The organism is Pseudomonas sp. AC229 (genome assembly GCF_979254655.1).
This window is the reverse complement of record NZ_CEEDHK010000001.1, coordinates 514,367-570,474: the sequence shown is the minus strand read 5'-3', so window position 1 is coordinate 570,474 and position 56,108 is coordinate 514,367. Positions and strand designations below refer to the sequence as shown.

The 56,108-nt window shown below is 62.0% G+C and carries 51 protein-coding genes and 2 pseudogenes (2 of these 53 running past the window's edge); 33 read left to right on the top strand and 20 right to left on the bottom strand.

From position 1 onward, the window contains the following. Both mdoH and AC0IW7_RS02560 read right to left on the bottom strand, forming a co-directional pair. A protein-coding gene (gene mdoH / locus AC0IW7_RS02565) for a glucans biosynthesis glucosyltransferase MdoH (RefSeq protein WP_471815582.1) crosses the window boundary here: on the bottom strand, positions 1 to 2,470 show its 5' portion. Its footprint begins 74 nt before the window's first position; only the first 2,470 of its 2,544 coding nucleotides appear in the window; the start codon lies at positions 2,468 to 2,470; the stop codon falls past the left edge of the window. Beyond that, complete coding sequence (locus AC0IW7_RS02560; RefSeq protein WP_471815610.1) at positions 2,463 to 4,178, bottom strand: glucan biosynthesis protein G; 1,716 nt, start codon at positions 4,176 to 4,178, stop codon at positions 2,463 to 2,465. The genes mdoH and AC0IW7_RS02560 overlap by 8 nt, the downstream gene beginning before the upstream one ends. A 504-nt stretch (positions 4,179 to 4,682) precedes the next feature. Here AC0IW7_RS02560 and AC0IW7_RS02555 point away from each other — a divergent pair. The 6 genes from AC0IW7_RS02555 to AC0IW7_RS02530 all read left to right on the top strand — a co-directional run bounded on the left by AC0IW7_RS02555 (position 4,683) and on the right by AC0IW7_RS02530 (position 13,581). Then, positions 4,683 to 6,254, top strand: a complete 1,572-nt coding sequence (locus tag AC0IW7_RS02555) for a J domain-containing protein (RefSeq protein WP_471815581.1) — start codon at positions 4,683 to 4,685, stop codon at positions 6,252 to 6,254. Between the two features lie 40 nt (positions 6,255 to 6,294). After that, entirely contained in the window at positions 6,295 to 7,998 is a 1,704-nt protein-coding gene (locus tag AC0IW7_RS02550; protein ID WP_471815580.1) for a molecular chaperone HscC, read from the top strand. Then, complete coding sequence (locus AC0IW7_RS02545; RefSeq protein WP_471815579.1) at positions 7,995 to 9,659, top strand: J domain-containing protein; 1,665 nt, start codon at positions 7,995 to 7,997, stop codon at positions 9,657 to 9,659. Before AC0IW7_RS02550 ends, AC0IW7_RS02545 begins: the two co-directional genes overlap by 4 nt. Positions 9,660 to 9,785: 126 nt before the next feature. Continuing rightward, positions 9,786 to 10,358 (top strand): (2Fe-2S)-binding protein, encoded by a 573-nt coding sequence (locus tag AC0IW7_RS02540; RefSeq protein ID WP_471815578.1) that lies wholly within the window; start codon positions 9,786 to 9,788, stop codon positions 10,356 to 10,358. Next, positions 10,355 to 11,344 carry an FAD binding domain-containing protein gene (locus AC0IW7_RS02535; RefSeq protein ID WP_471815577.1) on the top strand — a complete coding sequence of 330 codons (990 nt, stop codon included), beginning with the start codon at positions 10,355 to 10,357 and terminating at the stop codon, positions 11,342 to 11,344. Before AC0IW7_RS02540 ends, AC0IW7_RS02535 begins: the two co-directional genes overlap by 4 nt. Further along, positions 11,341 to 13,581 (top strand): xanthine dehydrogenase family protein molybdopterin-binding subunit, encoded by a 2,241-nt coding sequence (locus AC0IW7_RS02530; protein ID WP_471815576.1) that lies wholly within the window; start codon positions 11,341 to 11,343, stop codon positions 13,579 to 13,581. The genes AC0IW7_RS02535 and AC0IW7_RS02530 overlap by 4 nt, the downstream gene beginning before the upstream one ends. Here AC0IW7_RS02530 and AC0IW7_RS02525 read toward each other — a convergent pair. Continuing rightward, entirely contained in the window at positions 13,559 to 14,812 is a 1,254-nt protein-coding gene (locus AC0IW7_RS02525; protein WP_471815575.1) for an MFS transporter, read from the bottom strand. The two genes, AC0IW7_RS02530 and AC0IW7_RS02525, sit on opposite strands and share 23 nt — an antisense overlap. 661 nt (positions 14,813 to 15,473) lie before the next feature. On the opposite strand from AC0IW7_RS02525, the gene AC0IW7_RS02520 reads away from it, so the two are divergent. The 6 genes from AC0IW7_RS02520 to AC0IW7_RS02495 all read left to right on the top strand — a co-directional run bounded on the left by AC0IW7_RS02520 (position 15,474) and on the right by AC0IW7_RS02495 (position 22,264). Further along, complete coding sequence (locus AC0IW7_RS02520) at positions 15,474 to 16,907, top strand: cytochrome ubiquinol oxidase subunit I (protein ID WP_463550565.1); 1,434 nt, start codon at positions 15,474 to 15,476, stop codon at positions 16,905 to 16,907. Positions 16,908 to 16,909: 2 nt separating this feature from the next. Next, on the top strand, positions 16,910 to 17,920 hold the full coding sequence (gene cydB / locus AC0IW7_RS02515) for a cytochrome d ubiquinol oxidase subunit II (protein WP_122494628.1): 1,011 nt from the start codon (positions 16,910 to 16,912) through the stop codon (positions 17,918 to 17,920). Between the two features lie 10 nt (positions 17,921 to 17,930). After that, positions 17,931 to 18,071: a DUF2474 domain-containing protein gene (locus AC0IW7_RS02510; protein ID WP_463383824.1), complete on the top strand. Its 141-nt coding sequence runs from the start codon at positions 17,931 to 17,933 to the stop codon at positions 18,069 to 18,071. A gap of 159 nt (positions 18,072 to 18,230) precedes the next feature. Continuing rightward, positions 18,231 to 18,737 (top strand): sigma-70 family RNA polymerase sigma factor, encoded by a 507-nt coding sequence (locus AC0IW7_RS02505; RefSeq protein ID WP_122494624.1) that lies wholly within the window; start codon positions 18,231 to 18,233, stop codon positions 18,735 to 18,737. Then, positions 18,734 to 19,699: a FecR family protein gene (locus tag AC0IW7_RS02500; RefSeq protein WP_471815574.1), complete on the top strand. Its 966-nt coding sequence runs from the start codon at positions 18,734 to 18,736 to the stop codon at positions 19,697 to 19,699. Before AC0IW7_RS02505 ends, AC0IW7_RS02500 begins: the two co-directional genes overlap by 4 nt. A 153-nt stretch (positions 19,700 to 19,852) precedes the next feature. Beyond that, entirely contained in the window at positions 19,853 to 22,264 is a 2,412-nt protein-coding gene (locus AC0IW7_RS02495; RefSeq protein ID WP_471815573.1) for a TonB-dependent siderophore receptor, read from the top strand. A 220-nt stretch (positions 22,265 to 22,484) separates the two neighbouring features. Here the strand turns inward: AC0IW7_RS02495 and AC0IW7_RS02490 are convergent, their stop codons facing one another. After that, a complete protein-coding gene (locus AC0IW7_RS02490) occupies positions 22,485 to 23,609 on the bottom strand; it encodes a methyltransferase (RefSeq protein ID WP_471815572.1) in 1,125 nt (374 codons plus the stop codon). 172 nt (positions 23,610 to 23,781) lie between these two features. Between AC0IW7_RS02490 and AC0IW7_RS02485 the strand changes: the two genes are divergently transcribed. After that, complete coding sequence (locus AC0IW7_RS02485) at positions 23,782 to 24,558, top strand: ferredoxin--NADP reductase (protein WP_471815571.1); 777 nt, start codon at positions 23,782 to 23,784, stop codon at positions 24,556 to 24,558. Between the two features lie 59 nt (positions 24,559 to 24,617). On the opposite strand, the gene AC0IW7_RS02480 is transcribed toward AC0IW7_RS02485, so the two are convergent. Then, positions 24,618 to 25,940, bottom strand: coding sequence for an aminotransferase class III-fold pyridoxal phosphate-dependent enzyme (locus AC0IW7_RS02480; protein WP_471815570.1), 1,323 nt, complete (start codon positions 25,938 to 25,940; stop codon positions 24,618 to 24,620). A gap of 327 nt (positions 25,941 to 26,267) precedes the next feature. Between AC0IW7_RS02480 and AC0IW7_RS02475 the strand changes: the two genes are divergently transcribed. Then, positions 26,268 to 27,059 (top strand): aldolase, encoded by a 792-nt coding sequence (locus AC0IW7_RS02475; protein ID WP_471815569.1) that lies wholly within the window; start codon positions 26,268 to 26,270, stop codon positions 27,057 to 27,059. A 67-nt stretch (positions 27,060 to 27,126) separates the two neighbouring features. Here the strand turns inward: AC0IW7_RS02475 and urtE are convergent, their stop codons facing one another. The 5 genes from urtE to urtA all read right to left on the bottom strand — a co-directional run bounded on the left by urtE (position 27,127) and on the right by urtA (position 32,975). After that, positions 27,127 to 27,825, bottom strand: a complete 699-nt coding sequence (urtE, locus tag AC0IW7_RS02470; RefSeq protein WP_471815568.1) for an urea ABC transporter ATP-binding subunit UrtE — start codon at positions 27,823 to 27,825, stop codon at positions 27,127 to 27,129. A 142-nt stretch (positions 27,826 to 27,967) separates the two neighbouring features. After that, positions 27,968 to 28,843 carry an urea ABC transporter ATP-binding protein UrtD gene (gene urtD, locus AC0IW7_RS02465; RefSeq protein ID WP_471815567.1) on the bottom strand — a complete coding sequence of 292 codons (876 nt, stop codon included), beginning with the start codon at positions 28,841 to 28,843 and terminating at the stop codon, positions 27,968 to 27,970. Further along, a complete protein-coding gene (gene urtC / locus AC0IW7_RS02460; RefSeq protein WP_463550555.1) occupies positions 28,844 to 29,923 on the bottom strand; it encodes an urea ABC transporter permease subunit UrtC in 1,080 nt (359 codons plus the stop codon). Beyond that, positions 29,920 to 31,503: an urea ABC transporter permease subunit UrtB gene (urtB, locus tag AC0IW7_RS02455; RefSeq protein WP_471815566.1), complete on the bottom strand. Its 1,584-nt coding sequence runs from the start codon at positions 31,501 to 31,503 to the stop codon at positions 29,920 to 29,922. The genes urtC and urtB overlap by 4 nt, the downstream gene beginning before the upstream one ends. Positions 31,504 to 31,706: 203 nt before the next feature. Further along, the gene (urtA, locus tag AC0IW7_RS02450) at positions 31,707 to 32,975 is read right to left on the bottom strand and encodes an urea ABC transporter substrate-binding protein (protein ID WP_122452268.1); all 1,269 of its coding nucleotides are present in this window, start codon (positions 32,973 to 32,975) and stop codon (positions 31,707 to 31,709) included. A gap of 626 nt (positions 32,976 to 33,601) precedes the next feature. On the opposite strand from urtA, the gene AC0IW7_RS02445 reads away from it, so the two are divergent. The 4 genes from AC0IW7_RS02445 to AC0IW7_RS02430 are packed head-to-tail and all read left to right on the top strand — an operon-like array spanning position 33,602 to position 36,481. After that, complete coding sequence (locus AC0IW7_RS02445; protein ID WP_471815565.1) at positions 33,602 to 34,396, top strand: hypothetical protein; 795 nt, start codon at positions 33,602 to 33,604, stop codon at positions 34,394 to 34,396. A gap of 57 nt (positions 34,397 to 34,453) precedes the next feature. Next, positions 34,454 to 35,044, top strand: coding sequence for a hypothetical protein (locus tag AC0IW7_RS02440; protein ID WP_471815564.1), 591 nt, complete (start codon positions 34,454 to 34,456; stop codon positions 35,042 to 35,044). Between the two features lie 19 nt (positions 35,045 to 35,063). Beyond that, positions 35,064 to 35,825 carry an N-acetylmuramoyl-L-alanine amidase gene (locus AC0IW7_RS02435; RefSeq protein WP_471815563.1) on the top strand — a complete coding sequence of 254 codons (762 nt, stop codon included), beginning with the start codon at positions 35,064 to 35,066 and terminating at the stop codon, positions 35,823 to 35,825. An 11-nt stretch (positions 35,826 to 35,836) separates the two neighbouring features. Beyond that, positions 35,837 to 36,481 carry a glycoside hydrolase family 19 protein gene (locus tag AC0IW7_RS02430; protein WP_471815562.1) on the top strand — a complete coding sequence of 215 codons (645 nt, stop codon included), beginning with the start codon at positions 35,837 to 35,839 and terminating at the stop codon, positions 36,479 to 36,481. Here AC0IW7_RS02430 and AC0IW7_RS02425 read toward each other — a convergent pair. Together AC0IW7_RS02425 and AC0IW7_RS02420 are read right to left on the bottom strand one after the other, a co-directional pair. Then, positions 36,471 to 37,334, bottom strand: coding sequence for a methyl-accepting chemotaxis protein (locus AC0IW7_RS02425; RefSeq protein ID WP_471815609.1), 864 nt, complete (start codon positions 37,332 to 37,334; stop codon positions 36,471 to 36,473). The genes AC0IW7_RS02430 and AC0IW7_RS02425 overlap by 11 nt on opposite strands. Continuing rightward, positions 37,326 to 38,096, bottom strand: a pseudogene (locus AC0IW7_RS02420) (MCP four helix bundle domain-containing protein); the annotation flags it as partial. The pseudogene AC0IW7_RS02420 and the gene AC0IW7_RS02425, both read right to left, overlap by 9 nt. A gap of 150 nt (positions 38,097 to 38,246) precedes the next feature. On the opposite strand from AC0IW7_RS02420, the gene AC0IW7_RS02415 reads away from it, so the two are divergent. The 3 genes from AC0IW7_RS02415 to AC0IW7_RS02405 are packed head-to-tail and all read left to right on the top strand — an operon-like array spanning position 38,247 to position 40,521. Next, the gene (locus AC0IW7_RS02415) at positions 38,247 to 39,254 is read left to right on the top strand and encodes a class I SAM-dependent methyltransferase (protein ID WP_471815561.1); all 1,008 of its coding nucleotides are present in this window, start codon (positions 38,247 to 38,249) and stop codon (positions 39,252 to 39,254) included. A gap of 35 nt (positions 39,255 to 39,289) precedes the next feature. Beyond that, positions 39,290 to 39,988, top strand: coding sequence for a glutathione S-transferase N-terminal domain-containing protein (locus AC0IW7_RS02410; protein ID WP_471815560.1), 699 nt, complete (start codon positions 39,290 to 39,292; stop codon positions 39,986 to 39,988). Next, entirely contained in the window at positions 39,988 to 40,521 is a 534-nt protein-coding gene (locus AC0IW7_RS02405; protein WP_471815608.1) for a GNAT family N-acetyltransferase, read from the top strand. The genes AC0IW7_RS02410 and AC0IW7_RS02405 overlap by 1 nt, the downstream gene beginning before the upstream one ends. Here AC0IW7_RS02405 and AC0IW7_RS02400 read toward each other — a convergent pair. After that, the gene (locus AC0IW7_RS02400; RefSeq protein ID WP_471815559.1) at positions 40,518 to 41,360 is read right to left on the bottom strand and encodes a LysR family transcriptional regulator; all 843 of its coding nucleotides are present in this window, start codon (positions 41,358 to 41,360) and stop codon (positions 40,518 to 40,520) included. The genes AC0IW7_RS02405 and AC0IW7_RS02400 overlap by 4 nt on opposite strands. A gap of 110 nt (positions 41,361 to 41,470) precedes the next feature. Here AC0IW7_RS02400 and AC0IW7_RS02395 point away from each other — a divergent pair, with 110 nt between their 5' ends. The 9 genes and pseudogenes from AC0IW7_RS02395 (at position 41,471) to hutG (ending at position 49,761) form a co-directional block, all read left to right on the top strand. After that, entirely contained in the window at positions 41,471 to 42,184 is a 714-nt protein-coding gene (locus AC0IW7_RS02395; RefSeq protein WP_471815558.1) for a haloacid dehalogenase type II, read from the top strand. A 116-nt stretch (positions 42,185 to 42,300) separates the two neighbouring features. Continuing rightward, entirely contained in the window at positions 42,301 to 43,191 is an 891-nt protein-coding gene (locus AC0IW7_RS02390) for a hypothetical protein (RefSeq protein ID WP_471815557.1), read from the top strand. Positions 43,192 to 43,354: 163 nt separating this feature from the next. Further along, positions 43,355 to 43,646 (top strand): annotated as a pseudogene (locus AC0IW7_RS02385) (hypothetical protein). A 94-nt stretch (positions 43,647 to 43,740) separates the two neighbouring features. Next, positions 43,741 to 44,082, top strand: coding sequence for an FKBP-type peptidyl-prolyl cis-trans isomerase (locus AC0IW7_RS02380; RefSeq protein WP_122494584.1), 342 nt, complete (start codon positions 43,741 to 43,743; stop codon positions 44,080 to 44,082). Between the two features lie 90 nt (positions 44,083 to 44,172). Next, complete coding sequence (locus AC0IW7_RS02375; protein ID WP_471815556.1) at positions 44,173 to 44,919, top strand: sulfite exporter TauE/SafE family protein; 747 nt, start codon at positions 44,173 to 44,175, stop codon at positions 44,917 to 44,919. A 2-nt stretch (positions 44,920 to 44,921) separates the two neighbouring features. Beyond that, positions 44,922 to 45,827 carry a DMT family transporter gene (locus AC0IW7_RS02370; RefSeq protein ID WP_471815555.1) on the top strand — a complete coding sequence of 302 codons (906 nt, stop codon included), beginning with the start codon at positions 44,922 to 44,924 and terminating at the stop codon, positions 45,825 to 45,827. A gap of 158 nt (positions 45,828 to 45,985) precedes the next feature. Further along, complete coding sequence (gene hutU, locus AC0IW7_RS02365; RefSeq protein ID WP_471815554.1) at positions 45,986 to 47,659, top strand: urocanate hydratase; 1,674 nt, start codon at positions 45,986 to 45,988, stop codon at positions 47,657 to 47,659. A gap of 70 nt (positions 47,660 to 47,729) precedes the next feature. Next, a complete protein-coding gene (hutI, locus tag AC0IW7_RS02360; protein ID WP_471815553.1) occupies positions 47,730 to 48,938 on the top strand; it encodes an imidazolonepropionase in 1,209 nt (402 codons plus the stop codon). 4 nt (positions 48,939 to 48,942) lie between these two features. Then, positions 48,943 to 49,761 (top strand): N-formylglutamate deformylase, encoded by an 819-nt coding sequence (hutG, locus tag AC0IW7_RS02355; RefSeq protein ID WP_471815607.1) that lies wholly within the window; start codon positions 48,943 to 48,945, stop codon positions 49,759 to 49,761. A gap of 3 nt (positions 49,762 to 49,764) precedes the next feature. Here hutG and AC0IW7_RS02350 read toward each other — a convergent pair whose 3' ends face one another. Beyond that, complete coding sequence (locus tag AC0IW7_RS02350; RefSeq protein WP_471815552.1) at positions 49,765 to 50,208, bottom strand: hypothetical protein; 444 nt, start codon at positions 50,206 to 50,208, stop codon at positions 49,765 to 49,767. Positions 50,209 to 50,326: 118 nt separating this feature from the next. Here AC0IW7_RS02350 and pip point away from each other — a divergent pair, with 118 nt between their 5' ends. Together pip and dtd are read left to right on the top strand one after the other, a co-directional pair. Further along, a complete protein-coding gene (gene pip, locus AC0IW7_RS02345; RefSeq protein ID WP_122494571.1) occupies positions 50,327 to 51,298 on the top strand; it encodes a prolyl aminopeptidase in 972 nt (323 codons plus the stop codon). Then, complete coding sequence (dtd, locus tag AC0IW7_RS02340) at positions 51,295 to 51,732, top strand: D-aminoacyl-tRNA deacylase (RefSeq protein WP_471815551.1); 438 nt, start codon at positions 51,295 to 51,297, stop codon at positions 51,730 to 51,732. Before pip ends, dtd begins: the two co-directional genes overlap by 4 nt. On the opposite strand, the gene AC0IW7_RS02335 is transcribed toward dtd, so the two are convergent. Further along, entirely contained in the window at positions 51,733 to 52,320 is a 588-nt protein-coding gene (locus tag AC0IW7_RS02335) for a DsbA family protein (RefSeq protein WP_471815550.1), read from the bottom strand. A gap of 177 nt (positions 52,321 to 52,497) precedes the next feature. After that, a complete protein-coding gene (locus AC0IW7_RS02330; RefSeq protein ID WP_471815549.1) occupies positions 52,498 to 53,226 on the bottom strand; it encodes an SDR family oxidoreductase in 729 nt (242 codons plus the stop codon). A 117-nt stretch (positions 53,227 to 53,343) separates the two neighbouring features. Between AC0IW7_RS02330 and AC0IW7_RS02325 the strand changes: the two genes are divergently transcribed. Beyond that, a complete protein-coding gene (locus tag AC0IW7_RS02325; protein WP_471815548.1) occupies positions 53,344 to 53,832 on the top strand; it encodes a winged helix-turn-helix transcriptional regulator in 489 nt (162 codons plus the stop codon). A gap of 129 nt (positions 53,833 to 53,961) precedes the next feature. On the opposite strand, the gene AC0IW7_RS02320 is transcribed toward AC0IW7_RS02325, so the two are convergent. The 4 genes in view from AC0IW7_RS02320 to AC0IW7_RS02305 are tightly spaced (at most 3 nt apart) and all read right to left on the bottom strand, a layout consistent with a single transcriptional unit that may run on beyond the window. Beyond that, on the bottom strand, positions 53,962 to 54,669 hold the full coding sequence (locus tag AC0IW7_RS02320; RefSeq protein ID WP_471815547.1) for a 16S rRNA (uracil(1498)-N(3))-methyltransferase: 708 nt from the start codon (positions 54,667 to 54,669) through the stop codon (positions 53,962 to 53,964). Next, positions 54,666 to 55,451 (bottom strand): twin-arginine translocase subunit TatC, encoded by a 786-nt coding sequence (gene tatC / locus AC0IW7_RS02315; protein WP_471815546.1) that lies wholly within the window; start codon positions 55,449 to 55,451, stop codon positions 54,666 to 54,668. The genes AC0IW7_RS02320 and tatC overlap by 4 nt, the downstream gene beginning before the upstream one ends. Next, positions 55,448 to 55,879 carry a Sec-independent protein translocase protein TatB gene (tatB, locus tag AC0IW7_RS02310; RefSeq protein ID WP_471815545.1) on the bottom strand — a complete coding sequence of 144 codons (432 nt, stop codon included), beginning with the start codon at positions 55,877 to 55,879 and terminating at the stop codon, positions 55,448 to 55,450. Before tatB ends, tatC begins: the two co-directional genes overlap by 4 nt. 3 nt (positions 55,880 to 55,882) lie before the next feature. Then, on the bottom strand, positions 55,883 to 56,108 hold the 3' portion of the coding sequence (locus AC0IW7_RS02305; protein WP_463383796.1) for a twin-arginine translocase TatA/TatE family subunit. The gene runs 35 nt beyond the window's last position; only the last 226 of its 261 coding nucleotides appear in the window; the start codon falls outside the window, past its right edge — the gene reads right to left on this strand; its stop codon occupies positions 55,883 to 55,885.

Sequence of the window (56,108 nt, the reverse complement as noted above, 5' to 3'; positions counted from 1 at the left end):
GCCAACTCTCAATCCACTCGCTCGGCTGGTTTTCCCAAACGGCAGCATGCAGCCGCGCCAAGGCCACCGGGTCGCTCAGCAGGGCCATGCGCGCTGCGCCGTCCAGTTGCTTCGGCCCAACCTTCAACGCATGGCGCACCTGCTCCGTGCGCTGCCATTCCAGCGGTTCGGCCTGGCGATGGCGGGCGGTGGCCAGCGCGTAGGCGAGGGCGTTTTGTTTCGGGTCAACTACGGCATGCACGAAGCCGTTGTGCAGCGCGTGCCAGTTGTTTTCGTGGTTGTACTCATCGGTGGCCACCAGCTCGCGCGGCGGTTGGTATTCCTCGGGAATCAGGAACAGTTGCTCGTCTTTAGCCTTCAACCCCAGGCCCACGCGGCTGGACAACACTGACAGCGGAATCGACAGCATCAGCGACCCCACAATCGGCGCCAGCCACCACAGAAAGCTCGGGTTCAGCCACGCCACCAAGGCCGTCCACACCACACCGAGCGCGGTCTGCGGCCCATGGCGCAGCGCGGCTTCGCGCCAGGTGGTGGAACCGTCGTCGCGGCTCGGTGAATGCCACACCGCTTCCCAACCGAGAAACGCTGCCAGCACAAAACGCGTGTGAAACAGCATGCGCACGGGCGCCAGCAGAATGGAGAAAAGCATTTCCAGCAGCATCGACACGGTTACTCGCAGCCTGCCGCCGTAGGCTTTGGCGCCCTTGGCCCAGACCAGCACCACGCTCAGCAGCTTGGGCAAGAACAGCAGCACCACGGTGGTGGAGAACAAGGCGATGGCCTTTTCCGGATGCCATTGCGGCCACAGCGGATACAGCTGGCGCGGCTCCATAAAGTACTGCGGTTCCATCAGCGTATTGGTCGCCAGCAGCGCGGTGGACAGCAGCAAGAAGAAGAACCACAACGGCGCCGACAGGTACGACATCACGCCGGTTAGAAACACCGCGCGGTGCACCGGGTGCATGCCCTTGACCATAAACAGGCGGAAGTTCATTAGGTTGCCGTGGCACCAGCGGCGGTCACGCTTGAGCTCATCAAGCAGATTGGGCGGCAGCTCTTCGTAGCTGCCTGGCAGGTCGTAGGCGATCCATACGCCCCAACCGGCACGGCGCATCAGCGCGGCTTCAACGAAGTCGTGGGACAGAATCGCCCCCGCAAACGCGCCCTTGCCCGGCAGCGGCGCCAACGCGCAGTGTTCGATAAAGGGCTTCATGCGGATGATCGCGTTATGGCCCCAGTAGTGCGATTCGCCGAGCTGCCAGAAGTGCAGGCCCGCGGTGAAAAGCGGCCCATACACACGGGTGGCGAACTGTTGAATGCGCGCATACAAACTGTTCATGCCCGACGCGCGCGGGGCGGTCTGGATGATGCCGGCGTCCGGCGTGGCCTCCATCAAACGCACCAGGCTGGTCAGGCATTCGCCGCTCATCACGCTGTCGGCATCAAGCACCACCATGTAGCGGTAGTCGCTGCCCCAGCGCCGGCAGAAGTCGTCGAGGTTGCCGCTTTTGCGTTTAACCCGGCGGCGGCGACGGCGGTAGAAGATCCGTCCGAACCCTTGGGTTTCGCGGCACAGGTCGAGCCAGGCCTGTTGCTCGGCGACGGCGATGTCCGCGTCGTTGCTGTCGCTGAGCACGAAGAAGTCGAAGTGCGCCACTTCGCCCGTGGCCACCACCGACTCATACGTAGCCCGCAACCCGGCAAATACCCGCGCCACGTCTTCGTTGCAGATCGGCATGACGATGGCCGTGCGCGCCTCGGCAGGTATGGGTTCGTTGCCGGCGCTGGCGCCGGAAATGCGGTACTTGTCGCGCCCGGTGAGCAATTCCAGAAAGCCCATCAGCGCGGTCCAGAACCCGGCCGACACCCAACAGAACAAAATGCCGAACAGCAGCAAAATGCTGCCCTGCAAGAAATACGGCAGCACCTGGGTGACCGTTTGCAGAATGGTTTGCTGGCGCACTTCTTCCCATTCAAAAAACGCCCAGCCCTGGTACGGCATGATGCCTTTCATGTACCAACCGGCGACCAGCGTTTGCCCCAACATCAGCACCAACAGAATGTAGCGGCGAACAGAACCCACATGCCGCCAGCGCGCGGACGGCAGTTCACGCTTGGGCGCGCGCGGCGGATTTTCGCGGCCGCGAAGGGTGCGCCAGGCGCGTACCAACACATTGGTTCGCCAGGGCTCGGGAATCACCCGCGTGCGTTTGATCGGCGGCGTCGCCTTCAGGCGCACGCGGCCTTCGGCATCGGCGTCGAGCAGTTGCGTATCGGTGCTGAGCAAGGTCAGCCGCTGCGCCACGGAGGCATGCACCGCCGCCTCGTTATTCTCGACAGGCTGCGCGGCGAGGCGCTGATGCACGTCCTGCAGCGAGGCACTGTCGCTGAGCGCGGCGCGTTGCGCTTCGCTCAGCGGCAGGTGCGCCAGGTACTCGCGCACGGTTTGGGCGGCTGGCTTATTCATCGGCAGGCAACTGGTTGCTCCAGGTTTCCGTCAGCACCTGCACGGCTGGCGGGGCGGGCGGCACGTCGTTCGCGGGCGCGGTAGGTGCCGGGGCGGCAGCGGGTGTCGGTGCGGCGGCGCTGCCATTGCCTGGCGCTGGGGCGGTGGCCGCAGTGGCGGGTGCTGCTGGAGCTGCTGCTGGTGCCGCTGGCGCTGGCGCTGGCGCCTGGTCTTCATCCACCGCCGCCGGCACCTCAACAGGCAGATCGCGCACCAAGGCCGCGCGCATTTCCACCGGCTTGTTCGGGTCGACCACTTTGAACCGCAAGGTCAGGCGCCAGCCCTTGGTTTCCGGGTTGTAGCGCACGTTGTTTTCCATCAGCTTGGCGTTGTCGTCCAGGCTGATCTGGCTGCGCACTGGCGCGTCTTCCAGCAGGGCTTTGAGGGCCGGGCCTTCGAAGTCGACCAAAAAGGCGATGCTGCCATCAGGCTCGCGAATCAGGTTCGACTGCTTCACGTCGCCCGTGGAGCGCAGCGTTTGTTTAACCGAGGCCAGCTCCTGCGAGCCCAGCGCTTTTTCATCGCTGCTCCAGTGCAAGCGGTAGCTGAAGTCAATCGGCTGACCGGCCTCGGGCAGCGACTCGGGTTTCCAGAAGGCCACGATGTTGTCGTTGGTTTCATCGGCGGTGGGAATTTCCACCAGGTTGACGGTGCCTTTGCCCCACTCACCCTGCGGCTCGATCCACGCGCTCGGGCGTTGGTCGTAGCGGTCGTCGAGGTCTTCGTAGTGGGAGAAGTCGCGACCGCGTTGCAGCAGGCCGAAGCCTTTCGGGTTTTCCACGGCAAAGCTGCTCACGCCCAAGTGCTTGGGATTGTTCAGCGGGCGCCAGATCCACTCATCGTTGCCGGTGTGAATCGACAGGCCGTTGGAGTCATGCAACTCGCGGCGGTAGTTCAGGGTTTTCGGCGGCTGATTGGCGCCGAACAGGTACATGCTCGTCAGCGGCGCAACGCCCAACTGCGCCACGTTTTCGCGCAGGTACATGCGGGTTTTCACATCCACCACCGAGTCGGTGCCCGGGCGCAGCACCAGGCGATAAGCGCCGGTGGCGCGTGGCGAGTCCAGCAGGGCGTAAATCACCAACTGCTTCTCGCCGGCCTTGGGCCGCTCGATCCAGAACTCGGTGAAATGCGGAAATTCTTCGCCCGAGGGCAACGCCGTATCAATCGCCATGCCGCGCGCCGACAAGCCATAGGTCTGGCCTTTGCCCACCACGCGGAAATAACTCGCGCCGAGCAGGGTCATGATCTCGTCCTGCTTGTCGGCTTTGTTGATCGGATAGAGCACACGAAAGCCGGCGTAACCCAATTGTTCGGTGGCCTTGGCGTCGAACTTGAGGTCGCCGAAATCGAAACGGCTGGGGTCGTACTTGATTTCGCTCACCGTGGTGGCGGTGACTTCGTTGATTTTCACCGGCGTATTGAAGTGCATACCCTGGTGATAAAACGACAACTTGAACGGCGTCTTCAGGTCTTGCCACTCGGCTTTTTCGGGGCGGAAGCGGATCTTCTGATAATCCGCAAACTTCATCTCACTGAACTCGGCCGGCAGGTTGCTTTTGGGCACCACATACTTTTGCGCCGCCAGGTCTTTAGCTTTCTGCGCCACGTCGTCCAGGTTGAACGCCCAGAGCTGTCCGGCAGCCATTAACGACACCAGCGCCGCCATGGTGGTGAGGGAATGGCGCAGTCGTTTGCGCTTACCGGTTGCTGCGTTTGGGATGCTGAAAGTCACTGAGGGCTCCTCGCTGTAATCGGGTTGCCAACGAAATTGCTAAGCGAGCTAAGCGAGTTGGCGGGACAAAGTTCCGACTGCAATTGGCTTCAATGATTCCGCGGCGAAGCGTCAAGCACGGCCTGGCCAGGCTGGCGGGGGCTGTGCCCGCGTTGTCCGCCTCCCAGCGAAGCGCCGCAACGGCGGGCGCTGACGAGCGTCGAGCGGCGCTTGGCCAGTACCGGCTTTTTGCCGATGAAAGGTGCGCAAGCGATGCTATTTGTCGCAACGTATGGCCTTTCGCCGGCTCGCGCTTTACGTCGTCCTCGGCGCTGGTTCTAATGCGCGCCCGAAGACGGAGGTCTTCGCCAGCCCCCGCCATTGCAAGGAGCGCAGGCCCGCCATGTTCGTCCCCGCCATTTCTGTTTTCGCCGCGCCGCATCGCTGGAAAACCGCACCGTGAGCTGCTGGGAAGTGCTCGGCCTCGACGCTGAAAGTGATGCGCGTGCGATCAAGCGTCGCTATGCCGAGCTGGTCAAAGTGTTCCGCCCGGATGCTGACCCCGTAGGCTTTCAACGCCTGCGTGAAGCGTACGACCACGCACTGTTCATGGCGCGGCTTGAGAAGGGCGATGCTTCGGTTCAGGCCGATACGCCACCGGCCTCGCCGTCGCCAGGCGCCGATGCACAATGGCTGCACGCGCTGATGGCTACCCTCACGCTCGATGCCCTCGATAACGCCCTGCACACCGCCCGCACCCATGGCGGCCAGGCCTTGTTCGAGCGCGCGTTACTCGCGCACTGTGTTTCGCCACGCCCTGAGGCGCCGGCCTGGACGGCGTGGGCGCTCACCCACTTGCAATGGCTGACGCCCTGGCAAAGTGCGGATCTGCCCCAGGCGCAGCTCGACATGCTGGCGCAGCACCTGTTGCGCCGGCATTGGGCTGAGTTGAACAGTCTGGTGGACGCCGATGACTGGGCACAGGCCATTGCCTGCGTGCAGCGGTTCTATGCCCAGCCCTGGATGCAGTCGGTGGATCACACGCTTAGCTATTCGCAGGCGCTGGTGAACTGGCAGGTGGAAAACGACGCCGTCACGCTCGACTTTTTTCTGAAGACCGCGAAGTTGTTCGGCTGGGGTGAGAACACTGAACGGATGCCGATTGCCCATTGGCAGCGCGACGTTCTGCTCAAGCGTCAGGACGAGCGTTGGTTCAGCAGGAAAATCAACCGGCTATTGGCCGTAAAAGAACCGCGTAACACTGAGGAATCGGCGGCCTGGATGCTGTTCAAACCGCTCGGCGCTGCCCAGCGGCGACGCTTGGCTGATGATTTCATCAAGCTTGACTGGGCCGCCTGCGAGCAAATGCAGCGCATCGCCAACAGCCAGCCGAAGCACCTGTGGCCGTCTGCCGATCCTGACGGCGATGCGGAGCCGTTTGATTGGCAGCGCTACCGCGCCGGCCAACGGTGGCCGGGCGCTTATGCCTGGCTGGTGGTGTTGTGCATCGCGACCTTCGCCCTGATCAACAGCCTGCCGCATTCGTTGCCGGGGGTGCGTGGCCAGACGCCCGGCGCCCCGGCCTGGTTGGTCATCCAAAGCTGCGTAAATGGTGCGTTCGCGGCCTTGCTGCTTAGCGGTGTGCATGGCACATGGAGTTGGCTGGCGCGGCGATTGACCGTCGTCGACTTTGCGCTCGGCAGGTTGTGTGTGCCGGCCTCTGTTTTCTGTGGCGGTGCAGGCCTGCTGCCGTTACGCAACGGCGTGCCCTGCATCGGGCTCGGGGTGGTGGTCGGCGCTCTGCTGGCCAGCACCACGGATCTGTCGCCCTTGCTGGTGTTTGCTTTCGGGCTGCTGGCGAGTGGGCTCGCGGGGGCCTATTCGTTGTTGCAGTTTTTCCGTCCCGGCCTGCGTGCGCCCCGTCTGAGCCTATGGCTGAACGCCAACCTCGAAGGACTGCTCGCGCACGCCATGTGGATAGGCGGCTTGCTGGGCTTGGGCTGGATGCTGTGGTTCAGCACGCCGCGTTAATCATTTTTATTTTCTCGTTTTGGCAAGGAGCGGCGTCAGCATGATTGTCGGCATCGATTTAGGCACCACCAACAGTCTCGTCGCGGTTTGGCAGGACGATAAACCCTGCCTGGTTGCCAATGCCCTCGGCGGTTTTCTCACGCCCAGCGTGGTCGGGCTCGATGACCTCGGCCAGGTTCTGGTTGGTGAAGTGGCGCGCGAACGCCTGCAAACCCACCCGCACCTCACCACGTCGTTGTTCAAACGCTACATGGGCAGCAAGCGCGACATTCAGTTGGGAAAGCGCACCTTCCGCCCGGAAGAGCTCTCCGCGCTGGTGCTCAAAAGCCTGATGGCGGACGTGGAGCGCGCCTACGGCGAGCCGGTAACAGAGGCGGTGATCAGCGTGCCGGCCTATTTCAGCGACGCTCAGCGCAAAGCCACGCGCACGGCGGGCGAGCTGGCCGGGCTTACGGTGGAAAAACTCATCAACGAACCCACCGCCGCCGCGCTTTCCTATGGCCTGCACCGTAAGGAAGAAAGCTCGTTTCTGGTCTTCGATCTGGGCGGCGGCACGTTCGATGTGTCGATTCTGGAACTGTTCGACGGCGTCATGGAAGTGCGCGCCAGCGCTGGCGATAACTTCCTCGGCGGTGAAGACTTCGACGATGTGCTGGTGCAGCGCTTCGTGAAACTGCAAGGCAAGACGCCGGGCTTTCCGGACGCCAACCAGCCCGCTATCCGCAACCGTTTGCGCCGCGAAGCGCAACGCGTTCGTCACGAGCTGGGCAGCCGCGAAGAGAGCGTATTTAGCCTGCGCTTGAACGATCAGCAATGGTCCGAGCGGTTCACCGCCGAGCATTTGCACGAAGCGGCCATGCCGCTGCTCGATCGTTTGCGTGCGCCCATCGAGCGAGCGCTGCGTGATGCCAGCATTCGTGCGGCCGATCTCGACGAAGTGCTGTTGGTGGGCGGCACCACCCGCATGCCACTGCTGCGCAAATTGACCGCCGGCCTGTTTGGGCGAATTCCTTCCATGCACCTCAATCCTGATGAAGTAGTGGCGTTGGGCGCGGCTGTGCAGGCAGCGCTCAAAGCGCGGCACGCGGCGCTGGAGGAAGTGGTGTTGACCGATGTGTGCCCTTACAGCTTGGGCATCGAAGTGACGAACCAAAGTGCGGTGGGCAATGAGCACGGCCATTACCTGCCCATCATCGAGCGCAACAGCGTGGTGCCGGTCAGCCGCGTGGAGCGGGTGCACACCACCCATCCCCAGCAGCGTCAGGTGCACGTCAAAGTATTTCAGGGCGAGAGCCGCCTGGTGAAAGACAACATTTTCCTTGGCGAGCTGCAGATCGAGGTGCCGCCGCAAACCGACAGCCTGCTCGACCTCGACGTGCGGTTTACCTACGACATCAACGGCCTGCTGGAAGCCTTCGTGACCATTGCGCTCACCCAGGAAAGCCACAGCCTGGTGATCGAAAACAGTCCGGGCGCGATGACAGCCGATGAAATTGCCGAGCGCCTGAAGCAGCTGCAAGACCTGAAAATTCATCCACGCGAACAACAGGTCAACAGCGTGTTGGTGGCGCGGCTCGAGCGCTTGTATCAGGAAAGCCTCGGGGAGCAGCGCCAATACGTCGGCACCTTGGCGCAGCAGTTTCAGCAACTGCTTGAAACTCAGGACGAACGGCAGATACGCGTCGGTCGCGTGGAAATTGGCCAACGCCTGGAAGCATTGGAAAAAGGGTTTAACGGGCTATGAACCAGAGTTGCTGGCAGGTGCTGGGCTTAAGCGATGAGAGTGATAGCGGCACCATCAAACGTCGTTATGCCCAACTGCTCAAAGTCACCCGCCCGGACGACGACCCGCAGGCCTTTCAGCGTCTGCGCGAGGCTTATGAAACCGCGCTGCAACAGGCTCGCCGGTCGGATATACACGCGACGTTGCAGGTCGTCGCGTTGGAAATTGAAGCGGTGCAAGCGCCGTCGGAACCTGCGGCCTGGTCCGATCACAACCCCTGGCTAAACGAGATTTTCGCCGAGCTGAGCGTGGCGCAACTCGATGCTCACCTGCTCCAGGCACGTGAGCGCGACTGTCAGCCACTGTTTGAAGCACGTTTGCTGACCCACTGTCTGGCTGCCGGGAATGACGCCATTGCGTGCGTGCAGTGGGCGGTGGACGCGCTGCGCTGGTTAACGCCGTGGCAGTCGCCAGCGCTGGTCCACAAACAGACCGAGCAATTGGCCGTGCAACTGCTGAACGTGCGAATCGCTGAACTCGCCCAGTGGTTGGCAGAGGGGCAGGAAAGCCGCGCATTCGACGGGCTAACCGCCCTGTTGCGCAGCCCCTGGCTGGAAAGCGTGGACCGCCAGGCGCAGGCCCGCGAGGCGCTGCTGGAGTGGTTGGCCAGCGACGAAAACCGCACCCCTGCGATGGTCGAGCGTTTGTTTGATTTGCTGGGCATCGACGACAAACAAGCCCGCGAGTACCGCCAACATTGGGCACTGACCCACTTGCACCACTACTTGGCCAAACAGGCGGTGCTGCGACGACTGCGCAAGCAACTGGCCATGACCTGGCCGGTGCGCCACGAGGAGCAGGCGGCATGGCTGCTGTTCAAAGACATGAGCGCCAGCGAAGGGCGGCGTCTGAGCGATGCGGTGGCGCCGGATGTCTGGGAGGCCTGCGCAACTCTGGAGTTCGAGATGCGCCATGAGGTCCCGGAGCTGGTCCCGGCACTGCGTGAGCAGGGTATTCAAAACTGGCGCAAATGGTTGGCACGCGCCGAAGGGGTTTGGCTGAACCTGTGGTTGATGCTGCTGGTGATGCTGGCCACCGCCGCGCCTGGGTGGGTCAAGATCATGGGCGGCGCGCCACTGCCGGACGATCTCGGCGCCAAGGCGGTGGCCACGGTTGGCGCCGGGGTTATCACGATGCTGCTGGTCCGATGGGTGGGCCGAGGTGTGGACCGCATCGCGCGGCTCCTGGCAGGCACAGACGCCTGGATCAGCGAGCGCCTGTTGCCTCGCTTCGTGGCGAATGACGGGGCCGGTTTTCTGCTACTGCGCCACGGTGTGCCTTGCGCGTTGCTCGGTGCCGTGTACGGCGGTTGGGCCAGCGGTTTGGGCCCCTACGCTCCGCTCTTCGGCAGCGCGGTGGGGTTGGGAGCCGTGGCGTACGCGCTGCAAAACCTGCGCAGCGATGCGCCCACCAGTGGCCGCATGGACGCGCTGCGGGACTTTTGGCAGCGGCGCAAAGCCACATTTGGCTGGGCGTTGGTGGCGGTTCTGATCGTTTGCTTTGTGGCAATACGCAACGTGCAGTTCTCAACGGCTCAGCAGCTAGGTGCTGGTCAATCTTGCCAACAGAAGGTGGGCGAATGGGGCCTCAAATGCGAGCAACGGCCCGCTGGGGCACGGTGAACGAACGAGGCAGCCACCGCTTGGCATAAACCCTGAACCCCCTTCCAAAGGGAGCAGTCGTAACCCATAGACGCAGCCAACTGCGCCGCCGCCCATGCGCGGCCCGCCGATTACCGTGAGGCTTCTATGAGTACGACTCTGACTGGCGAAGGCCTGGAAAATGAGCGCGACGATCTGTTCGCGCTGCACACCCTGCGTTTCACCATCAATGGCGAGCAGCGCCGGGTTCAGGTGCCGGCCTGGACCACGTTGTTGGACATGCTGCGTGAGCAACTGCAACTCACTGGCACCAAGAAAGGCTGCGACCACGGCCAGTGTGGTGCGTGCACGGTGTTGCTCGATGGCAAGCGTATCAACAGCTGCCTGACCCTGGCGGTGATGCACGATGGGGCGGAACTGACGACCATCGAAGGCGTGGCCAACGGCGAAGAGCTGCATCCGTTGCAGCGCGCGTTTATCAAGCACGATGCCTTTCAATGCGGCTTTTGTACGCCGGGGCAAATCTGCTCGGCGTTGGCGATGGCCGGTGAAAACCGCGCCCACAGCAGCGACGAAATTCGCGAGCAAATGAGCGGCAACCTGTGCCGTTGCGGTGCCTATAACAACATTCTGGCGGCCATCGAAGAAGCGTTGCCGGTGTGTCGCGGTGAGCTTGAAACCAGCGCGCCGGCGCTGATCAAGAAGGGGGACGCGGCATGAGTCCCTTTGCTTATGCGCGGCCCACGGCGCTGGATGAAGCCCTGCGGTTGGCCGGGCCACATGCGCGCTTTATTGCCGGTGGCACCAATCTGCTCGATTTGATGAAAGAGAACGTCGAGCGTCCCCAACGCTTGATCGATATCACCGGCCTGCCGCTACACGAACTCACCGATACGGTGGACGGCGGCCTGCTGATCGGCGCCTTGGTCAGCAACAGCGACCTCGCCTGGCACCCTCGCGTGGAGCGCGATTACCCGTTGCTGGCGCAGGCGATTCTGGCCGGGGCCTCACCGCAGTTGCGCAACATGGCGTCCACCGGCGGCAACCTGCTGCAACGCACGCGCTGCCTGTATTTCTACGACACCGCCACGCCATGCAATAAGCGCGAGCCGGGTTCCGGTTGCAGCGCGCTAAAGGGCTTGAACCGTAACCACGCCATTCTGGGCGCGAGTGAACACTGCGTGGCGACCCATCCCTCGGACATGTGCGTTGCCCTCGCTGCCTTGCAGGCCAAGGTGCATGTGGCCGGGCCGCAAGGCGCTCGGGTGATTGCGTTCGCGGATTTTCATCGCCTGCCAGGCGATGAGCCGCAACGCGACAACGTGCTGGCGCAGGACGAGCTGATTACCGCCATCGAACTGCCCGCCGCCGGGTTTGCCGCCCACAGCCACTACCTGAAAGTGCGCGACCGTGAGTCGTATGCCTTCGCCTTGGTGTCGGTGGCGGCGGCGCTGGATATCGACGGCCATGTGATTCGCGAGGCGCGTATTGCCCTGGGCGGCGTGGCGCACAAACCGTGGCGCAACCCGGACGCCGAAGCGGCGCTGGTGGGCAAACCGGCGACGCCCGCGAATTTCCGCCTGGCCGCCGATTTGCTTCTCGACGGGGCCAACGGATTGGGCCGCAACACTTTCAAAATTGAACTGGCGCGCCAGGCTGTGGTGCGTGCCCTCAACGATGCCGCGAAAGCAGGGGAGGCCGCATGAGCGCCACCGTTACAGCCCTTCACACGCCGCTTGAAGCGCCCATGGGCGTGCCACTGGACCGCGTCGACGGCTACGCCAAAGTCACCGGCGAAGCGCGCTACGCAGCGGATTTTCACACGGCCGAGTTGACCTACGGTTGGGTGGTGTCCAGCCCTATCGCCCATGGCCGCATTGTCGATATCGACGCCCGCGCCGCCTTGGCCTTGCCCGGCGTGCTGCTGGTGCTCAGCCACTTGAACCGGCCGGAGTTGGCCAGCTACGACGAGGCGTATATGGACGCCGATGCGGGCGATGGTTCGCCGTTCCGTCCGTTCTACAACGATCGCATTCTCTACAGCGGCCAGCCGGTGGCGCTGGTGGTGGCGAAGACGCTGGAACAGGCGCGCATGGCTGCCGCCCAGGTGCACGTTGAATACCGCAGCGAGCCCCATCACACCGATCTGCGTGAGCAGTTGGGCAACAGCCACAAAGCCCCTGCCGAATTGCCCGAACCGCGCGGCGATGTCGACGCGGCGCTGGCGCGCTCCACCGCCCGCGTCGACGTGGAATACGAGACGCCGATCGAGCACCACAACCCCATGGAGCCTCACGCCTCCACCGTGGTGGTGCAACCCGATGGTGGCCTGCTGATTTACGACAAAACCCAAGGCACGCAAAACTGCCGCACCTTTGTCGAGCAAGTGTTCGGCCTGGAGCCGGGCAGCGTGCGGGTGGTGGCGCATTACGTGGGCGGCGCCTTTGGTTCCGGCCTGCGTCCGCAATACCAATTGACCTTGGCCGTGATGGCCGCGCTGAAGCTCAAGCGCTCAGTGCGTGTGGCACTCACCCGCCAGCAAATGTTCACGTTTGGCTATCGGCCGCGCACCATTCAGCGCTTGAGTTTGGGCGCCGATGCCAACGGCAAGCTGCAAGCCATTCGCCATGAAGCCATCGCGCAAACCGCGAGTTTCGAAGACTTCACCGAACACCTGGTCGAGTGGTCCGGCATGCTTTATCACTGCGATAACGTGGCGCTCGACTACCACCTGGTGCCGCTGGATGTGTACACACCGCTGGACATGCGCGCGCCGGGCGCCGCCACGGGCGTGTTGGCACTGGAATGCGCTATCGACGAATTGGCGTACGCCGCCAACGTCTGCCCGTTGAAGTTGCGCATCGAAAACTACAGCGACCGCAACCAGAACGAAGACAAACCCTACTCAAGCAAGGCCTTGCGCGAGTGCTACAGCGAAGGCGCCGAACGCTTCGGCTGGGCCAGACGTTCGCCCGAGCCGCGCAGCATGCGCGACGGCAACGACCTGCTGGGCTGGGGCGTGGCCACTGGCGTGTGGGAAGCCATGCAGCAGAAAGCCAGCGCCCGCGTGGTTCTCGACGTTTACGGGCGCCTGCACGTCAGCAGCGCCGTAACCGACATCGGCACCGGCACCTACACCGCGCTTACGCAAATTGCAGCCGCCGCCATGGGGCTGGACACCGATGACGTGGCAGTGCTGATCGGCGACTCCAGCCTGCCCACCTCGCCGCTGCAAGGCGGCTCGTTCACCATTTCCTCGGTTGGCAGCGCCGTGCAGCAAGCCTGCGCCGCCTTGCAAAAACAACTGCTGGAAGCGGCGCAACAGCTCGATGATTCGCCCTTCGCCGAGGCCACCCGCGAGCAGGTGGAATTCGCTGATGGCGCGTTGCGTCTGAAGGCCGACCCGAGCCAGCAAGTAGCCCTTGGCGAAATTGTGCGCTGCAGTGGCAGCGGGCATATCGAGGCCCACGTCGACGCTGAACCGGACCAAGAGAAACGCGACCCCTACGCCACCGCCACGCATTCGGCGGTGTTCGTGGAAGTGCGCGTCGACGAAGCGCTGGGCAAGGTGCGCGTCAGCCGTGTGGTCAGCGCCATTGCCGCCGGGCGCGTGGTGAATCCGAAAACCGCACGCAGCCAGATTCTCGGCGGCGTGGTGTGGGGCATTGGCATGGCGTTGCAGGAAGAGACGCAAGTCGACCACAACCTGGGCCGCTACATGAACCACAACCTGGCCGAATACCACGTGCCGGTGCATGCCGACATGGGCGATATCGATGTGATTTTTGTCGACGAGCCCGACACCATCGTCAACGCCCTAGGCTCGAAAGGTGTCGGGGAAATTGGCCTGGTGGGCGTCGGCGCGGCGATTGCCAACGCCGTGTACCACGCCACCGGCAAGCGCATTCGGGAATTCCCGATTACGGTGGAGAAGGTGTTGTAGGCGCGGCCGGTTCCGGCGCGCTGAGGGTTTCGCGGTTGGCCAGGGTGGGGAACAGCTTGTACCAAGTGCCGGTAATCAACAGCGTGCCGACCCCGCCCATGACCACCGCGTTAACCGTGCCGAACCAATGGGCGGTGAGGCCGGACTCGAACTCGCCGAGCTGATTGGACGCGCCGATAAACAAGCCATTCACCGCACTAACGCGGCCGCGCATGGCATCGGGCGTTTCCAGCTGCACGAACGCGCCGCGAATGACCATGCTGATCATGTCGGCCGCGCCGAGAATCACCAACACCAGCAGCGAGAACCACAACGAGGTCGACAACCCAAAGGCGATGGTCGCCACGCCGAACACGCCGACCGCAATAAACATCACGCGGCCCACCTTGCGCTTGATCGGAAAGCGCGCAATCCAGAACGCCATCAACAGCGCGCCCACCGCCGGCGCCGAACGCAGCATGCCCAGGCCCCACGGGCCGGTGAGCAGAATGTCTTTAGCGAATACTGGCAACAGCGCCGTAGCGCCGCCCAGCAGAACCGCGAATAAATCCAGCGAAATGGCGCCGAAAATATCCGGCCGGCTGCGAATAAAACGGATACCCGCCAACAGCGAATGCACTGACGGCCGCTCCTGGCTGAGCTTGGCCTGGTTCTTCGGCAGGCTCAGCATCAACCCGCACGCCAGCACATACAGCGCCGTGGTCGGGGCATACACCCAGATACTGCCAAACGCATAAAGAAAACCGCCCAGCGCCGGGGCGACGATGGTGGCCGTTTGAATCGCCGAGGAAGACGCCGCAATGGCCGCCGGAAACAACGCCGCCGGCACCAGGCTCGGCAACAGCGCTTGTGTGGCCGGCATCTCGAAGGCGCGGGTACTGCCGAGCAAGAAGGCCAGCACAAAAATCATCTCGCGGGTGACATCGCCGCTGGTGCTACCGAGCACCAACGCGAAGGCGATCACCGCCTGACAGCCCTGACAAAACGCCGCCACCTTGCGCCGGTCATAGCGGTCTGCGACGTGGCCGGTGTGCAACATAAACAGCACACGCGGCAAGAACTCCACCAAGCCGACCCAACCCAGGTCCATGACGCTGCCGGTGAGCTGATACATATGCCAACCGATCGCCACCGTCAGCATCTGAAAACCGCTGGCCGTGAATACGCGGGCGAGCCAGAACGTGAGAAACGGAACGTGATGACGCAGCAGCTGGGGCGTGGTGGTGGACATAGTTCATCTGGGGAGTGGGGCGGGGAGGGCAGAGGCTAGCATGGTGGGAGGGCGCCACGGCTCGGAAGCGGCCAGTGATCGCCCGTTTTTTTGGCGGATTGGTGAAGCAACGGCCCCTCTCCCCCAGCCCCTCTCCCGCGAGCGGGCGAGGGGAGACGTACCTCGTCCGCCGGGCTGACGCATTTAACCCCCTCTCCCGCTTGCGGGAGAGGGTTGGGGAGAGGGGCGGTTGATCGACGCTTTTGATCTGGCTCGTGATCTACCTGCCCCATTCATCGCAGGCCGAGTGGAGTCGTCGCGTAGGTTGAGCGGCCGGGAGCCGCGAAGCGAATATCGGGCCATGGATGGTTTGGGCGTACGACTCGAGATTCTGGATCCCCGCCTGCGCGGGGATGACGGTGAGCTAACCCGAGCTGACGTTTCGGTGTCGTCTAAACGCCGGAAAACCTTCGCGCGACAATCCACCACATCAGCCCTCAACCCGCAAAAGCGTTAGGCTTTGACCTACATCAACACGCCATCACGCTTGGCGTGCAGGGCCAAGCCGCCCATCCCGTAACACGCCGCCCTAACAATAATTTCCTGAACCGATCGCAAATTTTCAGGGCTAAACCAAATGCCCCACGAACGCGCGATAACAGATTTCTGACGAGGAATATCCATGTTTGGCTTAGAGGCGCTGGATCTGGCCCGAATGCAGTTCGCGTTCACCATTTCCTTTCACATCATCTTCCCCGCCATCACCATCGGCCTGGCCAGTTACCTGGCTGTGCTCGAAGGGCTGTGGCTGAAGACCCGCGACGAAACCTACCGCGACCTGTACCACTTCTGGTCGAAAATCTTCGCCGTCAACTTCGGCATGGGCGTGGTCTCGGGCTTGGTGATGGCCTACCAATTCGGCACCAACTGGAGCGGATTTTCCGATTTCGCCGGCGCCATCACGGGGCCGCTGCTCACCTACGAGGTGCTCACGGCGTTCTTCCTCGAAGCCGGGTTCCTCGGTGTGATGCTGTTTGGCTGGAACCGCGTGGGCCCCGGTTTGCACTTTTTCTCCACCGTTATGGTGGCCATCGGTACGTTGATTTCCACCTTCTGGATTCTCGCGTCCAATAGCTGGATGCACACCCCGCAAGGCTTCGACATTGTTGACGGGCGCGTGGTGCCGTTGGATTGGTTCGCGGTGATTTTCAACCCGTCGTTCCCGTATCGCCTGATTCATATGTCCATCGCGGCCTTCCTGGCCACGGCGTTTTTTGTCGGCTCGTCGGCGGCCTGGCACTTGCTGCGCGGTCGCGGTAACCCGGCCATTCGGCGCATGTTGTCGATGGCCATGTGGATGGCGTTGATCGTGGCGCCCATTCAGATGGTGGTCGGCGATTTCCATGGCCTGAACACGCTTAAACACCAGCCGGCGAAAATCGCTGCCATCGAAGGCCATTGGGAAAACGTCGGCAACGAACCGACGCCGTTGATCCTGTTTGGCTGGCCCGACATGAAGGCGGAGAAAACCCGTTTCGCCGTGGAAATTCCATACATGGGCAGCCTGATTCTGACCCACAGCCTGGACAAACAAGTGCCGGCGCTGAAGGAGTTCAAGGCTGAAGACCGGCCCAACTCCACCATCGTGTTCTGGACGTTCCGCATCATGGTCGCGCTCGGCATGCTGATGTTGCTGACCGGCGTGTGGAGCCTGTGGCTGCGGTTTCGCGGTCGGCTGTATGAGTCCAAGCCGTTTCTGTACCTGGCGTTGTGGATGGGGCCTTCCGGCGTCATTGCCATTCTTGCCGGCTGGTTTACTACGGAAGTCGGCCGCCAGCCGTGGGTGGTGTACGGCCTGATGCGCACGGCCGATGCGTCGTCCAACCACAGCTTCGCGCAAATGAGCCTGACCCTGATTCTCTTCGTGGTGGTGTACTTCGCCCTGTTTGGCGCGGGGTTCGGCTACATGATGCGCCTGGTGCGCAAGGGCCCGATTACCGACGAAGGCCGCGAGCCACGCGAAGGCGGGCCGGGGACCAAACGGACACCGGCGCGGCCGTTGTCAGCGCCGGGTGAAGGCCTGGAAACTGACCAGAACCTGGGCAGAGGTAACTGAGTATGGGCGGTATCGATCTTTCGTTGATCTGGGCGGTCATCATCGTCTTCGGCATCATGATGTACGTGGTCATGGACGGCTTCGACCTGGGCATCGGCATCCTCTTCCCGTTTGTGAAAGACGACGGCGAACGGGACATCATGATGAACACCGTGGCGCCGGTCTGGGACGGTAACGAAACCTGGCTAGTGCTGGGCGGCGCGGGCCTGTTCGGCGCCTTTCCGTTGGCCTATTCGGTGGTGCTCAGCGCCTTGTATCTGCCGCTGATTTTTATGCTGCTGGGCCTGATCTTTCGCGGCGTGGCCTTCGAGTTCCGCTTCAAGGCCAAAGAGCACAAGCGCCATCTGTGGGACAAAGCCTTTATCGGCGGCTCGCTGACCGCGACCTTCTTTCAGGGCGTGGCGCTGGGGGCGTATATCGACGGCTTGCCTGTGGTTAACCGCACGTATGCCGGCGGCTCGCTGGATTGGCTCGCGCCGTTCCCGTTGTTCTGCGGCGTGGCATTGATTGCCGCCTACGCGCTGCTGGGCTGCACCTGGCTGATCATGAAAACCGAAGGCCGTTTGCAAAAGCAGATGCACGACATGGCGCGGCCCTTGGCGTTTGTGCTGCTGGGCGTGACCGGCGTGGTCAGCTTGTGGACACCCTTGGCCCATAGCGAAATCGCCGAACGCTGGTTCAGCCTGCCAAACCTGTTCTATTTCCTGCCGGTTCCCGTGCTGGTGCTGGTGACCTTCGTCGCCCTGCTGCGCGCCGTGGAGCGCAACCGCAACTACGTGCCGTTCCTGCTGACGCTGGTGCTGATTTTCCTCGGCTACAGCGGCTTGGGCATCAGCTTGTGGCCGAACATCATTCCGCCGTCAGTGAGCATCTGGCAGGCCGCGTCGCCGCCGTCGAGCCAAGGCTTCATTCTGGTCGGGGCGCTGTTCATCATCCCGTTCATCCTGATGTACACCGCGTGGAGCTACTACGTGTTCCGCGGCAAGGTGACACCGGATCAGGGCTATCACTAGGGGCGCGGCGATGGAAACCAGCGACAAACAACCCTTCTGGAAACGCCTCGGCTGGCTGGTCCTCATCTGGACCGCCAGCGTGCTGGCCTTGGGCGTGGTGTCGTATTTGCTGCGCCTGTTTATGCAGGCCGCGGGCATGAGTACGCCGTAGGGCGAGGCCGGCGTTAAACAAACGCATCCCCTGTAGGAGAGGCTTTAGCCTCGAGCGTTTGATCTCCATCGCCGCCCCGCCTCCTCGCCATCACTCGCATTTGAAATCAATTCTCAACAAAGGTATGTTGCGCTTCCCTCGTTTCAGCCGGAAGCCGCCGTGCCTTCGCCTCTCGACCCTCACTCTGCGGACGACCCGTTCCAGCGCCATGCCGGCGAGCTGCTGCGTTTTTTCCAGCGGCAGTTGAAGTGCGCCGAGTTGGCGGCCGATTTGCGCCAGGAAGCGTGGTTGCGTTTCAGCCGCCGGGAACCCACTGAGGAAATCGGCAACCTGCGGGCGTTTTTGTACCGCATCGCGCGCAATCTGATCATTGACCATCACCGTCAGCAGGAAGCTCGCCCTACCCAAGAAGCCATGGACGATCAGCTGGAATCCGAGCTGCCCGGTCCCGAGCGCATTGCCAGCGGCGCGCAAGGCGTGAGTCGCTTGCAGGACGTGCTCGATGGTTTGCCCGAGCACTTGCGCCAGGCGCTGTTGTGGAATCGGCTCGACGGCTTGACCCAGCGTGAAATCGGCGAGCGCCTCGGTGTCTCGGAAAGCATGGCCGGACGCTATATCCTCAAGGCCCTCGAAACCTGTCAGCAGCACATGGACGCCGGCCAATGACACACACCCAACCCGCCACCGACCTGCCCTTGGCGCAAGCGCGCGAATGGCAGGTGCTGCTGCATTCCGGGCGCGCGACGGCGGCGGACCATGCGCGGCTTGATGCCTGGCGGGCGGCGTCGCAGCAGAACGCCGAGGCGATGCAGCAGGTGGAAAATCTGTGGTCGCTGCTCGGCGAAGTGTCGCGCCCAGCGCCGGCCGCAAACGTGGTCAAGGTGAGGCGGGCCCGTCGCGCGGCGCGCTGGGGTTTGCCGCTGGCCGCAGCCGCCGCGTTGCTGCTGGCGGTGTGGCTGCCCCAAGGCACCTGGGTTGGCCTGTACGCCGATTACCACACCCAGCCTGGCGAGGTGCGCGAGGTGCGCTTGAGCGATGGCTCGGTGCTCACGCTCAACGGTGACACGGCGCTGGATTGGTCGGTAAGCGAGGGCCGCCGCGAGGTGAAGTTGTATCGCGGCGAAGCGTATTTTCAGGTCGCTCACGACGCCACCCAGCCGTTCTTCGTGCTCGCCGGCCCGGCGCAGATTCGCGTCACCGGCACCCGGTTCGACGTCCACTACAGCGGCGACCAGCAGGTTCAACTGGCCGTCAGTCAGGGCCAGGTGCACGTCAGCGACGGCAACCAGCCCGCGCAGTTTGTGAACGCGCACCAGCAGATCGCCTGGCGCAACGGCGCACTGCAAACCCTCGAACCGCTGGACGAAGCACAACGTCTGGCCTGGCAGCGCGGGCGTCTGGTGTTCCGTTCGCAGCCGCTGGTGGAGGTGTTCGCCCAACTGCAACGGGTGCAAGGCAAGCGCGTGCTGTTTCTGGACGAGGCGGCGCGGCGCCTGCAAGTGACCGGGGTATTTGCCAGCGCCGACCCGAACGCGCTGCTGCGTGCCATCGAAAGCAATTTGCCGGTGCGCCTCACGCGTCTGCCGGGGCTGTTGCTGGTTTCTTCACGCGAGCCGGCGGCCCAGTAAATTCGGGGCCTGCGCGGCGGCGCGAAAAATAATCGAAAAAAAATGGCGGCGTCGGTTCAGAAAGCTCGCGCGCTTACGTCTTCTGTTTCTGCAAATGCGAAGTTCTCGCAAAAGAGAACAGAAGCAACAGACCCGGCAGAACAGGACATCACCATGGGCCGCAAGCCACCGCGCGTTTTTCACTCTTTCCTGGCCATTCCATTGGCCTGCGCCAGTCTGGCGGCGTCGGCCGTCGAACTGAACGTGCCCGCGCAAAGCCTGGAAGCGGCGCTGACCGATTTCGCTGAACAGGCCAACGTGCGCCTGCTCTACGACGCCGGCCTGACCCGCAGTCAGCAGGCACCGGCGCTACAGGGTGATTACTCGGTGGCAGACGGTCTGCAGCGCTTGCTGCAAGGTTCTGGCCTGACTTACCGCATCGACGCCGACGGCACCGTGAGCGTGCAGCCGATTCCGGCAGAAACCGGCGCGGTCGAGCTGGACGTAACCAACGTCAACAGCGTGGCCGATGGCCGTCGCGACCTGCCGGAAACCTACGCTGGCGGCGACGTGGCCCGTGGCGCGCGCGTCGGTGTGCTGGGCAACCAAGATATGCAAGACGTGCCCTTCAGCGTGTCGAGCTACACCAGCCAACTGATCGAAAACCGCCAAGCGCAAAGCCTGGGCGAGGTGATGGACAGCGACCCGGCGGTGCGTCAGTCCTACGGCTTCGGCAACTTCTCGCAGGTGTTCGTGATCCGTGGCCTGCAGCTGTATTCCGACGACATTTCGCTGAACGGTTTGTACGGCGTTCTGCCGCGCCAGATCATTTCCACTGAAGCGGTGGAACGGGTGGAAGTGTTCAAGGGCTCGAACGCCTTTCTCAACGGCGTGTCGCCCGGCGGTAGCGGCGTGGGCGGCGGTATCAACATCGTCTCCAAGCACGCAGAAGACACGCCCACCCGCAGCGCCACGCTGGATTACAGCAGCAGCGACCGCGTCGGCGGCAGCTTCGATCTGGGCCAGCGTTTCGGCGAAGACAATAAATTCGGCGTGCGCGTGAACATGGCCAAACGCGATGGCGAAACGGCGGTGGACGACGAGCACCAGCACTTCAGCCTGGTGGCGTTCGGCTTGGACTACCGGGGCGAGCGCCTGCGTGTATCGACCGACTTTGGCTATCAGAAACAGCGGGTCAACGAAGGCCGCTCGGTGGTTTACCTCACGCCCGCCTCGCTAAGCAAAACCCCGAAAGTGCCAGACGCCGACCACAACTACTCCCAGCCTTGGGCGTATTCGCAGATGGAAGACACCTTCGGCATGGCCACTGTCGAATTCGACCTCAACGACAATTGGACCCTCTACGGCGCCGCTGGCGGCAAGTACACCCGCGAGAACGGCGTGTACTCGTCGCTGTACGTCAGCAGCCTGGATGGCAGCGGACGCGTCGGGCGCTTGTACGCCCCGCGCGATGAAGAAAGCCGCAGCGCCCTTGGCGGTTTGCGCGGCACGTTCGATACCGGGCCGGTCAGCCATAAACTCAACTTCGGCTTGAGCGGCAACTGGCGGGAATGGCGTAGCGCGAATGAGTCGACGTCTGAAGCCAATCGCTTGCCGGGCAATCTCTACGACCCTTTCGACAGTCCCATACCACGCGCCACTATCAACGGCGATATCCATGACCCGCGCAAGACCGGATCCTCAATCGCCCGCAGCGCCGCCATTTCCGACACCTTGGGTTTCTTTGACGAGCGCGTGTTGTTCACCCTTGGCATTCGTCGTCAGCAGATCGTCACCAGCGCCTGGAACGCCCGCACCGGTGTGCGCAGCTCGGACTACGACCAAAGCATCAACACGCCCGTGTATGGCCTGGTGATCAAGCCCACGGAGTACCTGTCGTTCTACGCGAACCGCATCGAAGGACTCTCGCCGGGGCAGGTGAGCACGGCAGCGGGAAACCGTGGCGAGATGTTCCCGCCGTATCGTTCGAAGCAAATCGAAGCGGGCGTGAAGCTCGACTGGCAAACCTTCGGCGCCAGTTTTGGCGTGTACCGCATCGAGCAGCCGCAGCTGGTTACCGTCAACAACGTCTCCAGCGTGGACGCCGAGCAGCGCAACCGCGGCATTGAAGTGAGCGTGTTCGGCGAACCGCTGCCGGGCCTGCGCCTGTTGGCCGGCGGTACGTGGGTGGACACCGAACTGCGCGGCACGGTGGCCAGCGTCGGCACCCCGGCACGCACCGTGCGCGGCGTGAACGACGGCAATCGTGCCGTGGGCGTACCCAACTTCCAATACAACCTGAGCGCCGACTGGGACGTGCCGGGCGTGCAAGGCCTGGCCGTCAATGGCCTGTTGCTGCGCACTGGCGGGCAATACTACGACTCGGCCAACGACCTGAGCATTCCCGCCTGGACCCGCATCGACCTGGGCGCCCGGTATGCCTTCAAGCTGGATGAGCGCGATATCACCTTGCGCGCCGGGATGGAGAACGTGGCGAATAAGGATTATTGGGAGTCGGCCAATGGCGGGTACTTGACCCAGGGCGCGCCGAGGACGGTGAAGGTGTCGGCTACGGTGGATTTTTGAGGGTGGGGAGGGTGTTGAGGTTTGATTCGAGTTTGGTGCTCGGCTGACGACTCTGGATTCCGAATCGTCGGACCGCCGCCTTCGCGGGAATGACGGTGGAGGTTTGGGCTGGCTGTCTACTCAAACACTCCCGCGAACTTAACACCCGTCATTCCCGCGAAGGCGGGAATCCAGAATGCGGCGTCGAACTCGGTCTCGGCATTTGGAACCAACCTACGACCTACTTAACCCCCTTCAACACCACAAACTTCGGATTAGCCGCCACCTGTTCAACCCCCCGAAACAGCCGCTTCAACTTGGCGTGATACCCCAGGTGCCGATTCCCCACAATCCACAATTCCCCCCCCGTCACCAACGCCGCCCGCGCCTGCTGAAACATGCGCCACGCGAGAAAATCCCCCACCACTTGCTGCTGATGAAACGGCGGATTGCACAGCACGATATCCAGCGAATCCTCTTCTTGTTCGGCCAAACCATCATCGGCACGAATCGTCACCGCCCGCTCGCCCAGCGCCGCCTGCCAATTCTCGGCGGCCGATTGCACGGCCATGTACGACTCGTCCACCAGCGTCAGCTGCGCATCCGGATTGCCCAGGGCGCAGGCGATGCCCAGCACGCCGTTGCCGCAGCCCAGGTCAGCCACGCGGGCGCTGCCGATGTTTTTTGGCAGGTGCGGGAGGAAGGCGCGGGTGCCGATGTCGAGGCCTTCGCGGCAGAACACGTTGGCGTGGTTGAGCAGCTCCAGGCGCGGCGAATCGAGCAGATAACGGCTGGGGTAGGGCGATGCGACCGGGGCTTTATCGGTCGGCGTCACCAGCAGCAGGCGGGCTTTTTTCACGGCCAGCGAGGCCTGTACCGGGCCGACGTATTGCTCCAGCAAATCGCCAGCGCTGCGTGGCAAGTGCTTGACCATGCCGGCCGCCACCACCCGTGCGCCGGGCGCCAGTTGGCCGTGCAGGCGAATCAGTTGTTCTTCCAGCAGTGCCAGGGTTTTGGGGATGCGGATCAACACCCAATCGAACGGCCCTTGCACGGTTTGGCTGGCCGGCACGAATGGCACGCTGTCGGCCGGCAATCCGTTACACGCCAGGTTATTGCGCAGCGCCAACGCACCGAGGTGCGAGTCGCCGCTGCTGATAATCTGCGCCTTGCCCGCCAGGCTCGCCGCCAATGCGCCAAAGCTGTCATTAAGCAGCAGCACGCGCGCCTCGGGCGCCAGACCCTGTTCGGCCAGATGGTTGAGCAGGTATTCGTCCGCCGCATCGAACGCCTGCAACGGGTCGTCGCGCTGGGGCGGCTGGCGGAACAGGTCGAGAGAAGCGAAGGGCGTGGTGAAAACAGGCATGGTGCGAACCGCTGAAGAGCAAGGGCGGCAATGATGGCGGATGTGCTCGATGCTGCAAAGTGGCGCGAGCCGGGCGCGCCGTTTGGCTGGCTAAAACCCCATGCTTTGCAGGTATTGCCGCGCCGCACTTTGCGCGACACTTGGGCCATCGGCTTTGAAAGGATGTGTGCGTATGACCGCTAGCGACGACAAATTCACCCGCGAAACCTTGCTGGACGTGCGGCCCTGGTCGCCCACCCTGTTCAGCCTGCGTTGCACCCGCGACGCCGGCTTTCGCTTCCGCGCCGGGCAGTTCGCGCGCCTGGGCGTGCAAAAGGCCGACGGCAGCGTGGTGTGGCGCGCGTATTCGATGCTGTCGGCGCCCCATGATGAACACTTGGAGTTTTTCTCCATCGTGGTGCCAGGCGGGGAATTCACCAGCGAGCTGAGCCGCTTGCAGGTCGGCGACGAATTGCTGGTGGAGCGTCAGGCGGTGGGCTATCTGACCCTGGACCGCTTCGTTGATGGCCGCGACTTGTGGTTGATCGGCACGGGCACCGGCTTGGCGCCGTTTCTGTCGATTCTGCAAGATTTCGAAGTGTGGCAGCGCTTCGAACGCGTGGTGCTGGTGTACAGCGCTCGCAGCAGAAGCGAGCTGGCTTATCAGGACATGATTGCCGGCCTGATGCAGCGCGATTACCTGGCCGAATACGCCGACAAGTTTGTCTACGTGCCCATCGTTACCCGTGAAGAAGTGCCCGGCGCCTTGCATGGCCGGGTCACCGGTTTGATCGCCAGTGGCGAGCTGGAAAAGGCGGCCGGCCTTGCGCTGACGCCAGAGCATTCACGGGTGATGCTGTGCGGCAATCCGCAAATGATCGACGACTGCCGCGCCGTGCTGAAGACCCGCGACATGCAACTGAGCCTGACCCGCCGGCCAGGCGCGGTGGCGGTGGAGAATTATTGGTAAATGTCGCGTTCAATTGTGGGAGCGGCCGGGCGGCGATCCGCTTTGGCCGCGAGCTTTTTTCAGCCGGCGTGTTTCGCTGAAAACTCGCCGATTACTTCGTCAAAAATCGCCAACGCCTGCGCGACCTGCTCCGGGTTCACGATGCACGGCGGCACTACGTGAATGCGGTTTTCGACGATAAAGGTCAGCAACCCCCGCGCCTGAAACGCTGCTTTCATCTGCGCCATCACCGGCGGCGCCAGCGGCGTTTTCTTCTGCCGGTCGCTGACCAGTTCCAGCGCCCAGAACAGGCCAATGCCACGGGCTTCGCCGATCAGAGCGTGTTTGGCGGCCAGCGCTTTAAGGCCGGGGCCGAGGTATTCCTGGCCGATCATGCGGGCGTTGTCGACGATGCCTTCTTCAGCCATCACATCCAGCGTGGCAACGATCGCGGCCATCGCCAGCGGATGCCCGGAATAGGTCAGGCCACCGGGGAAAAAACGGTTCTCGTAGAACTCGGCAATCGGCTGCGAAATCATCACGCCACCGGCCGGCACGTAGCCTGAGTTCACGCCTTTGGCGAAGCAGATCAGGTCGGGCACCACGTCGAAATTATCCATCGCCAGCCAGGCGCCGGTGCGGCCGAAACCGGCCATCACTTCGTCGAGAATCAGCACAATGCCGAACTCGTCAGCCAGCGCCCGCACGCCTTTCATGTAGCCCTTGGGCGGCACCAGAATGCCGGCGGTGCCAGGCACGCTTTCGAGCAGAATCGCCGCCACCGAATTCGGCCCTTCGCATTCGATAATTCGGCGCAGGTGCTGCAACGCGCGCTCGCATTCCTGCTCTTCACTGCCGGCGTAGAACTCGGTGCGGTACAGGTACGGATTGAAAAAATGCACATGGCCTCGGGCGAATTCATTCGGCACGCGGCGCAAGTCGCCGGTGGCGGCAATCGCCGAGCCGGTGCTGCCGTGGTACGAGCGATAGGCCGAGAGAATTTTGTCGCGCCCGGTGAATTGGCGGGCCATGCGCATGGCGTTTTCGTTGGCGTCGGCACCGGCGTTGGTGAAGAACACTTTGCTGAAATTGGCCGGTGCGTGGGACAGGATGCGCTTGGCCGCTTCGCCGCGCATCAGGTTGGCGGTGGCGGGCGCGACCGTCACCAGCGAGCCGGCCTGTTCTTGAATGGCGGCGATCACTTTCGGGTGTTGGTGGCCAATGTTGGTGTTGACCAACTGGCTGCTGAAATCCAGGTACTGATTGCCGTCGTAATCCCACAGCGTGCAACCCTGGCCGCCGGCGATCACCAACGGATTGAGGGCGCTCTGGATCGACCAGGAGTGGAACACGAATTGGCGATCGAGGGCGTGGACGTAGGCGTTGGAAATCTCGGTGCTCATGGCGGACCTCGCGAGCTGGACGGGGAATGGCGCCACCTTAGGAATAAACGCTGGCGGGGTCGTAGGGCCAGATGGGGGGAAAGGGTGGGTCAGGGGATTTTTCGTTTGCAGGTTGCCCTCTCCCCTAGCCCCTCTCCCGCAAGCGGGCGAGGGGAATCTAACCGCGTACGCTGCTGGTCTCCCCTCGCCCGCTTGCGGGAGAGGGGCCGGGGGTGAGGGCCGAATTCACCGCAATTCCATCTGGCCCATCGCAGCAGCCCATCTGCCCCTATCCAATCCAGCCAGCCCCGCTAGTCTTACCCCATCCCACTTCACCAGGAGCCTGCCATGGCCCACGCCTTCGAACTCAACCGCGCCCCCGCCGCCGAGGTGCTTGCCGCCGACCTCAATACCCCCGCCATCCGCGAGGCGCGAGTCGACCTGGCGGCGTGCTTTCGCATGGCCGCGCACCTGGGCATGGGCGAGGGCATCTGTAATCACTTCTCGGTGGTGTTGCCCGGCCATCCGCAGTTGTTTCTGGTCAATCCGTATGGCTTGGCGTTTGCCGAAGTGACGGCGTCGTCGTTGCTGATCTGCGATTTCGAGGGGCGGGTGGTGCTGGGTGACGGCAAGCCCGAGGCCACGGCGTTTTTTATCCACGCCCAATTGCACCGTTTGAACCCGCGCGCCACGGCGGCCTTCCACACCCACATGCCCAACGCCACGGCGCTGTGCATGCTCGAAGGGGAGCCGTTTGTATGGGCCGGGCAAACGGCGCTGAAGTTTTATCAGCGCCTGGCCGTGGACGAGCATTACAACGGCCTGGCGCTGGACAACGCCGAAGGCGAGCGCATCGCCCGCGCGGCCGGCAATGCTGATGTGGTGATGCTGAAAAACCATGGCCCGCTGGTGCTGGGGCCGAGCATTGCCGAGGCCTGGGACGACCTTTACTACCTTGAACGCGCCGCCGAGGTGCAGCTCAAAGCCATGAGCAGCGGCCGCCCGTTAAAACCCGTGTCCCATGAAATTGCCAGCGCGGCGAGCAAGCAGATGCTGATCGGCAACGCCGAGAGTGCGCGGCTGCATTTGGATAGCGTGAAGCGGCAGTTGGCCAAGCGCGAGCCCGAGTACAGCGTTTGATTGGGGCGCGCGATGCTGGTTAAACGCATCGCGGCTAAAGCCGCTTCCACACGGTTGCGGTGGGGGGCTAGATAGCCACCAACCCGCGCACGCCATCCGCTTCCATGCTCTCGCCGCGTCCCTGCTGCACGATCTCGCCGCGTGACATCACCAGGTACTGATCGGCCAGCTCTGCGGCGAAATCGTAAAACTGCTCCACCAGCAAAATCGCCATGTCGCCCCGGGCGGCGAGCTTTTTGATTACTGCGCCGATTTCCTTGATCACCGAGGGCTGAATGCCTTCGGTGGGCTCGTCGAGAATCAGCAGGCGCGGGTTGCTCGCTAGGGCGCGGCCAATCGCCAGCTGCTGTTGCTGGCCGCCAGACAAGTCGCCGCCGCGACGCTGTTTCATTTCCTTGAGTACCGGGAACAGCTCGTAGATAAACGCCGGCACTTCCTTGGCCTGTGAACCGGGGAAACGCGACAGGCCCATTAGCAGGTTTTCTTCCACTGTCAGGCGCCCGAAAATTTCCCGGCCCTGGGGCACATAGGCGATTCCGGCGTGCACGCGCTGGTGCGGTTTGAACTCGGTGATGGGCTTGCCTTCCCATTGCACTGCGCCTTCTTTGGACGGGATAAGACCCATCAGGCACTTGAGTAACGTGGTTTTGCCCACGCCGTTGCGGCCCAGCAGGCAGGTGACTTCGCCAACCTTGGCCTCGAACGACAAGCCGCGAAGAATGTGGCTGCCGCCGTAGAACTGGTGGAGTTTTTCGACTTGAAGCATGTATGTGTCCCTGGTCTGGTGGGGCAAGGGCAACGGCCCCTCTCCCCCGGCCCCTCTCCCGCAGGCGGGCGAGGGGAGCAAAACAAAGCGCGATCAGTCCCCTCTGCCCACGAAGTGGGAGAGGGTTAGGGAGAGGGTTTTCCTACCGCCCCAAATAAACCTCAATCACCCGTTCATCCGCCTGCACATCGGCCAGCGAGCCTTCGGCCAGCACGCTGCCTTGGTGCAACACCGTGACGTGGTCGGCAATGGAGCCGACAAAGCCCATGTCGTGCTCCACCACCATCAGCGAGTGCTTGCGCGCCAGTGACTTGAACAGCTCGGCGGTGAACTCGGTTTCGGCGTCGGTCATGCCCGCCACCGGTTCGTCGAGCAGTAGCAGTTGCGGGTCTTGCATCAGCAACATGCCGATTTCCAGGAACTGTTTCTGCCCGTGGGACAGCAAACCGGCGGGGCGCTGCCGCGAGCTGTCGAGGCGAATGGTGGTCAGCACTTCGTCAATGCGGTCGCGCTGCTCGCCGCTCAGTTTGGCGCGCAGGCTGGCCCACACCGACTTGTTGGTTTTAAGTGCCAGCTCCAGGTTTTCAAACACGCTGAGGGCTTCGAATACCGTAGGTTTCTGGAACTTGCGACCAATGCCGGACTGGGCGATTTGCACTTCGCTCATGCGCGTCAGGTCGAGGGTTTCGCCGAAGTAGGCTTTGCCATTGTCGGGCCGGGTTTTGCCGGTGATCACGTCCATCATCGTGGTCTTGCCGGCGCCGTTCGGGCCGATGATGCAGCGCAATTCACCCACGCCGATGTACAGGCTCAGGTTGGTTAATGCCTTGAAGCCGTCGAAGCTGACGTTGATGTCTTCCAGGGTCAGGATGGTGCCGTGGCGCACGTCCAGGCCTGGCCCGGCGGCACGGCCCAAACCCAGGGAGTCGCGGCTGGTGCCGGCGTCGCTGTTGGGGTTCTGGTTCGCCGGATCGTAAGCCGGTTCGAGCATGAATTCGGGTACGGGCGTGGCGCGCATTTACTGTTCCCCCTTTTTACGCAGCAAGCCGATCACGCCCTTGGGCAGATACAGCGTCACCAAGATAAACAAGGCCCCCAAGGCGAACAGCCAATACTCGGGAAAGGCCACGGTGAACCAACTCTTCATGCCATTCACCAGCCCGGCGCCGAGCAGCGGGCCGACGAGGCTGCCGCGACCGCCAAGCGCCACCCACACGGCCGCTTCGATGGAGTTGGTCGGCGACATTTCGCTGGGGTTGATGATGCCCACCAGCGGCACATACAACGCCCCGGCCAGGCCGCACAGCACGGCGCTCAGCACCCAGATGAAGAGCTTGTAACCGCGCGGGTCGTAGCCGCAGAACATCAGGCGGTTTTCCGCATCGCGCAGGGCAGTGAGCACCCGGCCGAATTTGCTTTTCGCCAACCGCCAGCCCAGCAACAGGCTGGCGGTGAGCAGCGCGACAATTGCCAGGAATAACACCGTGCGGGTGCCTTGGGCGGTGATGTCGAAACCCAGAATGGTGCGGAAGTTGGTGAAGCCGTTGTTGCCGCCGAAACCGGTTTCGTTGCGGAAGAACAGCAGCATGCCGGCGAAGGTCAGGGCCTGGGTCATGATCGAGAAATACACGCCCTTGATCCGCGAGCGGAAGGCGAAGAAACCGAACACCAGCGCCAGCAAACCGGGCGCTAGCACCACCAGGCACATGGCCCAGAGGAAATGCTGAGTGCCGGTCCAGTACCACGGCAATTCGGTCCATGACAGAAACACCATGAATGCCGGCAGGCCGTCGCCGGCACTTTCGCGCATCAGGTACATGCCCATGGCATAACCGCCGAGGGCAAAGAACAGGCCGTGGCCCAGCGACAGCAAACCGGCGTAACCCCACACCAGGTCGAGCGCCAGGGCGACGATGGCGTAGCAGAGAATCTTGCCCACCAGCGTCAGCGTGTAGGCCGACACCTGCAGTGGGTTGTCGGCCGGCAGCAGGTGCAGCAGCGGCAGAATCACCAGAATGGCGAGCACCACGGCGCCCACGGCGAGGGTCAATTTGGGGCCGGCTTTTTGCGCCAGCGTAAGGCTTATTGGCTGGTTCAATCGATCACCCGACCTTTCAGTGCAAAGAGGCCCTGCGGACGCTTCTGAATAAACAGAATGATCAACGCGAGGATAAGGATCTTGCCCAGTACGGCGCCGATCTGCGGTTCCAGAATTTTGTTGGCGATGCCCAAGCCGAAGGCGGCCATGACACTGCCCGCCAGTTGCCCGACGCCGCCGAGTACCACCACCAGAAACGAGTCGATGATGTAGCTCTGGCCGAGGTCCGGGCCGACGTTGCCGATCTGGCTCAGCGCCACGCCACCGAGGCCGGCAATGCCGGAGCCGAGGCCGAAGGCGAGCATGTCTACGCGCCCGGTTGGTACGCCGCAGCAGGCGGCCATGTTGCGGTTCTGGGTGACGGCGCGAACGTTGAGACCCAGGCGGGTCTTGTTCAGCAGCAGCCAGGTGAGCAGCACCACAAACAAGGCGAAACCGATGATCACCATGCGGCTGTAAGGCAGCACGAGATTGGGCAATACCTGCACGCCGCCGGACAACCACGCCGGGTTGGCCACTTCCACGTTTTGCGCGCCAAACAGCACGCGCACCAGTTGGATAAGAATCAGGCTGATGCCCCAGGTCGCCAGCAGGGTTTCCAGTGGGCGGCCATACAAGTGACGAATTACCGTGCGCTCCAGCGCCATGCCGATGGCCGCCGTGACGAAAAACGCCACCGGCAGCGCCACCAGCGGATACAACGCCAGCGCATCGGGGGCGAAGCGCTGAAAGAGGATTTGCACCATGTACGTGGAGTAGGCGCCGAGCATCAGCATTTCGCCGTGGGCCATGTTGATCACGCCCAGCAAGCCAAAGGTGATCGCCAAGCCAAGGGCCGCGAGCAGCAGAATCGAGCCAAGCGACAAGCCGCTAAAGGCTTGGCCCAGCAGCTCGCCGAACAGCAGTCGACGCTTCACTTGCGCCAGACTGGTTTCGGCAGCGGTGCGCACGCCGGCGTCGGTTTCAACCGCCGGGTCGAGCAAGGTTTCCAGCCGCGTGCGCGCCAGCGGCTCGCCGGTGTCGCCCAGCAGGCGCACGGCGGCCAGGCGAATGGCCGGGTTGGGGTCGATCAGCTGCAAGTTGGCCAGGGCCAACGACAAGGCGTCGCGCACGGTGTCGTCGTCTTCGCTGGCGACCCGGGCATTGAGCAACGCCAACTGCGCCGGCTTGGCGCTTTTTTGCAGTTGCTGGGCGGCGTTCAGGCGCACGGTCGGGTCTTTGTCGAGCAACTGGTGACTGGCTTGCGCGGTGCCGATCAAACCGCGCAGGCGGTTGTTGAGCGGGATTTTCTTCGGCGTCGACGCCGGTTGCGCCTCGCCACCTTCAGCGGCTTGCCAGCCGGTGTCGGTTTGCAGGAACGGGGCTTTATTGCTGTCGCTCGCCAAGCGGCCTTGTTGCAGCGCCTCGATCAGCGGCAGGCGATTGGCGTCTGGTTGCGCGGACCAGGTTTCCAGCAGCGTCGCCTGTTTGGCGGCGTTAGCGGCAACGAAGTCGGCTGCATCGCCAGCCTGCACGGCAGGCGCCAGCAGGGTCAGCAACAGCAGAAAAAATAATGGGGGGCGGAGCAGGGCAGTGAGCATGGAAGCGTCCTTGAGGGTGGTGCCGGACGAAGGGTGCAGGGTGCGTTAGCCGCAGCCCTCTCCCCCAGCCCCTCTCCCGCAAGCGGGCGAGGGGAGACAAGCCAGGCAGCGCAGGTTTCAAACTGTGCGCCGCTCAGGCCCCCTCTGCCCACGCAGTGGGAGAGGGCTGGGGAGAGGGTTTTGTCTTTTCGAGCGGAACCGTCTTACTTCGACTTAACCGCGTAATCCGGCTTCTTGTCGTTCCCTGGGATGTACGGGCTCCACGGTTGGGCGCGTACCGGGCCTTCGGTTTGCCAGACCACGTTGAACTGCCCGTCTTCCTGAACCTCACCGATCATCACCGGTTTGTGCAGGTGGTGGTTGGTTTTGTCCATGACCATGGTGTAGCCGTCAGGCGATACGAATTCCTGGCCCGCCATGGCTTCGCGCACTTTGTCGACGTCGGTGGTGCCGGCTTTGTTGACGGCTTGCGCCCACATGTTGATGCCGACATACGTGGCTTCCATCGGGTCGTTGGTGACCGCGGTCTGGTAGTTCGGCAGGTTCTTCGCCTTGGCGTAGGCCTTCCAGCTGTCGACGAATTTCTTGTTGGTGGGGTTATCCACCGACTGGAAGTAGTTCCAGGCGGCCAGTTGGCCCACCAGCGGTTTGGTGTCGATGCCGCGCAGTTCTTCTTCACCTACCGAGAACGCCACCACCGGCGTTTCGGTCGCTTCGATGCCCTGGTTACCCAGCTCTTTGTAGAACGGCACGTTGGAGTCGCCGTTAACAGTGGAGATCACAGCGGTTTTGCCGCCAGCGGAGAATTTCTTGATGTTGGCAACGATGGTTTGGTAGTCGCTGTGGCCGAACGGGGTGTAGACCTCTTCGATGTCTTTGTCGGCTACGCCTTTGCTGTGTAGGAAGGAACGCAGAATTTTGTTGGTGGTCCGCGGGTACACGTAGTCCGTGCCCAGTAGGAAGAAGCGCTTGGCGGCGCCGCCGTCTTCGCTCATCAGGTATTCAACGGCCGGAATCGCCTGTTGGTTTGGCGCAGCGCCGGTGTAGAACACGTTCGGCGACATTTCTTCGCCTTCGTATTGCACGGGGTAGAACAGCAGGCCGTTGAGTTCTTCGTACACCGGCAGCACCGATTTACGCGACACCGAGGTCCAGCAACCGAAGGTCACGGCGACTTTGTCCTGAGTCAGCAACTGGCGGGCTTTTTCAGCGAACAACGGCCAGTTGGAAGCAGGGTCGACCACAACCGGCTCAAGCTTTTTGCCGAGCACACCACCTTTGGCGTTGATTTCATCGATGGTCATCAACGCCATGTCTTTGAGCGACGTTTCCGAAATGGCCATGGTGCCGGACAGCGAATGCAGAATGCCGACCTTGATGGTCTCGGCAGCTTGCAGGGTGTAAGGGAACAGGCCGCTGAGCAGCAGGGTACTGGCAGCGAGGGTAGCTTTGAGGAACGGGCGGCGTTTCATCGGGGGAAGCTCCTGGGCGGTCCGTGCACATCACTGGTGGAAGGCAGATGGTTTTTATCAGTGGGTGCGCTTGTCTCTAAGGCACCAATCTCTAGCCACAGCGGGTAGTTGCGTGAAGCCCGGCTGCGCGTCAAAGCAATGGCAGCATCCGTGCCAAATCGCGCAAACCGCGTGGCCATGGGGTTAACCGCCTGCTCCGCTTCCCAGTGCGCTTATTCAATGCGCCGTATTGGTGCATTTTTCCGCTGTTTTTCCTAGCGCGGGCGCGTTTGTGTTCTGTTTTGTCGCTTTCAGAACAGGACAGGCAGAATCGTGCTTGCGGTGCTGTCTGGATATACAGTAGTCTGAGCGCCTTCTCCAGGTCGGAACCTTCCCCGCTTCCGGCCCATTAAGCAGCTCTTTTATCGAGCTGCTTTTTTTTTGCCCGCCAGTTGCCCGCACATATCCTACGAAGCCAGCGAACCGCAGCGCTTTTCGTGGCGTTATCTACCTGCTGGAAAGAACTGTCCGAGTCGCGCTTCGGACGTGGGCGATGTGTTTGCACAAGAACCCTTATTACCTTGTTTCCCCGGCAGCCAAAGCGCGTGTCGCAAGTTTCTTAATGGTTTTTCAGTCAGGAGAAGTTCATGGGTCGCTCGCAATCAATAGCGGAAATGCAAGCCAAAGAAGATGAGTACCGGGCGTATATAAACAAGATCGAAAATGAACTTGAGGAAAAAGCAAAGAAACATAGCGATGAGATGCAAGCGAAGATCGACAGTTTCTACAAAGACAACGATTACGATAAAACCGACTTTATCTCCGGCCGTAACTCCGACTTTATGCAGGCGTCTGATTGGTCGCTCGGTAATGTCCAGAAAATAATCGAATCCATTGCCAAGGCCGTATTGGGCGGTGAAGGCAAAGTGCCTTCGGGGGTAGAAGTCAATAAATCCATTGATCTCGGTAAATCGGTTTCCAATTTAACCAATCTTCAAAGCTATGTAGCTGGCAAATGCTTTGAAGTATTGGGCGGCATCGTCGAGAGCTTCGGCAGTGCGAGCTCGGTGTCGTTTAACTCTTCCTACAAGAGCCAACCGCTCGGCAACGGCATGCATCTTTTTGCTACGGTGGTTTGCGATTCCTACAAATCGACCAGCTTTTTCGAGAACCAGCAGATCTACCAATACTTGTACATCTATGAAGTGAAGTACTCGGTAGGTGAAGCGCAAACACAAGCGAAGATGGAGCTGACCCGACTTTACGAGGATCAAATCGCCACGTTTACGCAGAAAGTCCATGGTTTTCTTGATCAGCTGGCGGCGGACAAAATTACCGCCGAGCAGTATCAGTCCAGTGTTGAAATCTACAGTCAGTTAATTGCGAACAGCACGAAGTCGCTCGCCGGATTGCGCGCCAAACTTATGCTGGCAGCTCGCTGATATTGTCCATTCGCAGCGCTTATTTGCGCTGCTCTTGTCACCCGTTAGAGAATTGATATGAGCTATGAAATTGCACTGTGGCGCGTGCCTGCGCCGGTTGTTAAAGAAGGCAAGTATTCAAGTGTTATTGAAGATCGCGGTGTGCTGAAAAAAGCCATTGCCGATAGCAACTCAAACTACCTGTTTAGCGAAGTCGGGCCGGGCGTACAGCCGCTGGCCATTATTGGCACGCGCATGGAAATAGCCGCCTACCTGATCGGCAAGAAAGACAAAAAAGTCGTGAACAAGATTGCAGCCCTGCCCGACATCTACATGGGTGTAACGCCATACAAAAAGGGCGAACGTTTTCGCGGGTTGTTTCCCGCTCACGACTTCGGCATTCAGCTGTTCGGCCAGTTAGCCAAATTCTTCCCCAATGTGGCTGATCTCAAGGTTCCAGCCTTTGTCGACGCCGCCGGGCTGCCGGGCGATGCCAAGGAGCTGTTGTCAGTGTTGGAACGCTTCAATCGCGAGCAAGGCGAGTCCCAGGGTGATCTGATTTATTTGAAGCTCAGCTACTTGTCGGAAGACCAGATGAGCAAGATCGGGACTTCCGAAGTTTCGTTCGCCTCCATCCTCAACTTGCTCGCTGTCGCGAATAAAAAGTGATCGCCTTGAGGAGGCCGCGATGAACATCGACAACACCACTTACCGCTCGAAGTCTTTTGATAGCCGGGTCTGTTTTCTGGTGATGCACTACACCGTGGGTGACTTCGCGCGGTCAGTAGCCGAGCTCACTGCACCGCAGTCGGTCAGCGTGCAATACATCGTGCCGGATCCCACCGATCCCAGTTACCTGGCGGCCGGGTTTTCCGGCGTGCGTATCTTCAATCTGGTGGATGAGCAGTACCGCGCGCGCCATGCCGGTGTAAGCAACTGGCGCGGCCGCAGCAACCTGAACGACACCAGCATCGGCATCGAAATCGTCAACACGGCGCACGACGGTGAGCACGGCGAAATCATCTTCGTGCCCTACAACCGTGAGCAAATCCAGGCGGTTAAAGAGCTGGCGGCGGACATTCTGCGGCGCTATCCGACCATCACCCCGCTCAATGTTGTGGGCCATTCCGATATTGCGCCCACACGTAAAAGCGATCCGGGGCCGTTGTTCCCTTGGTACGAACTGTACGAAGCCGGTATCGGTGCGTGGTACGAGGAGGAGGCTAAAGCGCGCTTCTTGCAGCAGTACGCGAAGGCTGGGGTGGATGCACGGGACGTGGTGAAAAAGCTCGGTCAACTGGGCTACGACATTTCGGTGGCGAGCGACGCCGACGGTATCAAAGCCTTGTTGCGCGCCTTCCAGATGCACTACCGGCCGAGCAACTACAGCGGGGTGCTGGACGTGGAAACGGCGGCCGTTCTGGCGGCACTTGTCGAAAAATACTGCTGAGTACCCACGCCATGTTGATCACCGAAGCACAACTGCAGCAGGTATTTCCCAAGGGGCAGGGCGTTGTAGGCGCGTTTGTGCCGGACTTGAACGACGCCATGCAGGTATACGAAATCAACACGCCAGCGCGCGTTGCTGCGTTTATTGCCCAGGTAGGTTTCGAAAGCGCGCAGTTCACCCACCTGGTCGAAATGCTCGGCTACAGCACCGAGCGCCTGGCCGCGCTGTGGCCCAACCGTTTCTGCGGGCCGGACGGCAAACCCAATGCACTGGCGCAACAGCTGGGCGGTCACTCTGAGGCGATTGCCAATTCGGTGTATGCCAACCGTCTTGGAAACGGTCCGCCAGAGTCCGGGGATGGCTGGCGCTTTCGGGGCCGGGGTTTGATTCAGCTGACCGGCCGCAGTAATTACCACCAGGCCGGAGCGGATCTGAACGTGGATTTGGAGACCTCGCCCGAGCTGCTTGAACAGCCGCGTTACGCCTGTTTGACCGCTGCATGGTTTTGGTCAAAACACGGTTTGAATGCGCTGGCCGATGCGGGCGATTTCAAGGCAATTACGTTGCGTATCAATGGCGGCCTGAATGGATATGACGGTCGCGCCGCGTTTTGGACAGCGGCGCGAAAGGTTCTGGCCGAAGACGTCACAGCGTAAAGCGGTTGACCAGACCGTTGAGGTCTACCGCCAGGCGCGAAAGGTCTTGGCTGGCCGCACTGGTTTCGTGCGCGCCAGCCGAGGTCTGTTGCGCCAGGTCGCGAATGTTGACCAGGTTTCGGTCCACTTCCCGCGCGACTTGCGCCTGCTCTTCCGAGGCGCTGGCGATCACCAGATTTCGTTCACTGATATGACTGATGGCCTGGGTGATTTCGCTCAGGGCAGCGCCAGCCGCACGGGCCAGTTCGAGGGTGCTGTTGGCGCGCTCGGTGCTGCTTTGCATGGCATTCATGGCCTGATCGGTGCCGTGCTGGATGCCGCCGATCATTTGCTCGATTTCCTGGGTTGATTGCTGGGTGCGGTGCGCCAGGGCGCGCACTTCGTCCGCCACCACGGCAAAGCCGCGACCGGCATCACCGGCGCGCGCGGCTTCGATGGCCGCGTTCAGGGCCAGCAAGTTGGTTTGCTCGGCGATGGAGCGAATGACATCGAGCACCTTGCTGATGTCGCGCACCTTGGTCGCTAGTTGTTCCACGTGCTCGGAGGTGGTGGACACGTCGCCCGCCAGGTCGCTGATGGAGTTGACGGTTTTGTTCACCTGCTCCTGGCCAAGCCGGGCGGTGCGGTCGGAGGCATTCGAGGCTTCGGAGGTGGCCACGGCGTTGCGCGCCACTTCGTCCACGGCGGCGGTCATTTGGTTGACCGCAGTGGCGGCCTGTTCAATTTCGTTGTTCTGCTGGTGCAAGCCACGGCTCGAATCTTCCGTGACGGCATTGAGTTCTTCGGCGGCGGAGGCGAGCTGGTCGGACGACTGGGCGATATGGTGAATGGTGTCTTTCAAACTCTGTTGCATGGCGCGCAATGAGCCGAGTAGCAGGGCAGGCTCGTCGGTGCCGTTGACCTGAATGGTGGTGGACAGATTGCCCTTGGCCACGGTGGCTGCTACCTCCATGGCCTCGTTCAACGGCGTGACAATGCTGCGCGTGAGCAGCACCGCGAGCAGACCGGTCAGTGCAGCGGCCACCAACATAAAGGCCACCACCACCATCACCGCATCGTCGTAGTTGCGGGCCGACTGTTTGGCCTCTTCGTCCGCGCCCAGACGGTTAATTTCCATAAGCTTTTCCAACTGCGCGCCGAGGCCGTCGGAGTAGGTTTTGTACTCGCTGGCAAGGAAGGCTTTCATTTCGTCGACCTTGTCCTGGCTGGAAAGGGCGGCGAGCTTGCTGTTGGCTTGGTAGTAGCTGTCGAGCATGGCCTTGAAGGCTTGGTACTGGTCGCGCTCGGCGGTGCTGTTGATCAGCGGTTCATACGCGGCCTGAGCCTGATGCAGCTGCTGGGTCAGCTCTTGCTGGCGACTGATGACGGCCGGCAGTTGCGTGTCGCTGCGCTCGACCACGAAGCGAAAGGCGAGGATGCGCAGGCGCAGCATTTTTTCATTGATGACGCCTAGCGCGGCGTAGCTGGGCATGCCGTTGTCGTTGAGATCGACGGTGGTGGCGCGGATGTCCTTCATTTTGCCCAGGGCAAAAAGTCCGAGAAGCACCACCAGCAGCGCCACCAGGGAAAAGCTGAAAATAGCCCTCGGCGCAATCTTCAAACGACGTAACAGCATGGCAAAACACCTCATTGTGTTAGGAGTCGGAGCGTCTGGCTGCTCCGTGTTACGGGCCTTATAGGGCTATATCGTCAAACACCGCGCGAACATGAGTTGGCAAACATTTGCGTTTACACTGCGCCGCTTTACCCGCCGCGATAAACCGTCATGCACAGTCCCGCTCTAGCCGCTCTTCACACCCACCTGCTGACCGAACTGGCCGGCGACCTCAGCCATGCGCGCCGGTTGTTTCACGGCCGTGGCCTGCGGTGGCCTGGGCTGGAGGAAATCACGGTCGACTGGCTGCAAGGCGTGGTGTTGGTATGGCTGTTCCGCCAACCCAGTGATGACGAGTTGGCGGCGCTGACGGCAACGTTGTCGAACCTAACGCATAGCCCCGAATGGCAACGTGCTCAGGCGCACAGCCTGCTGCTGCAACACCGCTACAAAGAAGGCGATAACGCGCAAGGTGAGCTTCAGCGTAGCCGCGCCGAATGGATTGTGGGTGGGCCGCATGAACAGTGGATCATCAGCGAAGACGGCCTGCGCTTTGAGCTGGACCTCGGCCAGAAGCAGAACACTGGTCTGTTTCTGGACATGCGCTACGGCCGGCGCTGGGTGCGCGCGCAGGCCGACGGCAAACGCGTGCTCAATCTGTTCGCCTACACGTGCGGGTTCTCGGTGGCGGCGCTGGCCGGTGGCGCTCGCCAGGTGGTGAATCTGGATATGGCCAAAGGCGCCCTCAATCGTGGCCGCGACAATCATCGCTTGAACGGGCAAGACCTCAGTCGCGTGAGCTTTCTCGGTCACGAACTGTTCAAGTCGTGGAGCGCGGTGAAGCGCCACGCGCCGTACGACATGATCATCATCGACCCGCCCACGTTCCAGAAAGGCAGCTTCGCCCTGACCCAGGATTACGGCAAAATTCTGCGCCGTCTTCCCGATCTACTGAACCCCGGCGGCGTGGTGTTGGCCTGCGTGAACGATCCCCATATTGGCCCCGACTTTCTGATCACCAGCATGGCCGAACACGCCCCGGCGCTGCGCTTTGAACAGCGCTTGGACAACCCACCCGAGTTCGCCGATGTGCACGAGCACGGCGGACTCAAAGCCCTGGTGTTTCGCCAGGTCGGCGACGGGCAAAATGCGCCTGCGCCGGACGCGCAAAACCCCTAAGCTGCCTCGCTTGCATTCCCGTAAAGGAGCTTCGCATGTCTGACTTGTCCGCGTTTCCCATCACCGCTAAATGGCCGGCGCAGCACCCTGAGCGCATTCAGCTGTATTCGTTGCCCACGCCCAACGGCGTGAAAGTGTCGATTCTGCTGGAGGAAACCGGGCTGGCATACGAGCCGCACAAGGTGCGCTTTGATCAGAACGATCAGTTGTCGGCGGAGTTCTTGTCGCTCAACCCGAACAACAAGATTCCGGCGATTCTCGACCCCAACGGCCCGGACGGTAAGCCGCTGATGTTGTTCGAGTCCGGTGCGATTCTGCTGTACCTGGCGGACAAGGCCGGCGCGTTTATCCCTAACGATGCGGCTGACCGTTACCAGACTATCCAATGGCTGATGTGGCAAATGGGCGGCGTCGGGCCGATGTTTGGCCAGTTGGGTTTCTTCAACAAATTTGCCGGCAAAGACTACGAAGACAAACGCCCGCGCGACCGCTATGTCGCTGAGAGCAAGCGCCTGCTTGGCGTGCTCGACCAGCGCTTGCAAGGCCGCGACTGGATCATGGGCAGCGCCTACAGCATCGCTGATATCGCCACCTTTCCGTGGGTACGCAATCTCATCGGCTTCTACGATGCAGGCGATCTGGTGGGCATCGATAACTTCCCCGAGGTCACCCGCGTGCTGAACACCTTCCTTGAGCGTCCGGCCGTGATCAAAGGCCTGACCATTCCAGAATGATGACCCGCCAACCCATCATCCGAGACGCCCGCGACGACGACATGCCGGCGGTGCAAGCCATCTATGCCCAGCATGTGCTCACCGGCATCGCCAGCTTTGAACTGCAAGCGCCGAGTCTGGAGGAAATGCACCGCCGTCGCGGTGATGTGCTGAGCAATGGTTTGCCGTATCTGGTGGCCGAGCTTGCCGGCGAAGTGGTCGGCTACGGCTATGCCACGCTCTACCGTCCGCGCCCGGCTTACGGCAACACGGTGGAAGATTCGGTGTACGTGAAAGACGGCATGGGCGGGCGCGGCATTGGCCAGGCGCTGCTGGGCGAGGTGATCGATCGCTGCATCGCCAACGGCCGTCGGCAGATGGTGGCGGTGATCGGCAACAGCGAAAACCACGGCTCCATCGCCTTGCACACACGCATGGGGTTTCGCCTGGTGGGCGTGTTCGAGTCGGTGGGCTTCAAGCATGGCCGCTGGGTGGACACCGTGCTGATGCAGCGCCGTCTGGGCGACGGTGCCGACACGCTGCCCGACGCTTAAGCCGTCATCACCTGCTCGTGCAGCAGCGCGAGCAGCTCGCGTTGCAGGGCGGTCACCACGCCGCCACCGCTGACCAGGGCCAATTCGCTAGGCGCTAATGCCGGCATTCCTGCGCACACGTGGTGCTCGGCAAGCACGGCGCTGGTGGGCAATACCGATAGGCCAAGCCCCGATGCCACGGCTGCCTGGATGCCGGTCAGGCTATGGCTGGCGAATGCCAGGCGCCACGGTCGTTTGGCTTTGTCCAGGCTGCCGATAGCGCGTTGGCGGTAGAGGCAGCCTTGCGGAAACAGCGCCAGCGGCACCGGCTGATCGCTCAACTGCAGGCGCGGACTTTTCACCCAGACCAAGTCTTCCGGCCAACTGGCCAGGCAGTCGCCGCTGCCGCGCTCGCGTTTGATCAGGGCGATATCCAGCTCGCCGTTTGCCAGTTTTTCCCGCAGGTCGGTGCTCATGCCGCTGACCGTTTCCAGCCGCGCCTCTGGCCGCGCCAGTGTGAAACCGGCGAGCAGGGCGGTCATGCGTTGGGCATCGAAATCTTCCGGCACACCCAGGCGCAGGGGCAATAGCGTGCCATCGCTGGCCAGGGCTTCTTCGGCTTCCTGCGCCAGGCTGAGCAAGCGACGGGCGTAGTGCGCCAGCAGTTCGCCTTGCGCGGTGGGCGTGACTTGGTTGCCGCTGCGGTCGCGCACCAGCAGGCAATGGCCCACGGTTTCTTCAAGCCGCCGAACCTGTTGGCTGACGGTCGATTGCGTGCGGTGCACCCGTTCACCGGCGCGCGTGAAGCTACCTTCATCGACCACGCACACCAGGGTTTTCAGCAGTTCGAGATCGAGCAAACGGCGCACCTGCTTAGTTGATAGTCCACTGAGGGGAAGAGGTTAATTTAATTTAACACTATGCAAAAGCGCTTCTATGCTGGCCGCTCATCTCTTTCAGGAGCGGGCCCATGTCCCTTGAACACACCCCTCAGCCGTTGTGGCTGACCTTTGATTGCTACGGCACGCTGATTCAGTGGGACGAAGGGTTGTTGGCCGCTGTCGGCAAAATGCTCAGCCAGCGGCCGGGCCATGCCATTGAGCCGGCGCGGTTTATCGAGGTGTATGACCGGCACGAGCACGCGCTGGAGCAAACGCCGCCGCACCGCTCGTTTCGCCATGTGACGCGCGAAGGGCTGCGTCTGGCCATGGAGCAACTCGGGCTGCCGTCCAGCCCGGCCGATGGCGAGTTGCTGGCCGACAGCATCAGCGCGATGCCGCCGTTTCCTGAAGTGCCCGCTGCGCTCGCACAGTTGAAAGCGATGGGCTTCAAGCTGTGCATTGTTTCCAATACGGATGACGACATCATCGCCGGCAATGTCGCCCAGCTCGGCGGCCATATCGACCGCGTCATCACCGCCCAGCAAGCCGGCGCTTACAAGCCGGCGCCGCGCCTGTTTGAGTTCGCCCATGAGCAGTTGGGTGTGGGCCGCGACGAGGTGGTGCACATCTGCGCCAGCCCGCACCTGGATCACGCCGCCGCGCGGGACATGGGCTTTCGTTGCGTGTGGGTTGACCGCGGCACCGGCCGCCAGTTGCTGCCTGACTATCGGCCCGACGCGACGGTTTCCACCCTCGATCAGGTACCGGCGCTATTGGCCAGCCTAGGCTGGGCGCGCGGTTAAGCGGCGACGCCGTCTCGATTAAAGCCTGAACCATTTGCCAGACCTCACACTCAAGTTTTATAGGCCCCACGTAGGAATCGCGGGGCCATAAAGCGCAATGCGTGAGGAAAAAAATAATGTTGAATTCAGATGCTTATGTTGCTGCCTTGGATGAATCTTCAACCGCCTCTGGCGTTTCGTGGGCGGCAGTATTTGCAGGCGCTGTTGCGGCTGCAGCACTGTCGCTGATCCTGCTGTTGCTGGGCTCCGGCCTTGGCTTTTCGGCTATTTCGCCGTGGGCCGACAAGGGCATCAGTGCAGAAGGGTTGGGCATTTCGGCGATTATCTGGCTGGCGTTCACCCAGTTAGTGGCGGCCGCTATGGGTGGTTACCTGGCGGGCCGTTTGCGTAAACGCTGGGCGACGCTGCACGACGACGAAGTGTATTTCCGCGACACCGCTCACGGCTTCCTGGCCTGGTCGGTGGCCACCCTGCTGACGGCGACGTTGGTGGTGGGCTCGGTTAGCACCTTGATCGGCGGCACCGCGCAAGTAGGCGCCACGCTGAGCACTAGCCCGGCCACGCAAGACATGGCCAACGCTGATAACAGCGACAGCTATTTCATTGACGTGCTGTTCCGCGACAGCCGTGGTGCGCCGGTTACTCAGGACGCTGCCCACGATGTAGCCGCGCGTATTTTCGCCCGCAATCTGGCCTCTGACGACGGCGCGCTGAACGCCGACGACCGTGCGTACCTGGCGCAGTTGGTCGCCCAGCGCACCGACCTCAGCCAAGCCGATGCCCAAGCCCGCGTAGACGCTGTTTACGGCCAGGCGCACCAAGCGGTGCAAGAGCTGAAAGTAGCGGCCGATGCGGCCAAGAAAGCCGCGACCCACGCCACCCTGTGGATGTTCGTTGCCCTGTTGATCGGCGCCTTTGTGGCCAGCTTCGCTGCCATTTTCGGTGGCCGTAGCCGTGACGCGGTGGTGATTGTCGACGACCGTCGCACCGCCACTACCCTCCGTTAATTAGCCGGTCACTACGTTTTCGAAAGGAGAACACCAATGCGTTCATTACTGCTGTGGTTCCTCGGTATCCCAATTCCAATCATCATTTTGATTGCTCTGCTGACATAGCAGAAAACCCTGGGGCGCTTATTGCGCCCCTTTTGCTAAAAAGGAGAAACACCCCATGGCGACTCCTGTGATCCATTACAAAACCGCTGGTCATTTGGCGTGCGGTCGGGAAACCGGCCAACTCGCTGCGACCACGGAATTGGCGCGGGTGAAATGCCGTACCTGTCGAAACTCCGAGGCGTTCAAAAGCGCGCGCAAAGACACCCGCAATGCGGCGCGTCGTGCGGCACGCAAAGAAGGCCACCCACAGTTCTCTTGACTGGCGCGCAGGATGGCGCGAGCAGATTGGCGCGTTGCCGGGCCACAACCGACTACCCCGTGGTTTCGGCAGCCAGCCGTTTGTGTAAGTAGTAGCGGGTGGAAGAGGGGCCCGGCAGGCGACTGTCGGGCCTTTTTCGTTGTGCAGTAAACTTCACGCCTTCATTGGGCCTGGAGCAAATCATGAGCGACGAACTGCAGATAGAAGACCTGACCCTGGGCGAGGGCAAAGCGGCGGTGAAGGGCGCGTTGATCACCACGCATTACCGCGGCTTTCTCGACGACGGCAGCGAATTCGATTCTTCGTTTGAACGCGGCAAACCTTTCCAGTGCGTGATCGGTACTGGCCGGGTGATCAAAGGATGGGATCAAGGCCTGATGGGCATGCGCGTTGGCGGAAAACGGATGTTGCGGGTGCCGGCGCACCTGGCCTATGCCGAGCGTGGCATGGGTTCACGGGTGCCGGCGAATGCCAATCTGCGCTTTGAAATCGAATTGCTGGAAGTGCTGACGCGCGACGACTAAAGCTGCGAGCGGCGTTCTGGGTCCTATGTCTAACCCGCGCGCTTGAGCGGCGCGGCTATACTGCCGAGCTTTGTTGGCGAGGATGCTCTGGTGTTGGACGTTGTGAGTTTTGTTTTACTCGGTATGGCCATGGGCACCATGGGCGGTCTGTTCGGCATCGGCGGCGGGCTGGTGACCATTCCAATCCTGGGCGTGCTGTTCAACCTCGATCAGCAACTGGCCCAAGGCACCGCGCTGTTGATGGTGCTGCCCAACGTGCTGCTGGCGCTGTGGCGCTATAACCAACGCAACCGCATCGTGCCGCGCAACGCGCTGATGCTGATTGTGCCGAGCTTCTTCCTCGCCTGGCTAACGTCTTTGTTTGCCGTACGCCTCGACCCACAGGTAATGCGCATCGCCTTTGTCGGCTTTCTGTTGCTGCTGGTGCTGTTCAACGTCGGCCAGATGTTTTGGCAAAAACCTGGCGGCGAACGGCAATTGCGCCATGAGAACCGGCTATGGCTGTTGGGCGCGTTGTCGGGCATGACCGGCGGGTTGTTCGGTGTCGGCGGCGGCGTGGTGGCTACGCCGGTGCTGACCAGCCTGTTCGGCGCCACACAAGTGGTGGCGCAGGGGTTGGCGCTGGCATTGGCGGCACCTTCCACCGGCATCACCCTGGTGACCTACGCCCTGCACGACCATGTGAATTGGGCGATGGGCATTCCCTTGGCCGTCGGCGGCTTGCTCAGCATCAGTTGGGGCGTGCGTCTGGCCCATGCGTTGCCCGAGCGCGTGCTGCGTTCGCTGTTTTGTGTGTTCCTGGTCATTTGCGGCGCGCTGCTGCTATTGAAGGTGTAGGCATGACTGAACCCGCCCAAGAGCAGGGCTGGCACCACCTGTTTCCGCTGGTCACGGTGATGATCTGGAGCGGCAATACGTTGGTGACCAAGCTGTCGTCCGGGCTGATAGCGCCGGCGTCGATCACGTTTTATCGCTGGGCGCTGGCGTTCCTGTTGCTCTCGCTGTTTATGCTGCCGAGCGCCTGGCGTGCGCGCCGCCAGTTGCTCGGCTTGCTGCCCAAATTGTGGGTGCTTGGGTTGTTGGGCATGCTGGTGTATCAGGGCCTGGCGTACTTCGCGGCGGCCAGTACCAGCGCGACCAATATGGGCATTTTGATCGCCTTGTCGCCGCTGTTGTCCTCGCTGTTTTCCAGCGTGCTGACCGATGAGCGCTTGACGCAGGGCGCGTTGGCCGGCGGCGTGGTGTCGTTTGCCGGTGTGCTGTGGTTGATCAGCGGCGGACAGCCGCAAGCGTTGCTGCATTTTCAGCTCAGCCACGGCGATGCGCTGATGCTGTTGGCGGTGATGGCCAACGCCTTGTATGGCGTGTTGCTGCGGCGCTGGAATTTCGACCTCAGCCGCTGGCTGCAACTGTATGTGCAAATCGCCTGTGCGCTGGTGTTCCTCACGCCCTGGTTTTTGCTCAGCACGCCGTCGCCCTTAACCCGCGAGAACTTGCCGCTGGTGCTGTATGCCGGCACGTTGGCATCCATCGGCGCGCCGTGGTTGTGGATCAAAGGCATTCAAACCCTGGGGCCGGCGCGGGCCAGTCTGTATATGAATTTGATGCCAATCACCGTCGCCGTAGCCGCCATGTGGCTGCTGGGCGAAACCCTAGGCTGGCACCATTTGGTCGGCGGTAGCCTGGCGTTGGCCGGTGTGTGGATGGGCCAGCGGCTGCGCAAACCGTTGCGCCAGAGCGCTTGATGCTCCAAACGCGCAGGCGCTCGCCCTGCGCGATTTCCTTCCTTTTAGTGTTTTTGCAGGCCTGGGCTTTTCAGCGCGGCTGACTGCGTGCTTTACTTGTACATACAAGTTCGTACGAGTTGTCTTATCTTCCGCCTGCGGGCGTCTGGGAGCCTTTCATGAGCACATCTAGTCGTTACCGTGACACCGTCGTGCGCGCCGCCCGTGGCACACAACTCAGCGCCAAAAGCTGGATGACCGAAGCGCCGCTGCGCATGTTGATGAACAACCTCGACCCGGAAGTGGCCGAGAACCCGAACGAGCTGGTGGTGTACGGCGGCATCGGGCGCGCCGCGCGAGACTGGGAATGCTACGACGCCATCGTTAAAGCGCTCATCGCCCTGGAAGACGACGAAACCTTGCTGGTGCAGTCGGGCAAACCGGTTGGCGTGTTCAAAACCCACAGCAATGCGCCGCGCGTGTTGATCGCCAACTCCAACCTGGTACCGCACTGGGCCACCTGGGAACATTTCAACGAACTGGATGCCAAGGGCCTGGCCATGTACGGCCAAATGACCGCCGGCAGTTGGATCTACATCGGCAGCCAGGGCATCGTGCAAGGCACCTACGAAACTTTCGTCGAAGCGGGCCGCCAGCATTACAACGGCAACCTCACCGGCAAGTGGGTGCTCACCGCCGGCCTGGGCGGTATGGGCGGCGCGCAACCATTGGCAGCGGGCATGGCCGGCGCCTGTTCGCTGAACATTGAATGCCAGCAAAGCCGCATCGATTTCCGCCTGAAAACCCGCTACGTCGACGAACAAGCCGACGACCTCGACGATGCCCTGGCGCGTATCGCCCGTTACACCGGCGAAGGCAAAGCGGTATCCATCGCCCTGTGCGGCAACGCCGCCGACATTCTGCCGGAGCTGGTGCGCCGTGGCGTTCGCCCCGATATGGTCACCGACCAAACCAGCGCCCACGACCCGCTGAACGGCTACCTGCCCAGCGGCTGGACCTGGGACGACTACCGCGCCAAAGCGCAAACCCAGCCGGCCGAGGTGGTGAAAGCGGCCAAGCAATCAATGGCCGTGCACGTTGAAGCCATGTTGGCGTTCCAGAAAATGGGCGTGCCGACCTTCGACTACGGCAACAACATCCGCCAAATGGCCAAAGACGAAGGCGTAGCCAACGCCTTCGATTTCCCCGGCTTCGTGCCAGCCTATATCCGCCCGCTGTTCTGCCGTGGCGTCGGCCCATTCCGCTGGGCCGCGCTGTCGGGCAACGCTGAAGACATCTACAAAACCGACGCCAAGGTCAAAGAGCTGATCGCCGACGATGCCCACCTGCACCGCTGGCTCGACATGGCCCGCGAGCGCATTGCCTTCCAAGGTTTGCCGGCGCGCATCTGCTGGGTTGGCTTGGGTCAGCGCGCCAAACTGGGCTTGGCGTTCAACGAAATGGTGCGCAGTGGCGAGCTGTCGGCGCCTATCGTCATCGGCCGCGACCACCTCGATTCCGGATCGGTGGCCAGCCCGAACCGTGAAACCGAAGCCATGCGCGATGGGTCGGATGCAGTGTCCGACTGGCCGCTGCTCAACGCATTGCTGAACACCGCGAGCGGCGCCACCTGGGTGTCGCTGCACCACGGCGGCGGCGTAGGCATGGGCTTTTCCCAGCACTCGGGCATGGTGATTGTCTGCGACGGCACCGATGAAGCCGCAGCGCGTATCGCCCGTGTACTGCACAACGACCCGGCGACCGGCGTGATGCGCCACGCCGATGCCGGGTATCAGATCGCGATTGATTGTGCCGAGGAGCAGGGCTTGAACCTGCCGATGATCACGCGGTAATGCTTTGCTCCCCTCTCCCGGAAGCGGGAGAGGGAACTGAACGTAAACGCTTCACTGGCTCGGAGGCTCCATGCAGCACCTTTGGTTCAACTGCCACGCCGCCACCCTGGCCGGCGGCGCGTATTCGAACATCGAGAACGCCGCCATCGTCACGGCCAAGGGGCTGATCCAATGGATTGGCCCCTACGCCGAGGTGCCCTCCGCCGACTACGCCCAGCGCCATGACTTACACGGCGCCTGGGTTACGCCCGGCCTGATCGACTGCCACACCCACGCGGTATTCGGCGGTAACCGCAGCGCCGAGTTCGAGCAGCGCTTGCAAGGTGTGAGCTATGCCGAAATCGCTGCAGCCGGCGGCGGCATTGCCAGTACCGTGCGCGCCACCCGCGCGGCCAGTGAAGATGAATTACTCGCCAGCGCCACCCAACGCGTCCGCGCGCTGCTGCGTGATGGCGTGACCACCCTTGAAATCAAGTCTGGCTACGGCCTGGATCTGGCCAACGAACGAAAAATGCTGCGGGTCATCCGGCGTCTGGGCGACACGTTGCCAGTGACGGTGCGCAGCACCTGCCTGGCGGCGCATGCGTTGCCGCCCGAATTTGCCGGGCGCAGCGATGATTACATCGACCACGTGTGCACACGAATGCTTCCCGCGCTGGCAGCGGAAAATTTGGTCGATGCGGTCGACGCCTTCTGCGAGCACTTGGCGTTTTCCCCAGCCCAGGTGGAGCGAGTCTTTGTCGCCGCGCAGGCCTTGGGCTTGCCGGTGAAGTTGCACGCCGAGCAACTTTCTTCGCTGGCGGGCTCGAGCCTGGCGGCCCGGTATCAGGCGTTGTCGGCGGATCATTTGGAATTCATGACGGCCGACGACGCCAAGGCCATGGCCGCCGCCGGCACCGTCGCGGTGTTATTGCCCGGCGCGTTTTATTTCCTGCGTGAAACCCAGTTACCGCCCATTTCGCTGTTGCGTGAACAGGGCGTGACCATGGCGATTGCCAGCGACCTGAACCCCGGCACCTCGCCCGTTTTGTCGCTGCGGCTGATGCTGAATATGGCGTGCACCTTGTTCCGTCTCACCCCGGAAGAAGCCTTGGCTGGCGTCACACTCAACGCGGCAAAAGCGCTGGGTTTGGGCGCCAGTCATGGCAGTCTTGAAATGGGCAAGGTGGCCGATTTCGTCGCCTGGGAAATCGCCCAGCCTGCGGAACTCAGTTACTGGCTGGGCGGCGATTTGAACAAGCGGGTGATCCGCCATGGCCGGGAGCTGATTGATGTCTGACTTGATCGAACGTCCTTACGAACTCGCCCAGGGCACGGTGCCGCTGCTGATCAGCATGCCCCACGCCGGCCTGCAACTGACGCCCGCCGTGCAAGCCGGTTTGGTGCCCCAGGCGCAAGGCTTGCCGGACACCGACTGGCATATTCCGACGCTCTACGCGTTCGCTGCCGACCTGGGCGCCAGCACCTTGGCCGCGAACTATTCGCGCTATGTGGTGGACCTCAACCGTCCAGCCGACGACCGTCCGTTATATGCCAGCGCAACCACTGGCCTTTTCCCCGACACCTTATTCGACGGCGCACCGCTGTTTATCGAAGGCGGCGTACCGTCGGCATTGGAACGTGAGCGCTATTTGCAGGAAATCTGGACGCCCTATCACCGCGCGCTGAACGACGAATTGGCGCGGCTCAAAGCGCAGTTTGGTTATGCGCTGTTGTTCGACGCACACTCGATTTGTTCGCGAGTACCACGTCTGTTCGACGGCAAATTGCCCGACTTCAACCTGGGCACCAACGACGGCGCCAGTTGTGCTGCCGAGCTGGCGGAGCTATTGGTGCAGGTGTGCGCGCGGTCACCGCGCTACAGCCATGTGCTTAATGGTCGCTTCAAGGGCGGGCACATTACCCGTCATTACGGGCGTCCGGCTGAGCGGGTGCAGGCAGTGCAGCTGGAGATTGGCCAGTGCATTTATATGGATGAACAAGCGCCGTTCACCTTCCGGCCGGAACTGGCCGAGGACGCGCAAGTGGTACTGCGTGGATTGTTGCGAACCTACCTGGCGTGGGCGCAGACGCATTACGCCGGCGAAGCCGACGCCCTCTGATTCTTACTCCCAATTGATGCGCGCCAACTTCCATTCCTTGCCTTCCAACCACCACTCCAGTTTCACGCTGTAGTGGTTGGCGTTGTCGGGTATCAAACCTTCGGCGCCAGTAACCGCCACTTGCGCCTCGGTGTAACCCTTGCTGGACGAGGCGGGGTCGAGGGTGCTGGTTTTGCTCAGGGCAATCACCCGTACGTTTTTGTAGCGCAGAAACAGGCCGAGCATGGTGCGCTTGGCCCACTCGCTGTCGTACTGCTGCTGGGCGCGAAACTCGGGGTGCAGCTGTTCCATGACGTCGCTGCTGCGCTTGGCTTCAAGGTTGTCTTGTAACTGCTGCACGGCGGCTTCCAGTGAGGCCTTGGGATCACTGTTTGAGCAACCGGCAAGCACGGTCAGCGCCAAGGCGATAAACCACAAGCGGGCAAAGGGAATTATCCGGTCTGGCATGCTCAACTCCGTTTTCATGGTTATGATGCCCGGCAGAGCTCAGGCGCCTTGCCGGGAAAATGTACCCGACCTTCAGGGATTGCGCGTGGCAGCGTCTTAATTAACAAGGGAGTGCAGCATGCAGACTTTGTATCCGGAGATTAAGCCTTACGCGCGCCACGAATTGGCCGTGCAGGCGCCGCACGTGCTGTATGTCGATGAAAGCGGCACGCCGGAAGGTCTTCCCGTGGTCTTTCTGCATGGCGGCCCTGGCGCCGGTTGCGACGGCGCCAGCCGCCGTTATTTCGATCCTAACCAATACCGAATCATCACCTTCGACCAGCGCGGCTGCGGGCGCTCCACGCCCCACGCCAGCCTGGAAAACAACACCACCTGGGATCTGGTCGCCGACCTCGAAGTGATTCGCCAGCATCTGGGCATCGACAAATGGGTGCTGTTTGGCGGCTCGTGGGGCTCGACCTTGGCGTTGGCCTACGCGCAAACCCATCCTGAACGTGTGCACGCCCTGATTCTTCGCGGCATTTTTCTGTGCCGTCCTCAGGAAATTCGCTGGTTTTACCAGGAGGGCGCCAGTCGCCTGTTCCCCGATTATTGGCAGGATTATGTGGCGCCGATTCCGCCGGAAGAGCGTCACGACTTGGTTTCGGCCTTCCATAAACGCCTGAGCGGCAGCGACCAGATTGCGCAAATGCATGCCGCCAAAGCCTGGTCGACGTGGGAAGGCCGCACCGCCACGCTGCGCCCAAACACGCAGGTGGTGGAACGCTTCAGCGAGCCACAGCGGGCACTGTCGATTGCCCGGGTGGAGTGCCATTACTTTATGCACAACGCGTTCCTTGAACCGGACCAGCTGATTCGCGACATGCACAAGATTGCCCACCTGCCCGGCATCATCGTGCACGGGCGCTACGACATGATCTGCCCGCTGGACAACGCCTGGGAACTGCATCAAGCCTGGCCCAACAGCGAGTTGCAGATTATTCGCGACGCCGGCCATGCCGCTGCCGAGCCGGGCATCACGGATGCATTGGTGCGCGCCGCGGAGCAAATCGCCCGCCGCCTGCTTAATCTGGCACCGGACGAAGCATGAAGGGACTGATTCAACGCGTCACTCAGGCGCGTGTCGATGTGCCGGGCGAAACCGTTGGCGCCATCGATCAAGGGCTCCTGGTGCTGGTCGGCGTTGAACCGCAAGACAGCAAAGCCAGCGCCGACAAGCTGCTGCATAAATTGCTCAACTACCGGGTATTCAGCGATGCCGCCGGCAAGATGAATGTGTCGCTGACTGAGGTGGCGGGCGGGTTGCTGCTGGTCTCGCAATTCACCCTGGCTGCCGACACCAAAAGCGGCCTGCGCCCGAGCTTTTCCACTGCAGCGCCGCCAGCGTTGGGCGCCGAGCTGTTCGACTATCTGGTTGAACAGGCGCGGGTAAAGCACCCGGTGGTTGCCACCGGGCGTTTTGGTGCGGATATGCAGGTGTCGCTGGTGAATGACGGACCGGTGACGTTTCTGCTGGAAACCTGATTAGCGATTCAACGCTTCGGCCACGAAATCCAGCCGATCCTGGCCGAAATGCATTTCTCCATCGACAAAGAACGTCGGCGCACCAAAGGCGCCGCGTTTGATCGCGTCTTCGGTGATGTCTTTCAAACGCTGCTTCACCGTTTCGTCATTCACCAGCCGCTCGAACTCCGCCGGCTCCAGCCCGGCTGCGCTAAGCACCTGCGCGACCACTGCCGGATCGCCCATGTTTTTCTGCTCAACCCACATCGCGGTGAACACCGCCTTCACGTACGGATGGAAATTCGCGCTACCCAAATAACCGGCCGCGCCGCGCATAAGGACCAAGGTGTTGATCGGAAAAAACGGATTGAACGCCATCGGCACGCCGTAGCGGGTGGCGAAGCGCGCCAGGTCGCCAAAGGTGTACTTGGCCTTGGCCGGAATCGCCACGGGCGACTGGTTGCCCGTGGCCTTGAACACGCCGCCAAGCAGCATCGGTTTCCAGGTGATTTCCACGCCGGCATCGGCGGCAATTTTCGGCAGTTGAGTCCACGCCAGGTAGGTGGTGGGGCTGCCGAAGTCGAAGAAGAATTCCAGGGTTTTACTCATGTTTTGATCCGCTGTTTTTGTTGATTATCGGAAGGTGCCGTTACCGAGTTCGAGGTTTTCGGGGCTAAGGCATTGCAAGGCGCCCCGCAGCTTTAAAGCGCAGCGTACTTAGGTACGTGAGCATTTAAAGCGAGGACGCAACGCAGCAAGGCCGACGACCCGGAAACCGTCCATGGACTAGAACGGTTCTAGCCAGGGGCGTAGATCGAGTTCGTGGGTCCACGAGTCGCGTGGCTGCGTATGAATCTGCCAATACGAATCGGCAATATGGTCCGGATTCAAAATCCCGTCCTGCTCTTTCATGGCGTAGCGCTCTGGAAAGTTGTCGCGGATAAACGCCGTGTCGATCGCGCCGTCGATGATCGGGTGGGCCACATGAATGCCCAACGGCCCTAGTTCGCGCGCCATGCTCTGGGCGGTGGCGCGCAAGGCGAACTTGGCGCTGGCAAACGCTGCGAAGCCTTTGCCGCCGCGTAACGATGCCGTGGCGCCGGTAAAAATGATGGTGCCGCGTGCACGGGGCAGCATGACCCGCGCGGCCTCACGACCGGTGAGAAAACCGGCGAGGGCGGCCATTTCCCAGACTTTGCGGTACACGCGCTCGGTGGTGTCGGTGATGGAGAAGTGCACGTTGGCGCCGATGTTAAACACCACCACTTCCAGCGGCCCGATCTCGCGTTCGATGGTGGCGAACATCTCCACCACCTGCTCCTCCAGCCGCGCATCGCAACCGAAAGCGCGGGCCTGGCCACCCGCCGCAGTGATTTCGGCAACCAATGGTTCGAGTTTCTCGGCATTACGCCGCGCCACGCAGGCAACGTAACCCTCTCGGGCAAAGCGCTTGGCTATCGCGCCGCCGGTGGCATCGCCGGCTCCCACCACTAACACTGCTTTGCGTTCGCTCATTGTTGTTCTCTCGTCGTTTGCGTGAGTTAGTTCCTTTTTGGAACTGAGCTAGATAGTCAGTTCCTTTTTGGAACCTGTCAAGCTAGAGTAGCCAGCAGAACGTTCTGGAGAATCGTCATGCGCTGGGAAGAACTGGGCGATCAGCCCTGCTCGCTGTCACGCACGTTATCGGTAGTCGGTGACCGTTGGACCCTGCTGGTGCTTCGCGAATGTTTTATGGGCGTGCGCCGTTTCGACGACTTTGAAAAGCGCATGGGCATCACCCGCCATGTGTTGGCCGAGCGCCTGAAACGCCTGACCGAGCATGGCGTGCTGGTGAAAAGTGCCTACCAGCAACGCCCGTTGCGCGAGGAGTATAGGTTGACCGAGAAGGGCCACGACCTTTACCCGGCCGTGCTCGCGCTGGTGAACTGGGGCGACCGGCACATGAGCGGCGACATCGGCCAACCGATTCGCCACGTGCACAAACGCTGCGGCCACGAGGTGCGCGGCGTGCTGGTGTGTTCGGAGTGCGGCGAACCGTTGCAGGCGCGGGACATGAGCCTGCGCGAAGCGCCAGAGTTAGAAGGGAAGTTGTTACCGGCGCACTGGCACCGCAAAGGCTGATCAGACGACGTTATCGCTCTTGTAGGAGCCAGCTTGCTGGCGAAGCTTTTACTGCTCGGATTCAAGGATGCTTTCGCGAGCAAGCTCGCTCCTACAGGGTATTCGTCACGTCTGAGAGCGCCGCGTAGGCTAGAACAGCCGCGCTATCAGCGCCGTCACCGCGGTTTCAACCCGCAAAATCCGCTCGCCCAGTTGCACCGGCTGCAAACCCGCCTCGGCGAGCTTATCCACTTCGTAGGGAATCCAACCGCCCTCCGGGCCGATGGCCAGTGTCACCGGGCCGTCTACTGCGCGAGGACAGGCCGGGAATTGGCCGGGATGGCCGACCAGGCCCTGGGTGCCAGCGCAAAGTTGGGCCAAGTGATCTTCCACAAACGGTTTGAAGCGCTTTTCGATGCGCACCTCGGGCAGGACCGTATCGCGGGATTGCTCCAGCCCCAGAATCAACTGCTCGCGAATGGCCGCCGGTTCGAGAAACGGTGTCTGCCAGAAGCTTTTTTCGACGCGGTAACTGTTGAGCAGAATCAGGCGCGGTACGCCCAGGCTGGCGACGGTTTGCAGCACACGCCGCAGCATCTTCGGGCGTGGCAAGGCGAGCAGCAGGGTCAGCGGCAGTTTTGCCGGCGGCGGCTGGTCGAGGCTGATCTGCAGCTCGGCTTCGGCGCTTTCCAGGCGCAGGATTTGCGCCGTGCCCATCAACCCGCCGACTCGGCCGACGCGCAGGCTGTCGCCCGACTCGGCGCGATGCACCTCTTGTAAGTGGGTGAGGCGGCGGTCGCGCAGGATCACGCGGTCGGCGCCGATGAAGTCGGCGTCTTCCAGAAGCAGCAGGTTCACGGTTGGGTGGCGGGCGGTTGCGCGTCGTCGCTGGCCGCTTCTTCACGCGGGCGTTTGCGCACCATGGCGCCGAAGAACACGCCAATTTCGAACAGCATCCACATCGGCACGGCCAGCAGGGTTTGCGACAGCGGGTCCGGCGGCGTAAGGATCATGCCGACCACGAAGCAGCCGATGATTACGTAGGGGCGAATCTTGCGCAGGTACGCCACGTCGACCACGCCGATAATCACCAGCAGCACCACGGCCACGGGAATCTCGAACGCCACACCAAACGCGAACAGCAGCGTCAGCACGGAGTCGAGGTAGGTGTTGATGTCGGTCATGGGCGTTACGCCGACCGGCGCCGAGCCCAGCAGGAAGTGGTAAATCAGCGGCAGCACGAGGAAGTAGGCGAACGCCATGCCGCCGTAGAACAGCACCACGCTGGAGGTCAGCAGCGGCACGGCGACGCGTTTTTCATGCTTGTACAGGCCGGGCGCAATAAAGCCCCAGGCCTGGTAGAGAATGACCGGCATGCTGGCAAACAGCGCCACCACCATGGTCAGTTTCAGCGGTGCCAGAAATGCCGAAGCCGGGTCGATGGCGATCATCGTTGCGCCTTCGGGCAAAAAGCGGCGCAGCGGCTCAGAGGCCAGGGTGTAGATGTCGCGCGCGAAGTAGAACAGGCTGGCGAAAATCAGAAAGGTGGCCGCGACGCAGCGCAGCAAGCGCGAGCGCAGTTCGGTGAGGTGCGAGACCAACGGCATTTGCTGGTCGTTTTCCGGGGTGTCTGCGCTCATGGGGCTCGCGGCGGTTGGGGGCTGACAGGCAGTTCCAGCTGGGTTTGCTGCTGCTCGGGCGGGCTGGGTTCAGGCTCAGGAGCCGGCGCCGGTGCTGGCACTTCGGCGGCCGCCACCGCGGGCTGGGTAACCGGCGGGGCGACGGGTGTGGCCTCGGCAATCGGCGCGGCAGCCGGCACCTGCGGCGGGGCGATGGCGTTTCGGGCTTCCTGTTCCAGCGCCAGAATGTGTTCGTTGTGCAGCTGCCGACGAATTTCATCGGCGCCGATTTCGCGTTCCACTTCCTGTTTGATCGCATTGAAGCTGCGTTTCAGGCGCCCAATCCACAGGCCTGCGGTGCGCGCGGCACCGGGCAGGCGTTCAGGGCCGAGCACCAGCAGGGCCACCAGGCCCACCAGCAGCAATTCGCCGAAGCTAATGCCAAACATGGGTCAGTCCTTGCGCGCAGGCTCTTCGACTTTCTGGGCGTGCGCATCGATGGTGTGCGGTTGGTTCAGCGGCGCGTTTTGCGCTTGGGTCGGCTGCGCCGGAGCGGGCTGCTCGCTCGGCTTCTCATCGTCATTCATGGCTTTGCGAAAGCCCTTGATGGCCTCGCCAACATCGCTGCCCAGGCCCTTGAGCTTCTTGGTACCGAAGACCAACACGACCACGATCAGA

What these genes read in the sequence shown, in the direction of transcription:
- AC0IW7_RS02560 (WP_471815610.1), bottom strand. Translation starts at nt 4,178, where the DNA reads ATGGCGGCGCTGGTGTCGTTAATGGCTGCCGGACAGCTCTGGGCGTTC.
- AC0IW7_RS02550 (WP_471815580.1), top strand. Translation starts at nt 6,295, where the DNA reads ATGATTGTCGGCATCGATTTAGGCACCACCAACAGTCTCGTCGCGGTT.
- AC0IW7_RS02545 (WP_471815579.1), top strand. Translation starts at nt 7,995, where the DNA reads ATGAACCAGAGTTGCTGGCAGGTGCTGGGCTTAAGCGATGAGAGTGAT.
- AC0IW7_RS02540 (WP_471815578.1), top strand. Translation starts at nt 9,786, where the DNA reads ATGAGTACGACTCTGACTGGCGAAGGCCTGGAAAATGAGCGCGACGAT.
- AC0IW7_RS02535 (WP_471815577.1), top strand. Translation starts at nt 10,355, where the DNA reads ATGAGTCCCTTTGCTTATGCGCGGCCCACGGCGCTGGATGAAGCCCTG.
- AC0IW7_RS02530 (WP_471815576.1), top strand. Translation starts at nt 11,341, where the DNA reads ATGAGCGCCACCGTTACAGCCCTTCACACGCCGCTTGAAGCGCCCATG.
- AC0IW7_RS02525 (WP_471815575.1), bottom strand. Translation starts at nt 14,812, where the DNA reads ATGTCCACCACCACGCCCCAGCTGCTGCGTCATCACGTTCCGTTTCTC.
- AC0IW7_RS02520 (WP_463550565.1), top strand. Translation starts at nt 15,474, where the DNA reads ATGTTTGGCTTAGAGGCGCTGGATCTGGCCCGAATGCAGTTCGCGTTC.
- cydB (WP_122494628.1), top strand. Translation starts at nt 16,910, where the DNA reads ATGGGCGGTATCGATCTTTCGTTGATCTGGGCGGTCATCATCGTCTTC.
- AC0IW7_RS02510 (WP_463383824.1), top strand. Translation starts at nt 17,931, where the DNA reads ATGGAAACCAGCGACAAACAACCCTTCTGGAAACGCCTCGGCTGGCTG.
- AC0IW7_RS02500 (WP_471815574.1), top strand. Translation starts at nt 18,734, where the DNA reads ATGACACACACCCAACCCGCCACCGACCTGCCCTTGGCGCAAGCGCGC.
- AC0IW7_RS02495 (WP_471815573.1), top strand. Translation starts at nt 19,853, where the DNA reads ATGGGCCGCAAGCCACCGCGCGTTTTTCACTCTTTCCTGGCCATTCCA.
- AC0IW7_RS02490 (WP_471815572.1), bottom strand. Translation starts at nt 23,609, where the DNA reads ATGCCTGTTTTCACCACGCCCTTCGCTTCTCTCGACCTGTTCCGCCAG.
- AC0IW7_RS02485 (WP_471815571.1), top strand. Translation starts at nt 23,782, where the DNA reads ATGACCGCTAGCGACGACAAATTCACCCGCGAAACCTTGCTGGACGTG.
- AC0IW7_RS02480 (WP_471815570.1), bottom strand. Translation starts at nt 25,940, where the DNA reads ATGAGCACCGAGATTTCCAACGCCTACGTCCACGCCCTCGATCGCCAA.
- AC0IW7_RS02475 (WP_471815569.1), top strand. Translation starts at nt 26,268, where the DNA reads ATGGCCCACGCCTTCGAACTCAACCGCGCCCCCGCCGCCGAGGTGCTT.
- urtE (WP_471815568.1), bottom strand. Translation starts at nt 27,825, where the DNA reads ATGCTTCAAGTCGAAAAACTCCACCAGTTCTACGGCGGCAGCCACATT.
- urtD (WP_471815567.1), bottom strand. Translation starts at nt 28,843, where the DNA reads ATGCGCGCCACGCCCGTACCCGAATTCATGCTCGAACCGGCTTACGAT.
- urtB (WP_471815566.1), bottom strand. Translation starts at nt 31,503, where the DNA reads ATGCTCACTGCCCTGCTCCGCCCCCCATTATTTTTTCTGCTGTTGCTG.
- urtA (WP_122452268.1), bottom strand. Translation starts at nt 32,975, where the DNA reads ATGAAACGCCGCCCGTTCCTCAAAGCTACCCTCGCTGCCAGTACCCTG.
- AC0IW7_RS02445 (WP_471815565.1), top strand. Translation starts at nt 33,602, where the DNA reads ATGGGTCGCTCGCAATCAATAGCGGAAATGCAAGCCAAAGAAGATGAG.
- AC0IW7_RS02440 (WP_471815564.1), top strand. Translation starts at nt 34,454, where the DNA reads ATGAGCTATGAAATTGCACTGTGGCGCGTGCCTGCGCCGGTTGTTAAA.
- AC0IW7_RS02435 (WP_471815563.1), top strand. Translation starts at nt 35,064, where the DNA reads ATGAACATCGACAACACCACTTACCGCTCGAAGTCTTTTGATAGCCGG.
- AC0IW7_RS02430 (WP_471815562.1), top strand. Translation starts at nt 35,837, where the DNA reads ATGTTGATCACCGAAGCACAACTGCAGCAGGTATTTCCCAAGGGGCAG.
- AC0IW7_RS02425 (WP_471815609.1), bottom strand. Translation starts at nt 37,334, where the DNA reads ATGCAACAGAGTTTGAAAGACACCATTCACCATATCGCCCAGTCGTCC.
- AC0IW7_RS02415 (WP_471815561.1), top strand. Translation starts at nt 38,247, where the DNA reads ATGCACAGTCCCGCTCTAGCCGCTCTTCACACCCACCTGCTGACCGAA.
- AC0IW7_RS02410 (WP_471815560.1), top strand. Translation starts at nt 39,290, where the DNA reads ATGTCTGACTTGTCCGCGTTTCCCATCACCGCTAAATGGCCGGCGCAG.
- AC0IW7_RS02405 (WP_471815608.1), top strand. Translation starts at nt 39,988, where the DNA reads ATGACCCGCCAACCCATCATCCGAGACGCCCGCGACGACGACATGCCG.
- AC0IW7_RS02395 (WP_471815558.1), top strand. Translation starts at nt 41,471, where the DNA reads ATGTCCCTTGAACACACCCCTCAGCCGTTGTGGCTGACCTTTGATTGC.
- AC0IW7_RS02390 (WP_471815557.1), top strand. Translation starts at nt 42,301, where the DNA reads ATGTTGAATTCAGATGCTTATGTTGCTGCCTTGGATGAATCTTCAACC.
- AC0IW7_RS02380 (WP_122494584.1), top strand. Translation starts at nt 43,741, where the DNA reads ATGAGCGACGAACTGCAGATAGAAGACCTGACCCTGGGCGAGGGCAAA.
- AC0IW7_RS02370 (WP_471815555.1), top strand. Translation starts at nt 44,922, where the DNA reads ATGACTGAACCCGCCCAAGAGCAGGGCTGGCACCACCTGTTTCCGCTG.
- hutU (WP_471815554.1), top strand. Translation starts at nt 45,986, where the DNA reads ATGAGCACATCTAGTCGTTACCGTGACACCGTCGTGCGCGCCGCCCGT.
- hutI (WP_471815553.1), top strand. Translation starts at nt 47,730, where the DNA reads ATGCAGCACCTTTGGTTCAACTGCCACGCCGCCACCCTGGCCGGCGGC.
- AC0IW7_RS02350 (WP_471815552.1), bottom strand. Translation starts at nt 50,208, where the DNA reads ATGCCAGACCGGATAATTCCCTTTGCCCGCTTGTGGTTTATCGCCTTG.
- pip (WP_122494571.1), top strand. Translation starts at nt 50,327, where the DNA reads ATGCAGACTTTGTATCCGGAGATTAAGCCTTACGCGCGCCACGAATTG.
- dtd (WP_471815551.1), top strand. Translation starts at nt 51,295, where the DNA reads ATGAAGGGACTGATTCAACGCGTCACTCAGGCGCGTGTCGATGTGCCG.
- AC0IW7_RS02335 (WP_471815550.1), bottom strand. Translation starts at nt 52,320, where the DNA reads ATGAGTAAAACCCTGGAATTCTTCTTCGACTTCGGCAGCCCCACCACC.
- AC0IW7_RS02330 (WP_471815549.1), bottom strand. Translation starts at nt 53,226, where the DNA reads ATGAGCGAACGCAAAGCAGTGTTAGTGGTGGGAGCCGGCGATGCCACC.
- AC0IW7_RS02325 (WP_471815548.1), top strand. Translation starts at nt 53,344, where the DNA reads ATGCGCTGGGAAGAACTGGGCGATCAGCCCTGCTCGCTGTCACGCACG.
- tatC (WP_471815546.1), bottom strand. Translation starts at nt 55,451, where the DNA reads ATGAGCGCAGACACCCCGGAAAACGACCAGCAAATGCCGTTGGTCTCG.
- tatB (WP_471815545.1), bottom strand. Translation starts at nt 55,879, where the DNA reads ATGTTTGGCATTAGCTTCGGCGAATTGCTGCTGGTGGGCCTGGTGGCC.